The organism is Psychrobacter sp. TB20-MNA-CIBAN-0197 (genome assembly GCF_040309765.1).
Taxonomy (GTDB): domain Bacteria; phylum Pseudomonadota; class Gammaproteobacteria; order Pseudomonadales; family Moraxellaceae; genus Psychrobacter; species Psychrobacter submarinus.
This window is the reverse complement of record NZ_JBEOPC010000028.1, coordinates 1-46,376: the sequence shown is the minus strand read 5'-3', so window position 1 is coordinate 46,376 and position 46,376 is coordinate 1. Positions and strand designations below refer to the sequence as shown.

The 46,376-nt window shown below is 45.1% G+C and carries 34 protein-coding genes; 11 read left to right on the top strand and 23 right to left on the bottom strand.

Annotation, left to right across the window (positions count from 1 at the left end; all coding sequences use genetic code 11):
* The 5 genes from dnaX to AAEY83_RS09805 form a co-directional block, all read right to left on the bottom strand.
* Positions 1-1,438: DNA polymerase III subunit gamma/tau (gene dnaX, locus AAEY83_RS09825; RefSeq protein ID WP_351058985.1), on the bottom strand; the 1,438-nt coding region annotated here is incomplete at its 3' end.
* A 253-nt stretch (positions 1,439-1,691) separates the two neighbouring features.
* Positions 1,692-2,963 carry a hypothetical protein gene (locus tag AAEY83_RS09820; protein ID WP_025644280.1) on the bottom strand — a complete coding sequence of 424 codons (1,272 nt, stop codon included), beginning with the start codon at positions 2,961-2,963 and terminating at the stop codon, positions 1,692-1,694.
* Positions 2,964-3,219: 256 nt separating this feature from the next.
* A complete protein-coding gene (lysS, locus tag AAEY83_RS09815) occupies positions 3,220-4,758 on the bottom strand; it encodes a lysine--tRNA ligase (protein ID WP_025644278.1) in 1,539 nt (512 codons plus the stop codon).
* 154 nt (positions 4,759-4,912) lie between these two features.
* Positions 4,913-6,001, bottom strand: coding sequence for a peptide chain release factor 1 (gene prfA / locus AAEY83_RS09810; protein ID WP_025644276.1), 1,089 nt, complete (start codon positions 5,999-6,001; stop codon positions 4,913-4,915).
* A 186-nt stretch (positions 6,002-6,187) separates the two neighbouring features.
* Entirely contained in the window at positions 6,188-7,333 is a 1,146-nt protein-coding gene (locus AAEY83_RS09805; RefSeq protein ID WP_025644274.1) for a beta-ketoacyl-ACP synthase III, read from the bottom strand.
* A gap of 285 nt (positions 7,334-7,618) precedes the next feature.
* Between AAEY83_RS09805 and pnuC the strand changes: the two genes are divergently transcribed.
* Positions 7,619-8,353: a nicotinamide riboside transporter PnuC gene (gene pnuC, locus AAEY83_RS09800; RefSeq protein ID WP_025644272.1), complete on the top strand. Its 735-nt coding sequence runs from the start codon at positions 7,619-7,621 to the stop codon at positions 8,351-8,353.
* Positions 8,298-8,927, top strand: a complete 630-nt coding sequence (locus AAEY83_RS09795) for an AAA family ATPase (RefSeq protein ID WP_025644270.1) — start codon at positions 8,298-8,300, stop codon at positions 8,925-8,927. The genes pnuC and AAEY83_RS09795 overlap by 56 nt, the downstream gene beginning before the upstream one ends.
* Before the next feature lie 44 nt (positions 8,928-8,971).
* Here AAEY83_RS09795 and AAEY83_RS09790 read toward each other — a convergent pair whose 3' ends face one another.
* Positions 8,972-9,655, bottom strand: a complete 684-nt coding sequence (locus AAEY83_RS09790) for a DUF421 domain-containing protein (protein ID WP_025644268.1) — start codon at positions 9,653-9,655, stop codon at positions 8,972-8,974.
* On the opposite strand from AAEY83_RS09790, the gene AAEY83_RS09785 reads away from it, so the two are divergent.
* The 4 genes from AAEY83_RS09785 to AAEY83_RS09770 all read left to right on the top strand — a co-directional run bounded on the left by AAEY83_RS09785 (position 9,626) and on the right by AAEY83_RS09770 (position 12,643).
* The gene (locus AAEY83_RS09785) at positions 9,626-10,507 is read left to right on the top strand and encodes an inner membrane CreD family protein (RefSeq protein ID WP_084212600.1); all 882 of its coding nucleotides are present in this window, start codon (positions 9,626-9,628) and stop codon (positions 10,505-10,507) included. The two genes, AAEY83_RS09790 and AAEY83_RS09785, sit on opposite strands and share 30 nt — an antisense overlap.
* Positions 10,508-10,528: 21 nt before the next feature.
* Positions 10,529-11,053 (top strand): TIGR00645 family protein, encoded by a 525-nt coding sequence (locus AAEY83_RS09780; protein WP_025644264.1) that lies wholly within the window; start codon positions 10,529-10,531, stop codon positions 11,051-11,053.
* A gap of 100 nt (positions 11,054-11,153) precedes the next feature.
* On the top strand, positions 11,154-12,104 hold the full coding sequence (locus AAEY83_RS09775) for a DMT family transporter (protein WP_025644263.1): 951 nt from the start codon (positions 11,154-11,156) through the stop codon (positions 12,102-12,104).
* A gap of 167 nt (positions 12,105-12,271) precedes the next feature.
* On the top strand, positions 12,272-12,643 hold the full coding sequence (locus AAEY83_RS09770; protein WP_025644261.1) for an MliC family protein: 372 nt from the start codon (positions 12,272-12,274) through the stop codon (positions 12,641-12,643).
* A gap of 103 nt (positions 12,644-12,746) precedes the next feature.
* Here AAEY83_RS09770 and AAEY83_RS09765 read toward each other — a convergent pair whose 3' ends face one another.
* The 11 genes from AAEY83_RS09765 to AAEY83_RS09715 all read right to left on the bottom strand — a co-directional run bounded on the left by AAEY83_RS09765 (position 12,747) and on the right by AAEY83_RS09715 (position 33,570).
* Positions 12,747-13,352: a class I SAM-dependent methyltransferase gene (locus AAEY83_RS09765; protein ID WP_025644259.1), complete on the bottom strand. Its 606-nt coding sequence runs from the start codon at positions 13,350-13,352 to the stop codon at positions 12,747-12,749.
* Positions 13,353-13,647: 295 nt separating this feature from the next.
* Positions 13,648-17,937: an ATP-dependent RNA helicase HrpA gene (hrpA, locus tag AAEY83_RS09760; RefSeq protein WP_025644257.1), complete on the bottom strand. Its 4,290-nt coding sequence runs from the start codon at positions 17,935-17,937 to the stop codon at positions 13,648-13,650.
* A 162-nt stretch (positions 17,938-18,099) separates the two neighbouring features.
* A complete protein-coding gene (locus AAEY83_RS09755; RefSeq protein WP_025644255.1) occupies positions 18,100-18,417 on the bottom strand; it encodes a hypothetical protein in 318 nt (105 codons plus the stop codon).
* A gap of 140 nt (positions 18,418-18,557) precedes the next feature.
* Complete coding sequence (locus AAEY83_RS09750) at positions 18,558-19,526, bottom strand: alpha/beta fold hydrolase (RefSeq protein WP_025644253.1); 969 nt, start codon at positions 19,524-19,526, stop codon at positions 18,558-18,560.
* A 503-nt stretch (positions 19,527-20,029) separates the two neighbouring features.
* Complete coding sequence (gene guaD, locus AAEY83_RS09745; protein ID WP_025644251.1) at positions 20,030-21,448, bottom strand: guanine deaminase; 1,419 nt, start codon at positions 21,446-21,448, stop codon at positions 20,030-20,032.
* Positions 21,449-21,630: 182 nt separating this feature from the next.
* Positions 21,631-22,650: an XdhC family protein gene (locus AAEY83_RS09740; protein WP_025644249.1), complete on the bottom strand. Its 1,020-nt coding sequence runs from the start codon at positions 22,648-22,650 to the stop codon at positions 21,631-21,633.
* Positions 22,643-25,237 (bottom strand): xanthine dehydrogenase molybdopterin binding subunit, encoded by a 2,595-nt coding sequence (gene xdhB / locus AAEY83_RS09735; protein ID WP_025644247.1) that lies wholly within the window; start codon positions 25,235-25,237, stop codon positions 22,643-22,645. The genes AAEY83_RS09740 and xdhB overlap by 8 nt, the downstream gene beginning before the upstream one ends.
* Positions 25,237-26,859, bottom strand: a complete 1,623-nt coding sequence (xdhA, locus tag AAEY83_RS09730; RefSeq protein WP_025644244.1) for a xanthine dehydrogenase small subunit — start codon at positions 26,857-26,859, stop codon at positions 25,237-25,239. The genes xdhB and xdhA overlap by 1 nt, the downstream gene beginning before the upstream one ends.
* A gap of 626 nt (positions 26,860-27,485) precedes the next feature.
* The gene (locus AAEY83_RS09725; protein WP_025644242.1) at positions 27,486-28,178 is read right to left on the bottom strand and encodes a 1-pyrroline-5-carboxylate dehydrogenase; all 693 of its coding nucleotides are present in this window, start codon (positions 28,176-28,178) and stop codon (positions 27,486-27,488) included.
* Between the two features lie 11 nt (positions 28,179-28,189).
* Positions 28,190-31,444, bottom strand: coding sequence for a bifunctional proline dehydrogenase/L-glutamate gamma-semialdehyde dehydrogenase PutA (gene putA / locus AAEY83_RS09720; protein ID WP_025644241.1), 3,255 nt, complete (start codon positions 31,442-31,444; stop codon positions 28,190-28,192).
* Positions 31,445-32,274: 830 nt separating this feature from the next.
* On the bottom strand, positions 32,275-33,570 hold the full coding sequence (locus AAEY83_RS09715; RefSeq protein WP_025644240.1) for an NCS2 family permease: 1,296 nt from the start codon (positions 33,568-33,570) through the stop codon (positions 32,275-32,277).
* Between the two features lie 743 nt (positions 33,571-34,313).
* Between AAEY83_RS09715 and tolQ the strand changes: the two genes are divergently transcribed.
* The 4 genes from tolQ to AAEY83_RS09695 all read left to right on the top strand — a co-directional run bounded on the left by tolQ (position 34,314) and on the right by AAEY83_RS09695 (position 38,068).
* A complete protein-coding gene (gene tolQ, locus AAEY83_RS09710; protein ID WP_025644237.1) occupies positions 34,314-35,036 on the top strand; it encodes a protein TolQ in 723 nt (240 codons plus the stop codon).
* Positions 35,033-35,488: a protein TolR gene (tolR, locus tag AAEY83_RS09705; protein WP_025644235.1), complete on the top strand. Its 456-nt coding sequence runs from the start codon at positions 35,033-35,035 to the stop codon at positions 35,486-35,488. Before tolQ ends, tolR begins: the two co-directional genes overlap by 4 nt.
* A 121-nt stretch (positions 35,489-35,609) precedes the next feature.
* Entirely contained in the window at positions 35,610-36,617 is a 1,008-nt protein-coding gene (locus AAEY83_RS09700) for a TonB C-terminal domain-containing protein (RefSeq protein ID WP_025644233.1), read from the top strand.
* Between the two features lie 113 nt (positions 36,618-36,730).
* Positions 36,731-38,068, top strand: a complete 1,338-nt coding sequence (locus AAEY83_RS09695; RefSeq protein ID WP_025644231.1) for a beta-propeller domain-containing protein — start codon at positions 36,731-36,733, stop codon at positions 38,066-38,068.
* A 175-nt stretch (positions 38,069-38,243) separates the two neighbouring features.
* Here AAEY83_RS09695 and AAEY83_RS09690 read toward each other — a convergent pair whose 3' ends face one another.
* The 3 genes from AAEY83_RS09690 to AAEY83_RS09680 all read right to left on the bottom strand — a co-directional run bounded on the left by AAEY83_RS09690 (position 38,244) and on the right by AAEY83_RS09680 (position 42,433).
* Entirely contained in the window at positions 38,244-38,906 is a 663-nt protein-coding gene (locus AAEY83_RS09690; RefSeq protein WP_037058670.1) for a c-type cytochrome, read from the bottom strand.
* 131 nt (positions 38,907-39,037) lie between these two features.
* Positions 39,038-40,639, bottom strand: coding sequence for a flavin monoamine oxidase family protein (locus tag AAEY83_RS09685; RefSeq protein WP_025644227.1), 1,602 nt, complete (start codon positions 40,637-40,639; stop codon positions 39,038-39,040).
* A gap of 351 nt (positions 40,640-40,990) precedes the next feature.
* The gene (locus AAEY83_RS09680; RefSeq protein WP_025644225.1) at positions 40,991-42,433 is read right to left on the bottom strand and encodes a cytochrome c; all 1,443 of its coding nucleotides are present in this window, start codon (positions 42,431-42,433) and stop codon (positions 40,991-40,993) included.
* A gap of 344 nt (positions 42,434-42,777) precedes the next feature.
* On the opposite strand from AAEY83_RS09680, the gene AAEY83_RS09675 reads away from it, so the two are divergent.
* Positions 42,778-42,927: a hypothetical protein gene (locus AAEY83_RS09675; RefSeq protein WP_156923939.1), complete on the top strand. Its 150-nt coding sequence runs from the start codon at positions 42,778-42,780 to the stop codon at positions 42,925-42,927.
* A 167-nt stretch (positions 42,928-43,094) separates the two neighbouring features.
* Here AAEY83_RS09675 and AAEY83_RS09670 read toward each other — a convergent pair whose 3' ends face one another.
* From AAEY83_RS09670 to AAEY83_RS09660, 3 genes are all read right to left on the bottom strand, one after another.
* Positions 43,095-43,697, bottom strand: coding sequence for a flavodoxin family protein (locus AAEY83_RS09670; RefSeq protein WP_025644223.1), 603 nt, complete (start codon positions 43,695-43,697; stop codon positions 43,095-43,097).
* 171 nt (positions 43,698-43,868) lie between these two features.
* Positions 43,869-44,954 (bottom strand): purine nucleoside phosphorylase YfiH/LACC1 family protein, encoded by a 1,086-nt coding sequence (locus AAEY83_RS09665; RefSeq protein ID WP_037058701.1) that lies wholly within the window; start codon positions 44,952-44,954, stop codon positions 43,869-43,871.
* Positions 44,955-45,048: 94 nt separating this feature from the next.
* Positions 45,049-46,152: an RluA family pseudouridine synthase gene (locus AAEY83_RS09660; RefSeq protein WP_227501924.1), complete on the bottom strand. Its 1,104-nt coding sequence runs from the start codon at positions 46,150-46,152 to the stop codon at positions 45,049-45,051.
* Positions 46,153-46,376 lie beyond the last annotated feature (224 nt).

The following is a 46,376-nucleotide window of genomic DNA, read 5'->3' as shown; positions in this document are numbered from 1 at the left end:
GTTCAGGTTCAGGTTCAGGTTCAGGTTCAGGTTCAGGTTCAGGTTCAGGTTCAGGTTCAGGTTCAGGTTCAGGTTCACTAGAGGTTGCGATTAGTGGCTGAGCAACGTCAACAGGGTCGTCATCTATATATTGTTTTTGCTCTGACGTTGGCTCATAGTCAGACTGACTCTCAGTGTTAGTGTTTTTGAGGTCTTGCTCATCATCGCTTGGATGAAGAGCGCTCTTATGCTCGATCTCATAGGACGTTAAGTTCTGATTTGAGGTGACAATATGATCTACTGAGGGCATTGAAGCCGTCGCAGTCTCATCATCATTATTACTAGGTATCACTACTTCATCAGTCGGCAGCGGACGAAACGCCAGCAGGCGCAAAATACACATTTCAAGCGCTTGCATAGGAGTGCTCGCAAGCTTAATACCTTCACGAGCTTGCACCACAATCTCATAATACAGCTGTAATACATCAGGGCTAATACGCTGCGCTAACTCGTTGATCGTTTGCGCTTGTGTCTCATTAACGTTTAGAGCCACCTCAGGCAACAGCTGAGTCAACGCCAATTGATGTAGCAGCTCAGCCAATCCATCGAACATACTAGTAGCGTCAACCATTTGCGCGCGCATCTGCTCAATGTGTGCAGCTACTGCCGACTTGTCATGATGATAGATATCTGTTATTAAGCGCACTAAGTCTGCAGCATCAATCAAGCCAAGCATAGCGTTGACCGTCTCATCATCAAGCGCGCCTTGCCCAAAAGCAATCGCTTGATCGGTCAACGACATAGCATCACGCACTGAGCCCTTTGCCGCGCTTGCCAACTGCCAAAGCGCTGGCTGGGTGAACGCCACTTGCTCTTGAGTGAGTACCTTAGCCAAATGCTCACTAAGCAAAGTCTGCGGCAAGGGTCGAAGCACAAACTGTAAGCAGCGTGAGATGATAGTGACTGGCAGCTTTTGCGGGTCAGTGGTCGCAAGTAAAAACTTGACGTGCTCAGGTGGCTCTTCTAAGGTCTTTAATAGTGCGTTGAAGCTGTGCGTCGATAGCATATGCACTTCATCAATAAGATAAACCTTGTAGCGTCCCTGGCTTGGTGCATAAGGCACATTATCTAATAGCTCACGGGTATCCTCGACCTTGGTACGAGAGGCGGCATCTATCTCGATTAGATCAATAAAGCGGCCCTGATCGATGGCCACACAGTTGTCGCATACTCCGCAAGGTGTGCTAGTAATGCCGGTATCACAGTTTAAGCACTTTGATAAAATGCGCGCGATTGTAGTTTTACCGACACCGCGAGTACCAGTAAACAAATAAGCATGATGCAGACGGTTATAGTCAATCGCATTAATCAATGCCTGCGAGACGTGGGTTTGCCCTACAAGCTCATGGAAGTTTTTAGGGCGGTATTTTCGGGCTAAAACTTGATACTGTTGCGTCATAATAGTTGCCAATATAGCAGTGCTAAATAAGGGGTACAGAGGTTTATTACAAAAGGATGAGCTCGGTATCGATACTATTTTTCTAGTAATGCATCTTTCTAGTATCCTCTACGCCTAATGCCTGTTTTAGTCCTTCCTATTTGAAAGAATATCTGTTTTTTAGCAAAAAACTATAGAGCGTTCGAAAGTACCGATGAGTCGTTGTTTATAGTGCTTACCTAGAGCAAGTCAATGATTGAGTCAGTGACAGCTATCAAGACTGTGATTTGAGCTCAGCTAATTGCTCATATAAGCGCTGCATTTCTGCATTGATAACAGAGCCACTTTGATAGAAAATATCAATCATAACTTCAGTGTTTACGCTATCCCTAGAGTCTCTGTGCTCGACTCCAATTAAGAATAAATCTTCCATTATGGGCTCTTGTAGATGAGCGTTGAGCTCTGCTAATAAATCTTGGTAGTTGCTACGAACCTTATTGGCGCTAAGCGGGCTACTTTCGTATTGCGCGTAAAACACCAGCATATAGTGACAGCTAGAGCGGTTGTAAGAAGGCTGATGATCGATATAACCATTCCAACGCGATTGCGCATCCTTATACTTATAGTCTAATATCCGCTCGACTAAACTGGCACAAGTATAGAGAGACTCATCGACTAGTAATTCAACTTGTGCTTTGGGCAGAGGTGCTCTTGCTTCATAGTAGCGCTGCACAAGGCTATTAAAAAGCTTACACCACATGTCCGACTTTTTAATGATATCGGCTGATACTTTCTCAATAGACGCGGGTGTCGAAGCGTGCATTATCTCTAGTAAGCGTGGCTCTACCTGCTCTAATAGGTTGTTATCTACTAGCTGCTGTTGTACTTGTAGCGCTTTTTTATAAAAGTCTGATGATTGTAAAAACCCTCCCAACAATGTCGACTCATCGTCAAAAGATTGCATCGCTGTCAGATGACTTCGATGAAACTGTAAAAACGCCGTAACATCAGCAGGAGTTTGTAGTTGTCTTAATATTTTACTAAAGTTTTGCAGACTAAATATCTGTAGAATACTTTTTTCATCATCCAGATCTAATACACAATCTTCTGCAAAGAACTGACTACCGTACTCGTACTGCACATCATGTAACGAGCTATTGGCTTGGGCGCGGCTTTGATTATTTGAATGCTTAATCGCCAAGGACGTTAAACCGATAAAGTATACGGCTTTGTCTGCATTAGCAGGACTTTGCCTATCAATCAGACTATGGTTGCTTGAGTAGACCTGCGCATGGCGCTTCATCAACTGATTAACGACATCCTTTCTCCAAACTCTTACCTGCGAGGCGTCTATATCGTACTGACTGACCTCAGCGATGACTTCATTCACCAATACATAAAGCACCGCTTCGGAGAATTCAAAAACAAAGTCATAGCCTTGAAAATAGTCCCTACTAGTCGTGTTTTTAGCACTGATTTGATATAAAGATAAAAAGCTTTGAAGAATCAGAGTTTGCCAAGGTGAAGCGCTATGCGAATTTTCCATAATATTCCTATAAATAATATTCCTATAAATGATATCCCTATAAATAACATCCTTAAAATCGCTACTTGTGACTGCTGCTTGTAACTAAGGAGCATAAGGTAGTATCGAATACATTCCTAAATGACTAATCACAAGCACTTCTTAGAAACTAAATTTTAGAAACTAACGATTATTATATCGTTAATTAAACCTTATAGTAGATTAATGTCTAATAAGCAACGCGTTACGCACCTAACTTCACGGGCTTTATCTCAGACTAGTCTTCGATTTTGCGGCGCATATGCGGGAACAGTATTACATCCCGAATGCTAGCTGAGTCGGTAAATAGCATCACTAAACGATCGATACCAATACCCTCGCCTGCCGTTGGCGGTAAACCATAGGATAAAGCTTCTATATACTCTTCATCAAAATGCATCGCCTCATCATCGCCCGCGTCTTTTTCAGCGACTTGACCACGGAAACGTTCCGCCTGATCAGCAGGATCGTTCAGCTCGCTAAAACCGTTCGCCAATTCTCGGCCACCGATAAACAGCTCAAAGCGGTCAGTAATCTCAGGGTTGTCATCATTACGGCGTGCCAGCGGTGAGGTCTCTGCTGGATATTCAGTAATGAAAGTCGGCTGACGCAATTGATGCTCAGCAGTTTCTTCAAAGACGATAGTTTTGAGTTTACCAACACCAAAGACGTCATTTACCGGTTGTTTTAACGTATTTTCGACATAGTCAGCCAGATAGTCACGATCATCGATACGAGCCATATCAAAGCCTTCGGCATATTGAGCAATCGCATCAGACATCGATAAGCGCGCAAACGGTGCTTTGAGACTAATGGCTTCGTCTTGATAAGTCAGCTCAGTAGTACCCAAAATATCAATCGCTAACTTATGGAATAAACGCTCGGTCAAATCCATTAGATCATGATAATCAGCATAAGCTTGATAAAATTCAATCATGGTGAATTCAGGATTATGACGAGTCGATACGCCTTCATTACGAAAACTGCGGTTAATCTCAAAGACTTTTTCAAAACCGCCAACGACTAGGCGCTTGAGATATAACTCTGGAGCGATACGTAGATATAATGGCATATCTAAAGCATTATGATGAGTCTCAAACGGACGGGCTACTGCGCCGCCTGGTATCGGATGCATCATTGGCGTCTCAACTTCCATAAAACGCTCATTCAGCATAAACTGGCGGATACCACTAATCACTTGGCTGCGAATCATAAAAGTATCGCGCGTCGACTCATTGGTCATCAAGTCTAAATGACGATTACGGTACCGCGCTTCAATATCAGCGAGACCGTGAAATTTATTCGGCATTGGTCGTAGCGCTTTGGTAAGTAGAGTAAACTCTTCGATATGTACATAAAGATCGCCTTTACCTGAGCGGCCGATATAGCCTGACACCCCAACGATATCACCTAGATCTAGTGATTTTATGCGGGCGCGCGTCTCCTCATCTAGCTCTTTACGAGCGACATAAAGCTGAATGCGGCCTGTCATATCTTGAATAACAATAAACGAGCCACGGTTGAGCATGACGCGTCCTGCAACATTCACTTGCGTCTTCTCTCCATTCGCCGCTTTTTCTTCTATTTCTTGCTTATCAATGCCTTCAAAGGCCGTTTGCAAATCTTGTGCATAGTCAGTGCGCTTAAACTGATTGGGATAAGGGGTCTTACCAGAAGCGCTAATATCATCAAGCTTAGCTTGCAGTTGCGCGATAAGTTCGTTAGCTTCCTCAGCAGTAGGCGCTTGTTCTTGTTGGTTTTGATTATTTTTTGACATAACATTCTCAAATTTGATGGGTTTTGTTCTTGTTGGACACTTCTAACACTATGACACTAGATTAAAACGGTTAAGTTAAAAAGCACTGCTTGAAAAACACTAGGATAAAACCTAGCCTGCGCTTATCACTTAGCTTATAGACAATAGGATGGTACTACTCACCGCCAATACTCGCCATCAGATCAGCCTGATGCTCGCGTAGTAGCGCATCTAAAAGCTCATCTAAATCACCTTCCATGATGGAGTCTAGCTTATAAAGGGTCAAGTTAATACGGTGATCGGTCATGCGCCCTTGCGGGAAGTTATAAGTACGAATGCGCTCACTACGATCGCCACTACCAACAAGGTCGCGGCGCATCTCATCTGCCGTATCGACCTGTGCTTGTACTTTGGCTTGCTGAATACGTGAGATCAGCATTTGCATCGCTTTAGCGCGGTTTTTATGTTGGCTTCGCTCTTGCTGACACTCGGCGACTACCCCAGTAGGAATATGAGTTAAGCGTACTGCTGAATCAGTAGTGTTAACGTGCTGACCACCGGCGCCGCTAGCTCGGAACGTATCCATCTTAATATCCGCTGGATTAAGATCGACACTGTCATCAATCTCAACCTCTGGCATCACTGCTACCGTACACGCTGAGGTATGCACTCGGCCTTGGCTTTCGGTCTCAGGTACTCGCTGTACACGGTGCGCGCCTGATTCAAACTTTAGACGACCATAGACACTATTGCCTGATATGCGGCTAATGATTTCTTTATAACCGCCATGCTCACCTTCATTAGCAGACAGCACTTCGACAGTCCAGCCTTGATTTTGTGCGTATTTTTGGTACATGCGAAACAGATCGCCTGAGAATATAGCCGCTTCATCACCGCCAGTACCAGCGCGAATCTCTAGGAACGCGGGCACTTTGTCATTAGGGTCTTTTGGTAGCATCATGACGTTGAGATCTTCTTCCATCTTGGCGATGGCGGCGCGAGCACTATCAATCTCATCTTGCATCATCTCTTTCATTTCAGGGTCTGATGCATCCTCAAGCATCATTTGCGCATCAGCTTGATCCGTTTCAGCACGGCCATAATTGAGCCACAAAGTCGTAATTTCCATCAAGTCGCTATGCTCAACCGACAGCTCACGGAATTTATTATTATCGCTGATGACATCAGGGTCAGATAATAAAGCGGTGACCTCTTCATAACGGTCTACCATTTGGTCTAAACGCAGGCGTAAGGATTCTTTCATAAAAGATCTTTTTATTAGCTAAGTAAAATAAGAGAGCAATTATAGCAAATTTTTACCCTTATATTAAAAACACTCAGTAATCTTCTTGTTTAAAGCTAAAACCAAAAAAAATAGCTAAGAGTGCTCTTAGCTATTTTTAAGAATATAAGTACTAAACTGAGTAGGCTTACTAAGCTTAATTACGTTTTACACTTTACGCACCAGTACCGAACCGATTGAGTAACCAGCGCCAAACGAGCAGATGACGCCCAAATCGCCCGATTGTAGCTGATCTTTATAGCGGTGGAAAACAATCATCGGGCTTGCTGAGCTGGTATTAGCAAATTCATCGATAACACTTGGCACGATGGCTTTGTCCGCATCACGCCCAACGACAGTACGCAAGATTAAATCAAGCATATTGGCATTGGCTTGGTGGAGCCACATCATCTTCACATCATCCGCTGATAGCTCGTTTTCTGTTAGATGTTCGGTGATAATCTCCGACACTTTCGGACAAACTTCACGGAAGACTTTACGACCGTTTTGCAAAAACAGCTTATCTGTAACCGGTGCTTTAAGATCTGGATACATCTCAGTCTCAGCCGCCAAGTACTCGGAGCGATCCATAAAGCCGTATTCGTTTTTGATGTTGGTTGAGAACTGGGTAAATAGCTTAGAATTTAGAATCTCATAGCCTTTAGGGGTGTCTAACTCCTCAACAATACTAGCGGTTGCCACATCACCAAAGATAAAGTGGCTGTCACGGTTACGCCAGTTCAGATGCGCTGAGGTAATCTCGACGTTGACGACGGCGACGCGCTTAGCCAGTCCTGAGATAATTGAGCCGTGCGCTTGTGACAGACCAAAAGTAGCAGCGCTACAAGCGACGTTCATGTCATAAGCGAAACCGCCTACCATGCCGATAGCGTTTTGAATCTCGATGGCGACGGCAGGATAAGTGCGCTGAAAGTTCGAACAGGCTAGAATAATACCGTCTAGATCATTCGCCTCAAGTCCAGCGTCCGCTAGGGCATCATTCAATGCCGCCACGCCCATCTCTGCCATAACCGATAGCTCTTCGCCAAGCTTACGATAAGGGATAACGGGCGCCATGATCTCAGGGTTAAGGATGCCATCTTTTTCCATCACATAACGGGATTTGATGCCTGAGACTTTTTCGATGAATGCAGCCGATGAAGGCTCAAGGGCCGTGATAGTGTCATTAGCAATCTCGTCAGCATGTTGCTCGTTGTAGTTCTCTACATACTGGTTAAAGGACTCAACTAGCTCTTCATTACTAATGCTATAGGGAGGGATATACAGGCCAGTGCCGGTGATACAAGTCGTCATGATAAGCTTCCTTGTCTACTACTAGGTGTCTTTGATAAGCGTAAAATGGGTAAAATAAGAAGTGGCTGTTGCATAACTCTTATTTCAGTGAATAACTGTAAACTAAAACGGTTATTGTTATTATGCCTGAATATTATAATTTTGCTAATAGTTTGTTACAAATAACTATTAACTGCGATGTAACCTTAGGTTTTGCCCGACTCTTGTCTTCAGCTGAGCTATAATAGAGCAACTGAACCTCCCCCTTGATACTGACTCAACTCGACTATACTACTGGAAACCCTGATGGTAGAACTTTTTAATTGGCTTTTTGGTCAATATGCGGACTACTCCACCTTATTTATCAGTCTAGAGCTCATCGCCGTCAGCTGCGGGGTTGCAAGTGTGCTGCTGGCGAGTCGACTCAATGTCTTAGTCTTCCCTATCGGTCTGATCAGTACGGCGATCTTTGTTTATTTGCTATGGCAGTGGCAGTTGTTTGGCGATATGTTTATCAATGCCTATTATACTGTCATGAGCTTGTATGGCTGGTTTAACTGGACAAAAAATAAAGCACAACTTCAGAACCGTGCCAAAAAAAACATTCAGTCTGGCTCCGAGATACAATCTGAGGTACAAGTTGAGCGTATTAATAAACAGGATCTGCCGATATTAGCGCTTTTAGCAGTAGCAACTATCGCCTTTGTGGCGCTAGTGTATTATTTTCGGCCTGTTATTAATAATAACTTCAGCTTCGATGGCGTCGTATTAGGCCTTCATCTATTCACTTGGGTAGATTATACCGATATGCTCACCACAGCGCTGTTTTTGATGGCAATGTGGCTGATGGCACGACGCAAAATTGAGCACTGGCTATTGTGGATCGTCGCCGATGCCATCTCCGTACCGCTATACTTTTATAAAGGCTTTACTTTTACCGCGTTTCAATACGTGATTTTCACACTCATTGCAATTTGGGCTTATTATGAATGGCAACAACGCTATCGCAGTCAATCCACAGTTAAGACAGCATACGCCTGATTCAGTCTTTACTGTTGCTATCTTAGGTGCAGAGAGTACCGGTAAGACAACCTTGTGTCAGGATTTGGCTGAGCATTTCAGTCGTCAAGGGACTAGTGCGTGGGTGCCTGAATATATGCGTGACTACTTGCAAGACAAATGGAACCAACAGCAGGCCACTTGCACTTGGCAGGACTTACTTCCTATAGCCCAAGGTCAAATCGAGCTTGAAAATAAACTCGCTCAGCAAGTCGCGCAAACCGTGCATACCAACCATACCAACAAAGGCTATTTATTTTGTGATACTAGTCTCTTTGAGATAATGGTTTATTCAAACTGGTACTATGGTGACTGTCCTCTTGCCCTGACTCAGGCGGCACTGGCGCATCATTATGACCTGATACTACTGACTGAGGTCGATACGCCGTGGGTCGCCGATGATTTGCGTGATGCGCCGCATGAGCGTGATGAGATTAGCCGCTACTTTGCAGATCAGCTTAGTATTCATCACAAGTCATTTAGACGTATTGGTGGTGGTAGACAGACTCGTGTTATACAGGTAGCAGAGTGGTTAAACAATTTTTATTGTGTGTAAAATTTTGCTTAGGCTATTTTAATAAAAACAATGACTGGTATGGCTTATCTGACAATCTGGCTATTGAGCGCTTTTGCCCAGTTTTTGCAGTTATTCTGACAGCGCGAGCATATTTGATTAGGGGTTGTGATATGCTCGATATAACCGCAGTACATGCAAGCATAATGCACGCCTGACTCTACCTGCTCCACTGGCTGATACTGCTTAGGAAAAAGCGGCATACCGTAGCCTGTTTGCTCAGGTGGGTATAATAAGACGCTAAAATTGCCATCGGTTTCTAGCAGGCCGGTACGCACTTGCCCTAGATGCTCCACGCCCTGCTGACGCATCTCAGCAAAAAACTCATCGTGCGACATCTTGCCTTTTTTGATTTTGTCGAGCACCAGCATCCCATCTTCTACGATATACAGCGATCTTCCTTCTAGCAAATTTTCAAACGGCTGAAACTTCATCATCGCCCACGTACACAAGCGATACAGCAAGATGACGGTACTCATAATCAGCACCGCTTGGATGATCGGTAAATCCTCAGTAAACATCGGGTCGCCAGCGATAGAGCCTAATGACAAAATGATAGTCAGCTCAAATATAGATAACTGACGGACGCCGCGCTTACCCGTAAAGCGCAAGAACATAATAATCAGTACAAACATCACAGTCACACGTACCAATATCTCTAGGACAAATGCCCACGTGGTATCATAAATAAAAATACTCGCCCAATCCATAAATGGTTCCTTGTTGATATTACTATTGATTTACCGCTTGCCGGTATTAGTAACCTAAACACAGTCCCTACCGGCTCAAACTTTGAGCTGAGTATGCAAAGCAACTGGCATGCACCAAACTTTATAGGTAAAGCTTTGCCGAATACTAAAGACTTTAGTGCTGAGGGATTTACTGCTAACTGGCAAAACCAGTACCTGACTGTGGCTAATAATCAATATTTATCGCAGTGCTTGAGCACGGCAAACAATAGCTGCACCGTTGATAGCAGAGCGCGCTTAAACAATGGCAATCATGCTGATTATGAGGCGGCAGCAGTCGTCGTACAAGAAGCTGCCGGTAGCATAGGTAGCACCAATCACGGCAACCTAAATAGCGTGCGTCTTAATAGCTTTGGGGTCAGTTTCGCAGAACCTAACGATGTCTATTTGCAAGCAGAACGTACCATGAAATACGCTCTACTATTAATTTTGATCTCATTTGGCACTTTCTTTTTATTTGAAGTGATTAAATCGAGTCGCATCCATCCGATTCAGTATTTGTTAGTAGGCTGCGCGCTATTGACCTTTTACGTTTTGTTATTACCATTAGCTGAGCAAATCGCTTTTTGGCAAGCTTATGCTATTGCAGGTAGTAGCTGCGTTGGGCTGATCGGTTGGTACACTTATTATGTGCTCGGCGGCGTCAGGCGAGCGGTTATCTTTACCGCTATCTTAGCCGGTCTCTACGCCGCCTTTTATGGCATTCTCACCACTGAAGATCTAAATTTACTGTTAGGTGCGGTCTTCTGCTTTATACTACTTGCCTGCGTGATGGTAATGACCCGTAAAATTGACTGGTATAAGATCGCTTGACTTAACACTAAAGAGGCCTCAATGATAAAAAAAATTGAATTTTATTTAGAAAAGACCATCTTCAATAGTCGTTGGATATTGACACCGTTTTATTTAGGCTTAGTAATAGGTATCTTTTTGCTATTTATTAAGTTCGTACAAAAGCTAGTAGGAATGATGACTTATGTAGTAGACGCCCCAGTATCTGATGTTATTGTAGATATCTTGGTACTAGTTGATATTTCTTTGGTAGCTAGTTTATTGCTCATTATTATCTTTAGCGGCTATGAGATTTTTGTCTCCAAAATCGATACGGGCACAAGCGACGATCGTCCAAGCTGGATGGGAAAAGTGGACTTTTCAGGCCTAAAGCTAAAAGTAATAGGCGCGATAGTTGCTATCTCAGCCATTGATCTTCTCAAGTCATTTATGGATATATCTAGCAAGATGAGTGATCTCGATGCTGATAAGCTCATGTGGAAAGTGATTATTCACATGGCTTTTGTACTCTCAGGTTTATTGTTTGCATTCATGGATAAAATCGTAGGCGACACCAAAAAGCATTAATCAATGCCATTATTTATAGGGCGTGTTGAACATTCACAAATAGGCAGTGCCATGGTTGAATGTTCAACACGCCCTAATACTCTAATTCTAAAGGGTTCTCTTGACAGCTACTTTCTATACTATTATTGCCCTTGTAGCTTTCGCTACCAATTCTCTACTATGCCGAATGGCATTGATGGAAGATGCTATCGATCCTTGGAACTTTACGATTTTACGACTACTGAGCGGCGCTATTTGTTTAGGTATTATCATAATCTTTCATACTCATCGTCTAAAACATCAGACACAAACCGCGACTTCTTTTAACAGCGACTTTAACACTGACAATAATAACGCTGCTGTTGCTGCTATTTTAGCAGATAAAGGCAGCTGGCTTAGTAGTATCAGTTTAGTGGTCTACGCGCTTTGTTTTTCGCTTGCTTATGTGGATCTAGATACCGGAACTGGGGCGCTCATATTATTTGCTGCTGTGCAACTGACGATGATAGGTTGGGGTATTTACCAAAAGGAGCAATTAACTGTACTGCAGTGGCTCGCGCTAGCTTGCGCGCTGATTGGCTTTGTCTATTTGATGCTCCCTTCAGCAGCCATACCTTCTTTTACAGGCGCTCTGACTATGGCACTTAGCGGTATAGCTTGGGGCATCTATAGTATACGCGGCAAAGCTTGTCTCTCGCCGCTACGAGCTACGGGGTTTAATTTTATCAGAAGCCTAGTCGCTATCCCTTTTTTGTTGATAGTCGCTATCAGCCATTGGGCTGGGATAAGTATGCAAGGCGTGGTGCTAGCAGTAATATCAGGCGCGATTACTTCTGGCCTCGGCTACTGTATGTGGTATGTGGCTATGCCCTTTTTAAAAAACACTCAAGCGGCAGTGGTGCAGCTTTGTGTACCGATAATTGCAGCACTAGCAGGTGTTTTGTTTTTGTCAGAAACTCTGAGCTTACGCTTTATTATCGCAAGTATCGTTATTCTAGGAGCAGTATTAGTATTCGTGCTGAATAAAAAGCCTAATAACTATAACGACTCTGCTGTCATTGTAGAGTCATAATCGGAGCCTAATTATCCAAGCCTGGCTCGTTTAACATTTAAACTTATACACTTTGAAATACGATGGTTACGAGACAGGTATCAAATGATAACGAGAATAGTTTTATTAAAGTGTAGGATACTCGTTGGCATTTAAACACTTCATTCTTAAATTTCTTGAGGACAATTATGAAAAAATTATTAGTATTAACGCCAGCGGTTTTAGCTCTAGCTGCTTGTGCCAACAATCCATTCGTGGGAAGCGATCAGACAGGTGCTACAAACCAAGTCGTCAATTCTTATACGTGTGAAGGCAATGGCAAAGTTACCGCTGCCTATGCTGCAGATGGTAGCGCTGCTAACTTAAACATTACTATGCCAAAATTCGGTATTAGCAATCAAAAAGTTATCATGACGCAAGCGGTATCTGGTTCTGGCACGCGCTATGTTAATAATGACAATCCTAAGATGAACCTACAGTGGCAGACAAAAGCAGACTACGGTGTCATCAGCGCGAAGCTCGCTAATGGTAAAGAATACAGCGTAAACTGCACGATGTAATCGCAAAGACTCTGTTCAAAAATAAACAAGGTGATAGATACTAAATCTATCACCTTTTTTTGGCAGAAATATTTGCTAAATAATCAGTTGACTATGACATCCCTTAAGACTGTTTTTTTCTACCGATAAACTGCACTACCGCGCTTAGCCCCTGATGACGTGTCCCTTCTAATATCATGCGCTGCTTTTCTACTCCTGTTATTTCGTCTAACTCCGCAAGCTCTGCTCGTAGAGCTACTAATGAGCCAAAACGATCTGGTTGGTCAGCAGGCGGTCCACCAACCGCATCCAGCTTGGTTTGCTCATAAGTATAAGCTTCGAGTAAATATACTCCGTTCGGCTTTAAAGATGTGGCTATCTGCGCATGAACTCGCTGACGGACCGCTTCAGGAACGTGCGCCCAAATGGAGATGATAGCATCCCAACTATTGACTCCAAACTCATAATCAGCCAGATCAGCGACTTGAGTGCGGATAGTAACGCCTTTATCAGTGGCTAATTGCTGCGCTTTGTGTAACCCAACTTCAGATAAGTCCATAGCGGTCACTTCATAACCTTGCTCGGCTAAGAAAACAGCGTTCCTGCCCTCGCCTTCTGCTAGGCATAAGACACGCCCGCCTGCAGGTATCCGCTTGTATTCTTCCTTTAAAAAATCGTTAGGCTCAGTGCCATAAACAAAGCCCGGTTCGCTGTAGCGTTCATCCCACATATTATTATCCTTGTTTAGCAAACTTATAAGTAAGAACTTTAATCAGAGCAACATGTCAAGTTTTGGAGTGAGCAGTACAATTTTTTTACGTGTCCAAAAAAATCTATTTAAATCTCGCTTAAACAAAAGCTTCCTTGCGACGCTATGAACTAGGAAATAATAAAGGTTTGGGGGACCTTTATCCTAGCGCAAGAGAAAATCTATGATTTTCTGGCGACATGCAATTTTTTAACGCGTCCAAAAAATTCCCTTTAAGGAATTTTTACTTGCGACGCTAAAATTAGCATGTAATTTTTTAACGCGTCTCATCCCAAACCTTTTTAAGACGCTTTGGTGAGACCGCCATACGCGTTTTCATCGGTTGGGCGAAGAGCTGAATACGGTATTCTTCCACCATCCAGCGGTACTTACTGATAGCAGCGTCGCTCGCACGATTAGCCAGTCGCTCCATATGCACATCGAGCGCATAAACGCCTTCGAGATCCGACTCAAGGTTATGCTCAAGCCGCTCAATTCGCACCTCTAGTGCTTCTAGATAACGCGGATACTGCTGCCAATGACTGTAGTCCATACGATAAACAAAATCCGCTAAGTACAAGTCCGATAGCTGATCCTCGATATCATCGATGGACTCGCCAAACACTTCTTGATCGAGCATCAATAGGCTCTGACGAATACGCTGCCAGCGCGTATAGACTTCTTTTAAGATTTTGATGACGCTTTGTCCTGTCAGTAGGAAGTTACTGACTACAACTTTTTCAGTCTGTTGGTACTCCTCGCTGGTAAAAGGCAGCTCCTCACTCAAGTCAACCGCGATACTATCAGCGCTCTCAGGTAAGTCAGAGCTATGATCGAATAAGACATAGTGCTCCTCTAAAGTGGCATCGAGCGCGGCATCGATAACGATAGTCTTCAGCTTTTCCATATCACCTAAAGGTGCAAAAGCCATTTTGAATATCTTATCGATTTGGCTAGTCAGCTGTTTTTTCTTTGCGCCAAGCTTAGCTTTGATTAAGGTTAATACTCCCGTGCGATGCGCCTCCAAGGCGGCATTGACATCAGTATATTGATGAATCGATACCGCGGTACCTGCTTCGTCGGCGACCAAAGCAGAGAACTGCTTCATCACCACGCCTGCGCTATGGCGGTTTTTGCTAAAGGTAAAGTGCTCAGGGAAACTCGTATGCGCGCCTTGCTGTTCGGTCACCGCTTGACTGGTCTCACTGGCATGACGGATTTGCAACGTTTGCAGATCACGCCCCTTTTCGATAATACGGTTTTTGTCATCGACGACTGATATCTGCGGCTGCAAGTAACGATCGATAGATGAGGGATCAAATTTGTCAGGCGTCACCGAGGTAATACCGCGGCGATTCAGCGCATGGCAAAGCTGCTTAAGCAGACCTTGCTCGCCCTCAGGCTCGAGCTCATCAAACAAACTATCCGCGGTATCTGGAATCGGTACGATTTGACGGCGAATGTCTTTTGGCAAGGATTTGAGCAGTTGCAGTACTAGCTCATAGCGCCAACCCGGTACGCCCCATAACAGCTCGATAGCATCAAGCTGCGGTAGTGCAGCAAGTGGCACCCGAATGGTCACCCCATCATCGTCGCTGGCAGGATCAAACACGTAACGCAGTGGCAAGCGCAAATCGCCTAACTGCCAAATCTCAGGAAAGTCGCCGGTAGTCGGTGCTTGACTGTTAAGCACATCGTCATCGGTAAAGAATAGATACTTAGGATCGCTTTTTTCCATCTCCGCGCGCCAATCTTCAAAGGCTTTGCGGCTAGCGACGTTCTCAGGAACTTTTTTATCATAAAACTGATACAGCGCCTCTTCATCAACGAGTAAATCGCGGCGCCGCAATTTGTCCTCAATGCGTTCAACATGAGCAATTTTATCCATGTTATGCTGCAAAAACGGCGCTTGCCGACCCAAATTACCCGTTACTAAGCCGTCACGGATAAAGATCTCGCGCGACTCAGAGAGGTTGACTTGCTCATAGTTAGTCAGCTGCTTAGAGATGATAATCAGGCCAAACAGACTGATCTGTGCGTAGGCTTTGACGCGTCCGGTCTTCTTTGACCAATGCGGCTCGAAGTAATGATATTTGAGCAAATTACCCGCTTCAGCGATAATCCATTCAGGTTCTATCTTGGCAACGGTACGCATAAACACCTGCGAGGTCTCGACGACCTCAAAAGCCATCACCCAAGGCGGTACTTGTTTAAATACAGTACTAGCGGGAAATATTTTGGCTTTTTGTTGACGCGCGGCTAGATACTCGCCACGGCTTTCTGTTTTGTGCGCGATGGTCGAGAGCAGGCCTGTCAGTAGCGCCCGATGTAGATTGGCGTACTTAACCGCTTTGATGTCTTCATCTTCAACCAGCGTGGGATCGCCGCTTAGCTTTTTTGGATTGCTTATTTTTTTACTTGTAGTTTTAGCATCATTATTGTTTTTAGCGTTTTTTTGCTTAGTTTTACTATTACCCTTTACTTCTTTTACATCGGTTAGATTTAAATCAGTGACCATTTGCACCAATTGGCGATGGGTTTGATTCCACTCACGCACGCGCGGGAAGCTAAGATAGTTCTTTTTGGTGAAGTTTTTACGCTGATTGCCAGAGAGTTTGTTACCGTGCTCGTCAGCCTCAAATAGCGCCTTCCAAAGACTCAAGTAAAACAAAAAGTCCGAGTCATCTTGACGAAATTCAGCGTGCTTTTGATCGGCCTGTTGGCGTTTATTCGCAGGACGCTCGCGTGGATCTTGCACTGCTAGAGCCGCAACGATAATCAGCATCTCGCGAATACAATCGTAGTCGCTACCGGCAACCAGCATACGTGCCAGCCTTGGATCGATAGGCATACGCGCCATCTTTTGCCCGATACGAGTCAGACGCAGATGATCCAAAGTTTGTTTGCGTTTGGGTAGGTTAGCTTTGTCATTTTTGGCGGTAATTGCGCCAAGCTCGTCAAGCAATTTATGACCATCAGTCACCAAACGGCTATCGGGCGGCTCGATAAATTCAAAATTCTGGACGCTACCTAAACGCAGGTTTGCCATCTGCAATATAACGGATGCAAGATTGGTTCGCAGTATCTCAGGCTCGGTAAACTCAGGGCGACCGCTAAAGTCCTCCTCAGAATACAGACGAATACAAACGCCCGGTGCGACACGACCACAGCGACCTTTACGCTGATTGGCAGCCGCTTGTGAGATCGCTTCAATCGGCAAACGCTGTACGCGCGAGCGATAAGAGTAGCGTGATATGCGCGCAAAGCCCAAGTCAATCACGTAGCGAATACCGGGTACCGTTAGAGCGGTCTCGGCAACGTTAGTGGCGATGACGATACGGCGTCCGCGGCCAGAGGGCTGAAAGATGCGCTGCTGCTCTTCATAAGTTTGACGTGCAAACAGCGGTAGCACTTCGGTATGCTTAGGTCCATGACGAACCAGTACATCTTGCAGTTCTCGAATCTCAGCTTCGGTTGCGGCAAAGATTAAGATATCTGCTTGATCGGCATGGCCTTTGCTTTGTGCATCGGTGAAGCACTCATCCACTGCGGCAACGACTGCTCGCGGTAGATTCTCTTCGAAGTCATCATAGCTGTCGTCATCTGAGCTGGTTACTGGCTCATCAGTTAGCGGACGATAACGCACTTCAACGGGGAAGCTGCGACCCTCGACGTTAAAAATCGGCGCAGGGATTTTTCGTTTGAGCTTGTTATCATAATAACTAAAGTACTCGCTAAAACGCTGGGTATCGAGTGTCGCTGAGGTAATAATAACTTTGAGATCAGGGCGCTTAGGCAGCAGCTTTTTGAGATAACCCATAATAAAGTCAATATTAAGACTACGCTCATGCGCCTCATCGATAATAATCGTATCGTACTTACTCAAAAACCTGTCATGACCAAGCTCAGCGAGCAAGATACCATCGGTCATCAATTTGACAACCGACTGCGCTGACCCCTGTTCGTTAAAGCGAATCTTAAAGCTAACGGTATTACCCAACTTCTCGCCAAGCTCTTCGGCAATACGGTTAGAGACGCTACGTGCAGCAAGACGACGCGGCTGCGTATGCCCAATCTGCCCTGTTATACCGCGGCCCGCTAGCATCGCAAGCTTTGGTAATTGTGTGGTTTTACCAGACCCTGTCTCCCCTGCGACGATGATGACTTGGTTGTCAATGATGGCTTGCACGATGTCATCAGCGCGCTGACTGACAGGCAAATCTAGGTTTAAGGTGGCTGGCAAATCATCAGGAATACTATCGATACGCGACTGCACAACCTGCTGTGAGCGCGTTTTGATTTTATCGTACTGCGCGCGCTTTTTAGCCAGCTCTTTTTGCGCTTTGTCTTGCTTATCATCAGTATTTGAATTTTTGTTTTTTGATACCGCCGCGCGTGCCAGCTCACGCTCTAACCGGCTTAAGTAGTGGCTGTCTTTCGCCAACACAGGTAGTTCTGTAAGGCTATCTTTATCTGCTATCTGAGCTAGATTACGAATCGTATCATTTAGATCTTTTGCTGAGTTATTCTCTGCTAAGTTTGGCGCATCTTTTAAAGTATTAGACATATTTGCTTAGGCTATTTATTGTTTATAAGTGCTAAGAGTATGGGGGTATTTTCGGCGGGATTCAAGGTGGTTAAGGTGTTTGCTTGGTAGCTTAAATTAGCTTTTAACCTTTTAAAAAGCTGTTTTAAAAACACTATAAAGATATAGGAGCTGTTGAAATAATCAATCGCTACTGCTATAAATCGTCCGCTGATCTCTAGCTGCCTTTGCAAAGAAGTCTTGCAGCTTTTGTAATGGGACTCTAGGAAAAGGCAGTTGCAAAGAGAGTATCACTCGCTCAAACGCTACCATCTCTTCAGCTAAAGCCTTGGCGATATTAGGCTCGATCTGTGGGTTGTCATAGAGCGTATCGATCAGCCAAGTTAATTGCGGAAAGTCGGCATTGTTATGAACCTGATACAGCGTAGGTACGAGCTTATCAGAGATTTGGCAGCGTGTTTTTCGAAACAAGCCGTTCTTGTAGTACATATTTAAAGCCATACCAGCCCCTTGCTTTGGTTGCAACACTTATACTGACACTAGATTACCACACCCTCTTCATTATTATCAGTATGTGTCAATTTAGAGCTATCATTAATAGTAAACCTTATTAAATTATTAATTGCTAATAGGCTGATGCGCTAATCAGTCTGCGCTAAAAAATCTTTAACCACAGCGACTGTCGCTTGTGGATCTTCTTCATGCGGTACATGTCCTAAATCCTCAAATACCTTGAGCTGACTATTAGCAATATCTTGATGAAAGAGATAAGCATTTTCGACGGGAATGAGATAGTCTTGTGCGCCCCATAGTAACAGCGTAGGCTGTATTAATGATTTGATTTGAGCTTGATCTTCAAAGTTATCAAACTCACGCAAGCGGTCCGATAGCGCGCTGCGATTACCCTCTCGCAGGGATAAATCGTAATAACGATCTACTAGTTCGTTATCGACTTTACTATCATCAGCATAGACACTGAGAATGCTCTTTTTGACCACACTGCGCGGTAAAATATTGCTCAAAATAGGTTTTAGGATAGGATAAGCGGCGAGCCTAAAGCCAATAGGAATGCTTTTGGGAGTGGTCCGATAACCAACGGCATCGACTAAAATAAGGGTATCAACGCGCTCAGGATAAAGCGCTGCCGTACGCCAAGCGATTTTGCCGCCTAAAGAATTACCCGCTAAGATTACCTTATCTACATTTAACTGGTCTAAAACTTGTATCACAAAATCAGCATAATTGGCGCTAGTGTATTGGGTGGCGTCATTGGCATAAGGACCGGTCAACCCAAATCCTGGCAAGTCCATGCTCACCACACAGTACTCATCACTAAGCTCATCCATCCAGCCTTGCCAAGTATGTAAGCTCGCCGAAGTACCGTGTAGTAAGACGATAGTCTCTGCGGTATCTGCATTAGCGCATTTAGCCGATCGCAGTACATGAACTTGCATGCCATCGATTTTGATAAACTCGCTGTTAGGCAGTTGCCATTTTTTAAGCGCTTTAACGCTTTTGTCAGATGCCCAATAAACGGCTATCAATACAGCCAGTGAAATGCCTGAGGCTAGAATAGCAAATAGTAGAATTTTGACTAAGCGTTTTTGCATTTAATAGATACTCATTAAATTTAGTAGATTAGGCGTCATTTGAGACCGTCATTTGAGACCGTCATTTGAGACCGTCATTTGAGACAAAGTACCGCTTTGAAAAAAGCTAATTTCAAGCTTATAAATACAAAAAAGCCAGAGCATATTTACTAAGTAGATTAGGGCGTGTTGAACATTCGACCATGGCACTGACAGCGACTATTTTTTAGGCGTTTCGATGTTAAAAATAATAAGTTTAGTCATTCTAAGCGCTTATTTTTAACGATGAAGCGGCAAAAAAGAGTCCTGTCCCTGTTGTTGTCGTGAGGGCTGATGCTAAAATTGCCCCATACTGCGTTACAAGTCTCGTTAAGGCATCTGCATTATCGTCGCTTTGTGCCTTGTCTGGAACAATTTTAGCGATCAGCAGTGCCTATTTGCGAATGTTCAACACGCCCTAGTAAACATACTCTGACTATATCAAATTATAGCGCTATGCCAAACCCTATCTCTAAAGTCGCCTTTTAAGCGCTAAGCTTTTTATATCGACTCACCCCAGCAATGATAGTCTCATCAATCACTCGGTCATCGCCTAGCATCATCAAGACAAATAACTGCTCCTCAAGAGTTTTCGTCTGACTCATGCGGCGCTCTAATAACGCTGTGCCTGCTAAGTCAATCACCACGAAATCGGCTTCTTTATTCGGCATAAAGTTACCAATTTTATCGTCTAGTACTAGTGACTGCGCGTTACCTAAAGTAATCTGATACAAGCCTTGATGCGCGGATAGCGGATTGCTCTGGAGTTGCTGGACTTTATAGGCTTCATTTAACGTCGTCAGCATTGATAGACTGGTGCCCGCGCCGACGTCGGTGGCGATACTGACTCCGGTGTAGCTCAACGTCTTTGGTAAATCAAATAGCCCACTACCTAAAAACAAATTGGACGTTGGGCAGTGAGCGATCTGAGTGCCAGTATCGCGCAGCACTTCGTACTCCGATGTCTCAAGATAGATACCGTGTGCCAGCGTCGTATAGCGGCCTAATAGTGACATATCCGCATAGACATCGAGGTAGCCCTTGTGATTGGGATACAGCTCACGGACAAAAGCGACTTCATCACGGTTTTCGGCTAGGTGGGTTTGTAAGTACACGTCATCATAGCTGGCGTAAAGCTCGCCTGCCATTTGCAGCTGTCTAGGCGTTGAGGTAATCGCAAACCTTGGAGTAATAGCGACATGCTGACGACCACGATTATGCCACTTATCGATGATATCTTGGCTATTGCGGATACCCTGCTCTGTAGATACACACAGATGCTCAGGCGCATTGGTGTCCATCAGTACGTTACCCGTAATCATCCGTGTCTTAAGTTTTTCGCTCTCTAAAAAGAACGCCTCAACAGACTCAGGGTGGCTTGTGGCAAATACTAGCGCGGTCGTCGTACCATTAGCAAAAAGCTGATTTAAAAAGAACTGTGCCGTATCATGTGCAACTTTTGGATCACCGAAATTTGCTTCGGTGACAAACGTATAGTTATTGAGCCAATCAAGCAACTGTTCACCGTAAGACGCAATCATGTCTATCTGCGGATAATGTACGTGAGTATCAATAAAACCTGGCATGATTAGCTTATCTTGATAATCATGGATTTTTACGGGTTCCTGACCTTCTTGATCATTAGCGTAACTCAATAAAATAGCGTGTTTATGACCGTAATCAACCACGAGACCCGTGGCGTCATCGACGACTAATGCACCCTTGGCGATATATTCAGGATAGACGGTTACGCCAGCCACTACCGGTAATAGCGTTATGTTTTTTTGGACAACTGTAGTCTCGAGACCATCCGAGCTCTCAGAATTAGTGCGTGCTATTCTTTTGTCATAATCATCTTGGGTCAGGTAATGTAATAATTGCGCTTGATAAATATGGATAGTCATAAAAAAGTCTCACCACTCTATTCATAGCACTGATGTCCATAGGCTATGATCAGTATAAAAAGGATTAAAGTCGTTTAAAAAGTTACTTTTTATGGCTATGTTGTACTCTTAATTGGCACTTACAGATAGCTCAGTAGTGATAGATTGTAAAGTTAAACAGCCGGGAGTGGTATATGGATTGCTCACGCTTGATGATACTGCTGCATAATTTGTGCAGCGATAGATACCGCCACTGCCATCGGCTCTTTACCCCCTATAGGCAAGCCTATGGGCATAGTGATTCTCTTAACCAATGACTCACTATAGCCGCGCTGTAGCAAGCGATCACAAAAGCGCTTAGCCTTAGTCGCAGAACTGATACAGCCAATATAAGGAGATGATCCTTTGATAGAGTTATTTATGAGCTCAGTATTATTTTTATCAAGCATTGAGCTGTCTTCAAAGGTTATCTCGTCGTCCGCTTTGAGTACGTCTAATGCTGCACGCACTAACTCAAAATCAAGATTATGATCATGGGTCATAACCAGCATAAAGCGTTTACCGCCTTGCTCTATAAAAGGGCGAACAAAATCCACAGGCTCGTCATCGATATGTACGCGAATGTGCTTTGGCAAGCGATAAGTAGGCTCATCTACACTCTGTGTACTCTTAATCGTAGACTCAACCGATAGATACTGATCGAACCTCTCAGCTCGGCTATCCACCCAATCTACCTGACAAGGCAGCTCTGCTAATATCGTCATCAAAGCCGCTGCCACATGACCGCCGCCAAATACTAGTATCGACAAAGGCGGCGTGATATTAAAGCACTCAAACATAACGGTCACACTACCACCGCAGCATTGGGCCAGCTTAGCGCCTAATGGATAGTGTTTAGTGTAGACCGCATCACGGCGCGCAGCTTTTGCCTTCTCAGAGCGCGCTTTTTGTGATGTTTTGGCGGTTGTGCCCACATCGGTTTCAAGCTCGCCAGTGAGCAGCTGTCTTGCGGTGCTGATAACATCATGCTCAAGACCGCCGCCGCCTAACGTATCGCTAAAATCATCTCCGGTCACAACCATCTTCGCCTGCAGCGCCCTTGGCGCTGAACCGTTCACCGCAACGACAGTCGCCAATACATGCGCAGCCCCCTGCTGCTGATAGCGCGCTAGAGCCTCGTACCAACGTTCAGGCGGCATGGCCGATACAGATAAATTACTCACTGTGGGCCGGACCCCTAGCGACTGAGACATTAGGATCTTTTATTGCCTCAGGCTGCTCGTCATCGTGCTCGCCTGCCGATTTAGGGGGACTGGTGTCCTCAGCGTGTGGCACTGGCTGCGCTTTATCTTTATTATCCATCTTCACTTTGCCATCGGCGCTGAACTGCTCTTTGACTTCTGGGTGACTATCGGTATTTATGTCATCAGTAGGATTTTTTCTTACAGGTATCTCCCACTCCTCCCCTTGCAATCGCATTACTGCTTTTAGCACCGCTTCACTAGTGGCAGGCATAGTCAGATCAGGGTTTACTTTATAATCCGCTAAGCTTGCCACCGCATTGTTGATCGCGCACCAAACACTAGCGGCTAGCATAAAGGGCGGCTCGCCTACCGCTTTTGAGTTATAAATAGTCTGCTCTTCGTTTTTGCGATCGAATAGCTTGACGCTCCACTGTTTTGGCAGATCATGCGACGTTGGAATTTTATAATTAGCAGGACTGTTCGAAGCTAGCGTGCCTTTGTCATCCCATGTCAGCTCTTCTGTGGTAAGCCAGCCCATGCCTTGTACGAAACCGCCTTCAATCTGTCCAATATCAATAGCGGGATTAATTGACTGCCCGACATCGTGCAAGATATCGCAGCGCAGCACCTTATATTCGCCCGTCATAGTGTCAATCTCTACTTCTGCACAAGACGCGCCCAAGGCAAAGTAGAAGAAAGGCCGACCCCAAGCTTTGGAGCGATCGTAAAATATCTTTGGCGTTTTATAGTAGCCAGTAGCAGAGAGGCTAATGCGGTGCTGATAGGCAAGGAGTACCAGCTCTGCAAACGTTAAGGTCTCTTTATCGCCAATCTGCACATGATTATTTTCAAACTTGATACTATCAGACGATACTGCAAAGTGCTCAGCGGCAAACTCAACTAAGCGCCCTTTCACGGTAAGGCAAGCGTTTTGTGCGGCTTTACCATTGATATCCGTACCTGAAGAGGCAGCGGTTGGCGAAGTATTCGGTACTTTATCAGTGCGCGTTGCAGTGACCTTGACCGTATCTAAGTCCACTTCGAATTCATTGGCGACGATCTGGGCAATCTTAATGTATAAGCCTTGCCCCATCTCTGTACCGCCATGGTTGATTTGAATGGTGCCATCGGTATAGATGTGCACTAGCGCGCCTGCTTGGTTAAGATGCTGCACGGTAAAAGAGATGCCGAATTTGACAGGCGTTAAAGCTATGCCTAAACGCTTGTCGCTACCTTCAGCCTGAGCCTTTTCGTTAGCCGCCATTATCTGCTGACGACGCTTATCGTAATCACAGTCTTTCGCTAGATTGTCCATCAAAGTGGCCAAATCAAAATGCTCAATTGGCTGACCATAATGGGTGGTTTGACCATCTTGATAAAGATTATTTAGGCGCACCTCTAGCGGATCTTTACCTAACGTATAAGCAATTTGATCCATCATATATTCAGCAGTCATTAGACCTTGTGGCCCCCCAAATCCGCGATAAGCGGTGTTTGAGACCGTATGCGTTTTGCAGCGGTGGCCGGCAACTTTTGCCGCAGGATAATAGTAAGCATTGTCACAGTGGAACATCGCGCGATCGACAATAGCGTCAGATAGATCTGGCGAATAACCACACAGCCCTGACAGCTGCATATCGACGCCTAGGATCTGTCCAGACTCATCAACACCGACCTCGTAGCGATTAGAGAACTCATGACGCTTACCGGTGACCACCATGTCGTCTTGACGATCCAAGCGCATACTCACAGGCACATTATGACGTTTGGCAACGATAGCGCTCAGACATGACCAAGCCGCCGCTTGCGTCTCTTTACCGCCAAAGCCGCCACCCATTCTGCGCACGACCGTACTGACTGCATGAAAAGGCAGATCGGTGACTTCAGCGACTAGCTGCTGCACCTCACTTGGATGCTGAGAGGATGTATAAACCTCAAGGCCGCCATCATCACAAGGTGTGACATAAGACACTTGCCCCTCTAGATAGAAGTGCTCTTGCCCTAACATATGGATATGACCTTGCAAGCGCTTAGGAGCATTCTCTAAAGCTGACTGCGTATCGCCTCGCGTCATAAAGTGGCTTGGACGTACAAACTGCTCTTGCTCAAGCGCTTGCTCAACCGTCACTATCGCAGGCAACGGCTCATATTCGACTTTCGCTTCCAAAACGGCCTTTTTTGCTGCGCGGTGACTCGTTGCCACTACTGCAAATAGCGTCTGACCGACGTATTCAGTGATGCTATCTACCATCAAAGGATCACCATCAAACACAGGTCCGATATCCGTTGCCGCAGGCAAGTCTTTAAACACTAAAACATCAACCACCCCGTCAGCCGCTCTCACCGCATCTAAGTCCATACTGATAATACGCGCATGAGCGTGCGTGCTTTTGCCCACTGCCAGATGCAGCGTACCTTGCGGCTTTAAGATATCATCGACGTAGGTCGCCGTTCCCATTACGTGACTAATGGCACTATCATGCTTAGCGGAGCTGCCGATTTTGTTTTTGGGTGGACGTACTCGGCGAATTTTATAGCTATCAAAAAGGCTTGAATGATGACTCATTATGCTGCTCCCTGCGTTGGTAACTCAGTCATTAACTGCTTGGCGCACTTGACTAGTAAGCGCTGTACCACATGCATACGATATTCGCGGCTAGCTCTAACATCCGTCATGGGTGACACATCCAAAGGCATGGCATCTGCTGCCATCTTAAAACTTGCGATGTTAACTTTCTGACCGATAAGCGCGTCTTGGCAATGCTGCGCTAACAGAGGAATAGCAGCCATACCGCCTAAACCGATTTTGGCATTAGCAATCGATGAGTTATCTGCTGATAAATCAATTCTCGCTGCCAATAGACAAGCTGAGATATCGTCCTCATAACGTTTACTAATTTTGTGAATAAATAGGTGCTGATGCGCTTGCATTAAAGGAATATGCACCCCGACTACATAACTGCCTGGACGCAATTTGGTTTTTTTATAATCTAGGAAAAACTCAGCCAAAGAGATGGTTTCATCAGAGACTGCAAATGATTTTTTACTATCGTTATCAGCATCCGTCTCTTCATTGATGACATCACAGTGGCGTAGATGCACTCGCGCCTCTAATGCTAACAACACAGGCGGCAGATCACCAATCGGTGAGGCATTGGCAATATTGCCGCCAAGCGTACCCATATTACGGATCTGCGGTGAGGCCGTTCGCGCAAATAAATCAGCAAAAGCAGGAAAGTGCTGCTCTAGAATCGGCAGCATTTGCTTATAAGTCATGCCCGCGCCGAACGTTAACTCTTGATTATCGGCAGACTCTGAGAGCGACCACTGCTGTAGCTCATCGAGCGCTGAGAGCTGAATAATAACCTCATGATCCATCAAGCGCTGAGTAACGGTCAGTCCCAAATCAGTACCTCCCGCCCATATCGTGGCAGTAGGATACACAGCGAGTAATTGATTCAGCTCGCTGACAGTACGTGGTATAAATAGCTGCTTTGAGCCATCAATCAAGGCAGGCTCTATAGTACGTAGTTGAGCGTTCGACTCGGCCTTATCAGTATCGGTTTTCTGAGCAGCATGACTTGCCATAGCATCTGTTGCTAGAGTGAGCGCTTTGGACGGCGTATTTGCGCTATCGAGCTGTTGACCGATTTGCTGCATTTTTAAACCAGCATCGATAATAGGCCGATAGCCGGTACAGCGGCATAGATTGCCAGATATAGAAGCGACGATCTCATCGTAGCTAAAATTAGCGGCGTTTGCATTATCCTGTGTCTGCAGGCGATTGTTTTCGTATAGGTTCGCCAATGACATCACAAAGCCTGGCGTACAAAACCCGCACTGCGAGCCGTGACATTCAACCATCGCTTGCTGCGCAGGATGCAATAGTGCCCGATCAGGATGGTTTTCAGGGTTATCTGCTAGGTAGGCGGCTGTCAATAAATGATGACCATCCATTAGTGACAGTAGTGTGATACAAGAGTTGAAAGTAAAAAAAGGCTCACTCTCAGTACCCGCTTGCGACGGCAAGCGCTGAGCCATGATGGTACAAGCCCCGCAATCACCACTACCGCAGCCTTCTTTGGTATCGGTTTGACGCTCGTGCAAGCGCAAATACTCAAGCACGGTAGTATTAGGGTTAAGATCACGCACTTGATGCGGCTTGCCATTTAGATAAAAATGAATCATAGCTGTACTCGGCTGTCTGGATAAAAAGGAGATAAATAAAATTTATCTTTAATCGGATAATAATACGTTAACAATCAATATATCAAAGGTCAGGCGCACGCAGCGACACTGCCATAAGGTAGTATTCAATTATTGTAATAATAAAATTTATACGACGACGATCATCATACCTACATCAATACTGATAGCTATACAGGTATTGAATAAGCTGACTGCCTATGAGACTGCTGACTGGTTCAGACTTAATCTTTATTGAGGATGGAGCTTCAGTATCTATCAATGCACTTTAAGCGCTTATATAGCTACGAAGATTGAAAAAACGTCCGTTTACTTTGGCTTGTAGCCAATCACTATTCCGTATTTTGATTAACCAATCAAAGCTACTTGTTAAAGCTGACTATTTGGTTAACATTGTAATGTTAGCATTATCTTTAATTATTATACAACTCAAAAACAGCATTTATATTAAAAAACTTAAAACGCTTGGCATATAAAACGCCTAAACTCTAAGACGCTTAGCATTTATTATTGGTCAAGGCATAAAAAGGCCAGCGCTCATTTATCAAAACAACTGATAAACAAACGCTGGCCGAAACCTCTAAACTTACAGACCTTTCTTTAAACGATTAGTCATTACCAAGCTCAAGTAAGCTGGCATTACCACCGATAGCGGTCGTATTAATAGTGATAACACGCTCAGTGACGAAGCGGTGCAGATAATCGAGGCTTAACATCTCAGAGAAGCCCTCCATATCAGTCACTGCTATCACTTGTGTCAAAATACCATCTGTGTTGGCAAGCTCCTGACTGATACTTTGCACCTCTGCTTGGCTACCTGCGACTGCTACTTGTGCAAGGCGATCAATATACAACAAGGTGATCGTTTGTGAGTCATTAGCAACGCTCAGCACATCATCGCTGATGCCGACATTGTAGAGTAACTTAGCTGCTTCTTCGCACATATCGACTTGGCTTGGGCAGTGCATAATTACCTCATTACCGGTCAGTAGTGCTGCAATGAGCTGACCTAATACCGCCATCGCTCTTGCAGATTCGCCGCCGATAACCATAGTTTTGCCGCGAGCGGTGACATATAGATCGTTAGACTCGCCCGTAGCGCCGATCATCCGCTGCACTTCATCAAGCTTCGGCGCGCTGCTAAGTAAATGATAAAATAGCTTGCGCGCTTTATTGGCATCACCTGTTAACAGCGCAAGCTTAGGTATCGCAGCTTCTAAGTACACCGAGCGCTCAACTGCGCCTAATAATCGCCAAGCTTCACAAACCTCAGCATGATTTTTTTTGAATTCATTTGCCATCTTGCTACTCCTTATGCGAGCTGTGTCTGTGTGGTTGATTGAGTGTTTGTGCTATGAGTAGTATTGCCTGCAGCGCCTTGCTCAGTGCTAAGCTTCATTAAACGTGCAACATAATGTGGTCCGCCAGCTTTAGGTCCTGTACCAGAGAGACCTGTACCACCAAAAGGCTGAACGTTGACTACTGCACCGATTTGGTTACGGTTGACGTAAGTGTTGCCAACGACTACTCGGCGCTCGATATGCTCGGCGATGTTTTCTATACGGCTATGGATACCCAAAGTCAGACCAAAGCCTGTACCATTGATTGCATCTATTAGCTTATCAAGGTCACGCGCTTTATAGCGTAGTACATGCAAGATCGGGCCAAAGTGCTCACCACCGATAACATCGATACTGTTTACTTCAATCGCGGTAGGCAGTACAAAGGTTGCCTCATCTTCACTAACGACTGAGCTTGCGCTCATAGGGGTCTGCCCCAAGATAGTCGCGGTCGCCTCAGACTGCATACGTTCGATATGGGCTTCTAGTCCTTTTTTGGCATCACTATCGATGACAGGGCCGACATCGGTTGAGACATAAGTCGGATTGCCCACGACCAACTCTGCCATATGCCCCTGTAGCAGCTCGATAATGCCATCGGCGACATCTTCTTGCACGCATAAGATACGACAAGCTGAGCAGCGCTGACCGGCTGAGCCAAACGCAGATAATACTGCGTCAGTCACCACTTGCTCAGGCAATGCGGTTGAATCGACAATCATTGCGTTTTGCCCACCAGTTTCGGCAATCAATATCGGCAGCTCACCACTGGTCTGCGCGTGATTGTTTAGGCTTTGGTTAATGCGCTGAGCAGTTTGCGTTGAGCCAGTAAAGATGACGCCTGCAATCTGATCTGATGCCGTCAAAGCACCGCCAACCTCTCCTGCGCCAACGACGAACTGTAATGCCTCGAACGGCACACCTGCTTGATACATGAGCTGAGCGCCGAAATGCGCGATCAAGCTGGTCTGTTCAGCTGGCTTTGCCACCACCGTATTACCCGCAGCGAGCGCGGCAACTATCTGACCGGTATAAATCGCTAAAGGGAAGTTCCATGGGCTAATGCAAACAAAAGTACCGCGAGCTTTATAGACTTGACGAAGCGATTTGCCTGATAAGTCAGTTATCTCATGGACCTCAGCTGCTAAACGCTCGGCTTCATCCGCATAGAAGCGACAAAAATCCACCGCCTCTTTGATCTCATCGATACTATCTTGCATAGTTTTACCCGCTTCGAGCTGACAAAGCGCCATCAGCTCCGCGTAGTTTTCTTCATACAAGTCTGCCGTCTTTCGTAGTATCTCAGCGCGTCTTGCGGCAGGAACCGCTTGCCAAGCGGCTTGACCGGCAACGGCTGCCTCAATGGCTTGATTGGCAATCTCAGCATTGGCATACTGAACCTCGCCAGCTTTTACATTATGATTCCAAGGCGCAAGGACATTTTGACTCTCGAGCTGATGAGTAGCGCCCTCTTTTGTATATTCGCTAATCGCTTGACCATCAATGATTGAGGTCGCTGTCCAAGTCTTTTTGCGCTGTTCAGCAATCGCCGCATCAAAAGGCTGCCACTGGGAGTCGACAAATATATTAGGGCCATAGCTCGCTTCACGCTCGCCATATATCTCTAGCGGTAAGGGAATCTCTGGGTTGTGTAAGTGCTCATTCGCTACGAGCTTATCATACGGATGCACAGTGAGCTTATCGATCGGATAAGACTTATCTAATAGCTGGTGTACAAATGAGCTATTGGCACCATTTTCTAGTAAACGTCTCACTAAGTACGGCAGCAAGTCTTGATGCGCGCCGACTGGGGCATAAATACGTACTGGTATCTGATAGGTTTGTAAAATATGATCATAGAGTGCGTCGCCCATACCATGTAGACGCTGGAACTCGAAGTCTCTGTGGCTACTCATAGTCATGACAGACGCCAGAGTATGCGCATTATGAGTGGCAAACTGCGGCCAAATCAAACCACGCAGATGATCTGAGAGTAAAAAACGTGCGCAGGCTAAATATGCAGTATCTGTACCTTCTTTACGTGTCCATACCGGATAGCCTGATAGGCCTTTTTGTTGCGCAAGCTTGATCTCAGTATCCCAATAAGCGCCTTTAACCAGACGTAGCGGAATACGGTCGCCAACCTCAGTCGCTAAGCGCGCAAGCCAAGCAAATATTGCGATGGCACGTTTTGAGTAGCCCTGTACCACAAGACCCAGACCGTCCCAGCCAGCAGTGATAGGATCGCGGTATAGGGATTCAAAGAGCTTTAAAGAGATCTCTAAGCGATCGGCTTCTTCGGCATCAATACTCAAATCAACACTGACTTCGCGTGCCGCCTCAATGAGTAGCAGGCAGCGCTGACGCAAGCGTCCAAACACCTGTGATTCTTGAGTTGCCTCATAACGCGGGTGTAGTGCGGATAGCTTGATAGAAACCGAAGGCTTAGGCATGCCCTCCTTTACTTTGATATTCGCCGTAGATTTAATCGCATGCAGATAATCATTGAAGTACTTTTCAGCATCTTTATTGGTAATGGCCGCTTCACCGAGCATATCGAATGAATAGGTATAGCCTTTATTACGATAAGGCTGACTATTACGATTCGCCTCCTCAATCGTCTCGCCAAGCACGAACTGATAACCCATAATGCGCATCGCTTTTTGCATGGCCGCGCGAATCATAGGTTCGCCCATCTTTTTGGTCATGCGATCCAAAAACCCTGACGCGGTCGTACTGCTATCTATACTAACCACCCGCCCGGTCATCATCAGCCCCCAAGTCGAGGCGTTGACCATCATGCCATTATTATCTTTGAGATGTTTTTTCCAATCGGCCACGCTCATCTTGTCGCGAATCAGCGCGTCAGCCGTATAGTTATCTGGTACACGAATTAAGGCTTCAGCCAAGCTCATCAGCAAGATACCTTCTTGCGTATCTAAGCTGTACTCTAATAAAAGCGAGTCCACCATCTTGACTGACTTACTATCACGGCGCACATACTCAACGAGCTTGCGCGTCTGCTCACTTGCTGCATCGCGCTCAGCCTCGGTCGGCTTTGCCAAAGGTAGTAGCTCTGATAGCCAGCGCTCTTCATCGACACTGTATAATGGCGAGATACGCGCATACAGCTCATCGCTTGATTGCTTAATATAATCAGGTGAAAGCAGCTCTGTTGGCTGAAATAGTATAGGCTCTTGCGGGGTAAACTGATCTATTGGGTGCATACCAACTCCATAATTATCGTCTAAAAACTATGATAAATAGAGCGTCAGGATTTTTATAATCTCATATCTTTATACTGGTATTTTTAGTTATTTAAAACGTTATAAAATATAACTATCCGCTTATATAGAGAAGATAAATAACTCTCCAAAAGCGATCTGTAAAATAGCTATAGATAAAGACAAAAAAACCAAATTATAAAAGATCAGACAGCGCTATCACAAAACGAGCAAATCCAGCAAAAGCTGGATGCGGTTAAGTAGATCGTTGCGTGTTAAACGGACTACGTTAACAATACAAAGGCAAATTAACGTTAAGCGGCATTAGTGCCTTCTTCTTGTCGGTAGTGAAGGAGTGCGATCATAGTCTGAGCGGATGGGTCTAATAGCAGCAAAAACATGATCAGGGTGTCGCCAATTCACTGTAAGAAAAACCTCTACGGCGTTGCTTGAGGTGATGCGCTTAACGTCGCCATATTATCACGAAAAAAATTTTCAAACTATGCCTAACCAACATTTATTTTCAACCATTATTACCTTTAAAAACAGTTAGATACCATATTCATCTTGCTATTGACGCTTAAGGTACCCTTTTCTATTTACTCTTTGACTACTCTGTGTCTATACCCATTTTCATAATCAGACAGTTTATGGCTAATAAACGACAACTGTACCTTATAAATCAGTGCGTTTCATCCGGTAAACCTCTCAAAAAAAAGCCTTCAAAGCTGCATAAAAAAACCCTTCTTATCAAGATCTGATAAAAAGGGTTAGATAATGATAACGCTTTGATAGAGTTATAAGTTTATAAAATTATAATGACTCGCTAGACTCTAAACAAAGATAATCTTCGCAAGCAGTACTATCGTTAAGATCCAGACCGCTATACTAATATCAGCAAACTTACCGGTTAACGCCTTAGCAGCCGTGTAAGTGATAAATCCAAGCGCGATACCATCGGCGATAGAATACGTTAAAGGCGTAAATAGTAGTACGACAACGACGGGTCCAGCCTCAGTTAAATCTACCCATTCTACGTCTTTTAGCGTAGCTAGCATCAGTACTGCGACATAAAAGATAGCGCCGGCAGTAGCATAAGCGGGAATCATACCAGCAAGTGGTGCAAAGAAGGTACTCAGTAAAAATAGCACCCCGACCGTCACCGCAACTAAGCCCGTACGACCACCCGCTGCAATACCAGAGACACTCTCAACGTAGCTGGTTGTCGATGAAGTACCTAGCGCCGCACCAGCAACTGTCGCTGTAGAATCCGCTAACAGTGCCTTGCCCATATTAGGAATCTTACCATTTTTATCGACCAAGCCGGCTTGACTGGTAGTCGCAATCAAAGTCCCTGCAGTATCGAATAAATCAACGAATAAAAAAGCAAAGATAACACTGATCATGCCAACGTTTAGAGCGCCTGCAATATCAATTTGCATAAAAGTCGGTGCCATAGAAGGCGGCGCTGAGACAATACTGGTGAATTGAGTATTGCCAGTTAATAGGCTAATAAGCGCGACGAGTAAAATACCAATAGTTACCGCGCCTGGTACTTTTTTATAAGCCAAAGCGATAATAACAATAAAACCAAAAGCTGCCATAGCAGGAGAGAAGGTCGTCATATCCCCTAGGCCAACCAAAGTGGCATCGTTATTGACGATGACGCCAGCACTTTGTAGCGCGATAAAAGCTAAAAACGCGCCAATACCAGCGACCACTCCTTGCTTTAGTGAGTTGGGTATGGAGTTGATAATGATTTCGCGTATCTTAAACAGACTCAAAAGTACAAAGATACACCCAGATAAGAATACCGCGCCAAGTGCGATCTGCCAAGTATAGCCCATACCAAGCACTACGCCGTAAGTAAAAAAGGCGTTAAGACCCATGCCCGGAGCTAGCGCGACTGGCAGCTTGGCATAAATACCCATAATAAAACAACCAATCGCCGCAGCTAAGCACGTCGCGACAAAGACCGCACCTTTATCCATACCCGCATCTGCTAAGACGTTCGGGTTGACAAAGATAATATAAGCCATGGTCAAAAAGGTAGTTAAACCGGCGAGTAGTTCTGTTTTTATGGTGGTGTTGTCACCTGTGATTCCATAATATCTTTTAATTGCGTTCATAGTGTCGCTTCCCAGTTGCATTAATTAAGTATCGCATCCAAACTAAAACCTTAGTGTTTAACAGGTCAATCAAGGCGTTATCTCTACCAAAAACTGTTTTGGTACTGTTAACCCAGAGAAGGTATTTTTAAACATGCTTTATCATCATGCTGCTAATGCATGATGGGGTGTAGAATGGTTTTTAAGCGATACGAGAAGAAGCTTATCTAGTTTAGTCATTCTAGCCGAATGAGTTGATAGCGTAACGTCTTTAGAAGTCTCGCCTCCGTCTTTAAGATAAAGTTGACGTCATTATGATCTCATTCTCAGTGACAAAACCTTTGGTGATACCTCCGGTTTTGCGTTTTACAGTGCTTTAGCTATGACAAGGTTGTCGCTATCGGCAGTGGTACTTTGTAGAATAAACACGTTTAAAAATTAGTGATAACTTGCCTCACGGCCTAGTATATAAAAAAACATACTCTGTGACAATTTAGTAAGTTAAAACTACAATTCAACCTGCAAGCGAAACTCTATTATATTTACGACTTCTTGTCACTCGTTATTTGGAAAAATCAATCATTAGCAATTATTAAACACATTAATAATGACCTTTTTATCATTTAAACGTACACTAACGAGTGAAGATGACTTAGAAGCCTTTTCATGCTGATTGTTTTTGGCTTTATTGCCTGAACTTGCTTTATATCGTCAATACTATTGTTTTATATTGCTAGCTATCGTCCATTATGCGAGTCCATTAGATGCCTGAATCTTTAAATATTATCGACCTTATCACCCAAGCGAGCCTGCTGGTACAGATCGTGATGGCTTTGTTGTTATTGGCTTCACTGCTCAGTTGGGTGGTTATCTTTCGGCTCAGCGCACGTTTAGGCAGTGCCAAACGCTTCGATGAGCAGTTTGAGACTTGGTTTTGGTCAGGCGAAGATCTAGCAAAGCTCTACCAAGGCGTTCAAGGCTCGCCTGATCGACAAGGCCTTGAGCAGATTTTTTATGTGGGGTTCTCTGAATATCTAAGAATGCACAAAAAGCGCCAACCTAAAGACGATATTATCGACGGCGTTGAGCGTAAGCTGCGCGTTGGTCTTGGCCGTCAGCAGCAGCTCTTAGAGTCAGGTCTGACTACGCTGGCAAGTATCGGCTCGGTCGCGCCCTATGTCGGTTTATTTGGTACCGTTTGGGGTATTATGAATGCTTTTTTAGGTTTATCACAAACCGAGCAAGCTACCCTCGCCTCTGTCGCACCCGGTATCGCTGAGGCATTGATTGCCACTGCTATGGGGCTATTTGCCGCGATTCCAGCAGTGTTAGCTTTCAATCACTTCACGGCTAAGTCAGCACGGCTTTACGAGTCGCGTGCCTTATTTTGTGATGAGATGACCGGCATGCTACAGCGCGAAACCAGTACCGAAAGTCAAATCGCGACTCCTCGTACTGCGCACATTAATCAGAGCAATCCGCTATGAAGCCAAGTCCTTATAAGCGCCAAAATGCCACGCTCAACAGCGAGATGAACGTCGTGCCTTATATCGATGTGATGCTCGTACTGTTAGTGATTTTTATGGTGACAGCGCCGATGCTGACCACAGGTGTAGAAGTAGACTTACCCAAAGAGCAAGCAGCAAACATGAGCCAAAACCAGCTGCCAATTATCGTCTCTTTAACTGATAATGGTGAGATTTTTATCAGTTATGAGGATAATGTAGATGTGCCTGTCAGTGAGCCTGAGCTGATTAACACTTTATTCAATCTACAAACTCAAAGTAATAATGAAACAGGCCAGCCCATACAGATTATGATCAATGCCGATCAAAACAATCAATACGGCGCTATCGTGGCACTCATGGCAAGCTTGCAGCAAGCGGGTATTGAAAAAGTCGGACTACTCACCGGCCCGCCTTTACCTATGCCGCAGTAAGAAGCCGCAATAAGTAAATGCTACCGTTATCCTTTATAATAATGGTCTATACGGCTACTTTTTAGCCTGATCTGAATTGTTCTAGATATCTACCTTCAAGCTCACATGACTACTCATACTTATGAATAATGCACCTCTCGTCTATATACCTACTCCGCCTGACAGTGATGGGCTAACCTTGCCTACGCTGCTCAGCTTGCTGGCGCACGGTATAGTGATCGGCCTGCTGATCTACACCTATCAGCAGCCAAGTCTAGAGACAAGCGGCGCGATTGAGACCACTATGGTATCGCCTGAGCAGTTAGCTGAGATGCAGGCTCAGATATTGAGTAACCGCGCAGCAGCCCAAGCGGCCAGTCAAGCGAACAGCATCTTACCCGCTGAAACCTCTGAAAGTACAGCTAGTACGGCTAGCACCCCGCCTACAGCCCCCTCAGAGTCTGCGACGTCAAGCTCACAAAGGGTACCTGTTTTTATGCGCTCTGATGACGCTGCCGATGAGCCTATACTGATGAGCGAAAATCAGCAGCAACGATTGGCTGAGCAATCGGCCGCTTACGAGCGCAACCTAGCAGAGTGGAACGCTCAGGCAGAGGCATTAGCGAGCGAGAGACTTGAGCAAGTCGAACAACGTCAGCAAGAAGATGACGCAAAAGAGCGTGAACGACTCAAAGAGTATCGTGATAAACAAAAAAATACGACAAACCCTAGAATCAATCGCCCGAGCAAAACGGATCGTAATATAGAGATAGAAACAGGACTTCCCAGCAGCGCAGGTAAAACCTTTGACTTATCAGACGGTCAATCCACGGCTGATAGCAGACCAGCTGATAGCAAGCCTGCCAGTACCCGTAGTAGCGCTTCGGCTTCTGCGGGCGATTTTAAGAACAGCATAGCTGCTAAAATTCAGAGAAACTTAAAAGCACCGCTTGAAACCCAAGGTATTACTGCTAAAGTAGCTTTAAGATTAGATAATCAAGGTAACGTATTATCCGCCAAAGCTACCGGCGCTAATAGTGCGGTTAATGATGCGGCAGAACAAGCCGCTTTTGCCGCAAGCCCTCTACCTATTGATTTGACCAACCCTGCCAGATTTGCGGCTTTAACTATCAACGTTATGGTTCAATAGATTAAGGTAAAAAGGATTTAAAGCCTAGTGTCAAAGAAGGCAACACTGGAGCTTTCTGATATTTATCTCATACCGCCGATTATTTTAAAATTTTTAACTTAGGGTATTCACCTATGAAACTATTATCTTTAAAGCTACCAACCTCAAAGCTCACTACCTTCTCCGCGTTAAACCTAGCTTCGGCTTCGCTATTGGTTACGCCATTGCTGTTCGCTCCTTTATATTCTGCTACTGCTGCACCTATGGAGATCGACGTCACGGTGGTTGCGCCAAGACAACAAAACCAAGTCGCCTTTGTCCCCTTTGCTGGTGACAATGTCTTATCTTCTATTATCTTAAATGATTTGAGCCGAACCGAATTAAAGGTCACCAGCCAAGGCTTACCGCAGCAGCCACGTAATAGTGGTGAGCTTGCAGGCACTCTGCCAGTATGGCAAAGCTTAGGTATCCCTTATTTAGTCGTCGGTAGTACTCGCAGCAATCGCGGTCAAGTGATCACAGATTATGAGGTTATCGATGTTAAGTCTGGTCGTATCATCCAAGGCAAACAAAGCTTGACGGCTAACAATGACGCGCAGAGTATGCGCTATGCCGGTCACGTGATAGCTGACAAAATCTACGAGCTTATCACTGGTACGCCAGGTGACTTTTCGGGCCGTATTGCTTATATCGAAGAGACTGGCGTTGGCAGTGACAAAATCTCACGTTTAAAAGTCATGGACGCTGATGGTGAGAATGCGAGAGTCATGACAGAGGTAAAAGGCTCTATCTTCTCGCCAGCTTGGTCCCCTGATGGCAACCGTATCGCTTACTCCATCCAGCGCGAGAAGTCCTATCCCATCATCTATGTTCAAAACGTAAGTGGCGGCGGCGCTACTGCGGTAGCTAACTATCAAGGTAGCAATCTAAGCCCCTCCTTCTCTCCTGATGGGAGCAAAATCCTCTTCTCTAGCAGCTTTGAGGGTAGCGCGGATATCTATCAGATAAGCGCTAATGGCGGCAACCTTCAAAAGCTTGTCAGTTGGCCGAGCAGCGAAGTACAGCCAAGCTACGCTCCTGATGGTCAATCGTTTGTTTTTGTCTCCGACAAAGCAGGTTTTAACAGACCGCAAATCTATCGTTATGAGTTTGGCTCAGGGCGCGTCACTAAAGTCTCTAACAGCAGCTACGCGACAAGCCCACAGTTCAGTAGTGACGGCTCACAAATTGCCTTTTTGAACGGCAGCTCTGCAGCTATTATGAATAGTGGCGGTGCGGTCACCGCAAATTTAGGCAACACCGGTATCGATGAAGCACCTAGCTTTTCACCCAATGGCAAGCGCGTGGTCTATGCTTCAAGACAAGGCGGCAAAGGCATGTTGACGATTAAGTCTCTCGCTGGTGGTAGCGCTATAAACGTACCTAGTAGTGGCACCGTGCGCTCACCTGTTTGGTCAGCCAGTCCGAAATAGCGGATGGATCAAATAGCAAATGAGCGTTCGCTCTACAGGTTCATAACCCTAAAAACAACAAAGCGCCTAATGGTTTATTAGGCGCTTTGTTGTTTGAGCTCAAACAGATAAAAAGCTTGTCGTCATAAATATACTAAACTTTATACTTAGACGGCATAAGTTAAATAATTAGCCCCTACTCATCACTTGGATCACTCGCTGGTGGCTTTTCATGTCTTAGCTGCGCGACGTCTTCAGCAGTCACTATCTCATTAAAACCATTTAAATCATTAACGATGTATTGTGTCACTGCGGCCATCTGTTCATCATTCATCATGCCATGAAAAGATGGCATACCACGAAAGCCATTGATCAAGATATCAATAATATAATATTTTGACTGCATTTTGCTGTTATCAGCTAGTGGCGGATAATAGCCTGCGCCATAAGCCCCTTCGCCTTTGTGCATATGACAAGCTGCACAAGAGTCGTGGTATAGTTTTTTGCCATCAGTGGTGATAAAAGCATTTTCTCCCTCAAACTTCGCCTCCCACTTTGCAATGCTAGGGTCGTTCTCCATGTTAGGAAGCGAGCTGACATCGACGATATTGACGTTAGGTTCAGTTAGCTCCTCACGGCTCATATACACTGCGCCCCAAGCACCCGTGTTACGGCTTGCTTGATAGTCATTAGTCGTGATAGAGTCTTGCTCTTGTTCACTAGCTATAGTCTCCACATCGTCTGACTGCTGGCTACAGCCTAGAAGTGCTGTACTGCTTATTACACTCAGCAACATCACAGTCAGCAGCTTAGGTGTCATGTTTTTCATGATGGTTGTTTTCACGATTGCATTGTCCATGATTGCCTCTGAATTTTTATAGTTATCCACATTGACCTAGTATCTAGCCTTATATTGTATTTATGCTAATAATGCGTCTACGCTAGTAATACGTTTATGTTAATAATGCATTTACGCCAACATTAATGTATTTACGCTAACATTTTTGCTTTTTTATGAAGACGCTTGGCAGCATCCATACCAGATAATATAGCGCCTTCTTGCCATGCTGGAATATGTGAGCAATGCTCGCCCGTTAGTACAATACGGTTATCAATACTGCACAGAGTGTCGTAATGCTGGCGACGAGTCGATTCATTCCAGATACCATAGCAACCCAAAGTCCAAGGGATACGGTGCCAAACGACTGACGTCCCTGCTTTAAACTCTTCAGGATACTGAGGATGAATGTATTTGCCGTAGGCTAGCGCGACATTGATACGCTCTTTTGGCGTTAGGGTGTTGAACTTATAAGAAGTTGGACCATAGCCATACGCTCCAAGTAGTACGCCAGGGCCATCTTTGAACATATCTTCTGAAGGATAAGCAATCTGTGCAATAGGCATATCGGTATAAGTTAGACCGCCATAGATCCACTCATCTTCTTCCCAAAAGCGGCGATTAAACTCCAAACCAACTTTATAAGACGTCTCATAAGGTACCGCTGCCATCGCCTGTTTCATAGGCTGTGAGACATTGATATCGAGCTGAGTCAATACCGTAAGCGGTATATTACAGATACACCAGTCTGCGCGTACCGATTTGATAGCGCCATCAGGGCTATTACTATCGACATAATCTACAGTCACCCCAGTGTCGTCTTGGTTAATCTTAGTGACTTTGGCATTGAATTCGATCATATCGCGGCATTCGCGAGTAAAAGCATCGCCGATTTTGCCCATACCGCCTACAGGCTGAAACATCGTTGGCTGATGGCCGTAAGTCATGTGGTTACTATAAATATCTGCCCACATACCTGAGTCTAATATCTCAGTGATAGGTAAAGGCTTTGAGGGCTGGGCATTAGGCATCAAACCGCCACCTGGAAAGACGCTATAGCCGCGATGCTTAGTGGTCGCATGACTAGGACGGTAGCGATAGTCTTTATCAAGCACGCCCCAACCCTTTAGACCCTCAAGCAGTTTCTCTTTATCTTCTGTATTCACTGAGCGATCAAGGCCGCCGACATTCACTGATTTTGATAGTAGTTCTGCCAAATTACCTTGAATATCGTTTTTTACATCGCCCAGACGCTGCGGTGCACCATTAAAATGAGTCGTACGATGTAGATAAGCACGATCATTGGTCTGAATAAAGGGCTGCATCTCTACGCCAAACTCTTTGCAATAATGAAAGACGGCATAATGGTGACTAGGCAGACGCCAAGGTCCGCCATTAAAATAGTTGCCCTCTGCAAAATCACAAGTCACCTCTTCACCGCCAAGTTCTGTATATTTATCACCGCTATGCAGCGTCCAACTCCGGCCACCGCCGCGATTTTGATATTCGAGTACTTTGACATCATAACCGGCTTTACGTAACTCGTAAGCTGCGGTCAGGCCGCCAAGACCGGCTCCAAGGATGACGATACTCGCGCCCGGAGGCGCGCCTTTGAGATCAACCGTTTCTTTAAAACTAGACTCTGAGGCAAACCCTAACGTAGTCATGGCCTGATACATAGCCGTGGCTCCAGCAGTCTTGCCGATCATTGAGAGCAGTTGGCGACGGGTTGGTGATTGAAGCATATCTTTCATGATGTTGTCCTTTTGGTATGACGGTCATACTGTCTCATAGCTGATTGATACTCCTACTTTATAAGCTCAATAATCTCAAGGTTATAAGGGTGTATGAGAGATCAAGTGAGTGTATCTAAATCAGTTATTACTTTGTCATTTACCCTATTATTGTTTTTAAATACGAGAATAGAGGTACGAATCTCTTAATATTTGCAGTATTACTCATAATGTTAAGCGAGTTAATATTGAGCGAGTATTGAGAGCCTAATAGCAGTCTTGCGATAATTCAGACGCTCAGTGTCGATAAGCTCAGTGGCAGCTTGTCCTCGTCAGCTCAATAAAACCATTTACTGAGCATCGAAGTCCATCTTAGCGACTACGTCTTGAGCGTATAATGGCTCGAATAATAAAGAAAATAATCACGATAGCAACGATGATGCCCAGAGCAGCCAACCATCCAGCGTATTTGATTAAAAAAGGCTGCTCAGGCTCAGCAGTGATCACTCGATCAATATCAGCTGCAGTCAAGTCACTACTAGGCAAGCTGCCAAATTTAACTCGGACGTAGTTGGCAATATTAGCAATTTGCTCACTACTGAGCTCTTCTTCAAATCCTGGCATCTTAGGCGTAGTGTCGGATGCGCCCTCTGCGCCGTGCACGATAACATTAATCAAAGCATCAGGATTATCACTGCGAATACTGCTAAGACCGACGATAGGCGCGTAGCGAGCATCTGGCTGGGCATAACCATTGACGCCATGACAGCTTGCACATTCTGCTAAATATAACGCTTCAGGAGAGTTACTACCGCCCGTAACTTCTGCTTTGGCTTGAGTCAAATAGTCATCTTGAGCGAGCAAATCATGAGTAATAGACTCATTGATTGGGCTTGGTAAACGCGAGGCATCAACTGGGCGCACTTTATCTTCCGTTTGTACAGCAGGTACTGCTTTTAGATAAGAAGCAATAGCCCCTAGATCTTCATCTTTTAGGTAGCGAGTACTATGGGCGACTACTTCGGCCATCGGCCCGCCAGCATAAGCGCGCTGATCCAGCTGACCGGTGCGCAGATAAGTGACAATATCTTGCTCACTCCAGCTACCGATACCGCTTGACTCATCCGGCGTAATATTAGGCGCATACCAATTGCCAAGCTCGGCACCAGATAAGTAGTTATCTTTATCAAAGCCCATGGTACTGTTACGCGGCGTATGACAGGTACCGCAGTGACCAAGGTTATTAACCAAATACTCACCGCGCTCTTGGGTTGCGCTCAGACCTTCACGATTTTCAGTAGAAGGCACATTGAGTACATTCCAGCCGAGCATTAAGAAGCGAAAGTTAAAGGGAAAAGGCAAACTGGTTTTATAATCAGGGGCTTCATCATAAGCTGGTACGGTTTGTAGATAAGCGAATAAGGCGCTGATGTCTTCATCCGTCATGCCGCTATAAGAAGGATATGGCATAGCAGGATAAATCATATGATTAGGCGCGCGGCCTTTTTTCAGCGCATTTTTTAGATCTTTTTCAGTATATTTACCGATACCATACTGTTTTGAGGGCGTAATATTAGTGGAATAAATATCACCCATCGGCGTTTCAATCGCGTTACCGCCGACGTAGTCATCGCCGTGGCAGGCCATACAATCAGCAGCGCGGGCAATATACGCACCGCGGTTGACTAGATCGCTGTTGGCAGGGCTAACATTAGGTAGGCTTGCAGCATCAGGAATACTTGTAGCTTCAGCTAATGCGGCGGTAGAAGTGAGACCGATAGCAAACATCGATAGCATCAGATAAAGTGGCTTCATAATATCCTCGTATAGCTAGCAGCTTGATTTTTAATTCGTTGTTTTGCGTTGATGAAGCAGCACAGGGTTGTCAATATGATGCTTTGAATACAATGCTCTTAAAAGCTATCGCATTTGCATACTGAGCCGTGTCAACGTTATTTAATACCTTATGATTCAACTTTATATTATTTCTGCAGTATTGCTAGTTTATTAACGTATTCGTTTAAATACTTTACAAAAGTTAGACTAGTTTATATAGTCCATCTCTGTACAAACGTTTTGTTTTAATAGCAAATACCCCATATCTACTGCTATCAGGTATACTTTATCTATTGTTGTTAAATTTTAAGAGACTCATTATTTTGAAAGCGATCTTCAAAGCCACCGCTATCCGCGCGCTTACCCTAAGTGCGGTCGTTGTATCTGCAGCGCTGCAAAGCGGTTGCCAGTCTATGCAGTTCGGTGCTAGCCCCATTCCTGTCATCTCTTACAATGCCTACGCTCAGCCATAACTTTAGCTTAGCGCTTTAACCTAAATTTTAGACAATTGCTCAAAACCACTTCTTAGACATTGGCATAAATGGCATAAACGTCACAAGCGTCACAAACAAGAAGGCGGATATCAATGAGATATCCGCCTTCTTGTTTGTCTAGCCGCGTGGTGGGCTGTTATTTATTATCAATCATTTGCCGGTTGGTGCTTGATAATAGTTTTGGCTAAGTGGTTGCCAAACCATATCGCAGTATCTATATCACCCTTGCCAGGCGTTTCCTCCGGTGGCCCATCAGCAGATTGCGTCATTAAGCCCAAATAGCTCGATAGACGGTTTAGATCATTCTCACCGTGTCCTGTCGGCATAAGCGGCAAGCCAATCCAATTCATCCCATGCTGCATACAATATAGATTGATTTGTTGTAGTACCGCAAGCTTATCGCCGCTCAGTCCACCAGAGTTGGCAAAGCCTGCTGCCCACTTGCCTTCCCACTCACGATGGAACCAACGCTTTGAGGTCTCTTCCATAAATATCTTGAGTCCAGCAGTCAAGCTGCCCATATACACCGCACTACCAAACACAATGAGATCGGCTTGATCCAAAAAGTCCCAATCGACATCATGGACATCGATAGCTTTTACTTGTGTCTCTGCTAACTGCTGACGAGCACCTGTAACAATGGCTTCAGCAACGCGCTTGGTGTGTCCATAATTACTGTGATAAACAACCGCTATGGATAAGTTAGATGTTCTATCGAGATTTGCCGTCGCGGCTATAGATGTAGTCATACGAGCTCTAATAATAAATTGGTTTATGGATTCCGTAGCACTTATAGTAGATTCAATATAAAAATGTTGTAGCGCTACGGGAATGAATTTTGCGCAGCATCGAAAGGACGCAGCACGCAAGGAAAATTTATACCCGTAGTGCCTTTCAATTTATGACAGTTTTATTTTCGCTTAACCATAGCTGCTGCGGACAATGAGTAAAGCCATACGCCCAGTCGCTGGCTGTTGTAGATGGGTCTGACGACGATAAGAGTAGTAGTTTATATCGTCATAGCTACAATCAATAGCGGTGTTATTCGCCACATTTACCCCTAAATGCTCGAGCTGTGCAGCAGCGAGCTTCGGTAAGTTGAGCATGACTTTATTCGCAGATATATTCTCTGTGCTTAGAGTAGCGTGGTTTGATAATTTATCAATTCTCTTATGGCTCTTATAGCTCTTATGTAATTCGCTATTGTGTAAATCATCACGACCGACCTTATGCTTTGAGTTACTGTCTTTACTTATCTCGCCTTCCATTAAAGCTGAGCAACTAAATAAAGCGTCAAAATCATTTAGAGTTGCCGAGTCTAGTAACTGATTATCAGTGCAGCCTGCTACTAATTTTTCTAATACTGGGCGACCGACTTCATAATTGGCTTGGCTAATACAAGCCCCTATCCAAGCGATGATAGGGGCATCGCTATCGAAACGCTCAGTAGTTGCTTTGATAACACCGCAAGACAGCCCTTGCCAGCCCGCATGAATCGCTGCAATCTGCTCAGTCGCCGGCTGGTACAAAACAATAGGCACGCAGTCTGCGGTCATAATCGCTAAAGCCGTACCAGTTTGCCGGCTAATCATCGCATCAGCATCTACTGGGCGCATACTCAGCTTGGCGTTACGATGCGCCTCATCAGTGCTATGCTCAACGTCATAGACATGCTTACCATGCACTTGATTGAGCCAATGTACGCGCTCAACCATTAGAGGTTGCGCGCTTGCCTGTTGTGCGTTTAACTGATCGTTAATTGCGCTCAATAAACGCATACGGTTCATCAACACCGTCAGGCTAGCATCATTGACATGTAAGCCAAGATTAAACTCGCCGTAGCTTGCCTGCCCTTTTTGCAGTTGTTGCTTGCTTGCAGCAACTGCTTCGCCATCATCACTATCAATCGTCTTTGTCAGCGCTGTTGTCTGAAAAATAGAGACACCATCGAGCTGAGCGATTAATCGCACTGGTGGCTTGCCTAAAGCAGCTGTCCTATTCGTCATATTCTGCGCTTCACCTAAGTCTAAGTTAATATAAGTCCAAACTGACATTACTCTAAATTGACACAGCACATTGGCTCAAAAATCAGCTCAGCGATTATTCCAAATCATAATCGTCGCTTAGCACCGCTATGAGCCGCTGCATATCTTCTGGTATCGGCACGGTGACTTCGATGTCTTCATCAGTTATCGGATGCACAAACCCTAAGGCATAAGCATGCAAAGCTTGACGCGGGAAGTTGCCGATAGTTTGGCGCTGCTCTTCGCTTAAGCCTGCACGAAGCTGACGACGGCCGCCATAGACGCGATCACCGACGATAGGATGACCTATATGACTTAAATGCACTCGGATTTGGTGCGTGCGTCCGGTCTCAAGGCCGACATCCAATAAGCAGTAGTTTTCATTGAGCGGGGTAATCTTCAATAGATGGGTGACCGCTTCGCGTCCAGCGGTCATCACCGTCATTTTGGTACGCTGATTGCGGTGACGCCCGATAGGTGCATCGATCCTTTGATGCCGCCTTAAACTGGCTTGATCTCCGGCAACCACACATTGGTAATGGCGATAGACACTTTTATCTTTGAGCTGCTCCATTAGCGCCATTTGTGCCGGTTTTGTTTTACCGATCAATAGCAGCCCTGAGGTATCCTTGTCGATACGGTGCACAAGTCCTGCGCGCGGCAAATGGTGCTGCTGCGGGTAGTGATATAATAATGCGTTCACTAACGTGCCGGTTTGATTACCAGCGCCTGGATGCACCACCATACCAACCGGCTTATTGATGACGAGTACCGCCTCATCCTCATAGACGACTTCGATGGCGATATTCTCTGGCTGATCTTCACTATGCTGCTGCAGCGTCGTGGACAAATGCAATACATCAGCAGTCTTAACGCGGTATTTGGGCCTTTCTACTTTGCCATTGCACAGTAAGCTACCGTCAGCGATCCAGCCTTGAAGCTGCCCGCGCGAGAAATCAGTGAAGACTTGTGAAGCAAGCTTATCGATACGTAGGCCTGACTCTTTTTCAGTCACGGTATGCGTCACATCGATGACCTCTAATACGCGTTGACCTGGCAGTTGAGAGCTTTGATCCTCATCGCCTGATTCATCATCGTCTTCTATTTCTTCATCCATAAGACCATCATCAGCAAGAGAGTCCTCATCGAATTCTGCTAACGCTGCTTCGTTTTCAATCATCTCATTATCGGCATTTAGTGTTGTACTTGTGGCATTATCATTCATAGCATATTCAGTCGTCGTAAAGTCACCATAGTGCACTTTATAGAAATGTAGACAGTTATTTGATAATTTAGCGCGCTGGCTATCAAAATAAAGTATCCGTTAATTAGGGCGTGTTGAACATTCACAAATGCGCACTGCTGATCGCTAAAATAGTTCTAGTCTAAGTGAAAATTGCAGGT

Bases quoted from the DNA above. Each gene is read 5' to 3' on its own strand.
- xdhA (WP_025644244.1), bottom strand. From the start codon at position 26,859: ATGATTCATTTTTATCTAAATGGCAAGCCGCATCAAGTGCGTGATCTT.
- AAEY83_RS09795 (WP_025644270.1), top strand. From the start codon at position 8,298: ATGAATGGCAACAACGCTATCGCAGTCAATCCACAGTTAAGACAGCAT.
- xdhB (WP_025644247.1), bottom strand. From the start codon at position 25,237: ATGAGTCATCATTCAAGCCTTTTTGATAGCTATAAAATTCGCCGAGTA.
- AAEY83_RS09685 (WP_025644227.1), bottom strand. From the start codon at position 40,639: ATGAAAGATATGCTTCAATCACCAACCCGTCGCCAACTGCTCTCAATG.
- AAEY83_RS09725 (WP_025644242.1), bottom strand. From the start codon at position 28,178: ATGGCAAATGAATTCAAAAAAAATCATGCTGAGGTTTGTGAAGCTTGG.
- hrpA (WP_025644257.1), bottom strand. From the start codon at position 17,937: ATGTCTAATACTTTAAAAGATGCGCCAAACTTAGCAGAGAATAACTCA.
- AAEY83_RS09665 (WP_037058701.1), bottom strand. From the start codon at position 44,954: ATGACGAATAGGACAGCTGCTTTAGGCAAGCCACCAGTGCGATTAATC.
- AAEY83_RS09750 (WP_025644253.1), bottom strand. From the start codon at position 19,526: ATGCAAAAACGCTTAGTCAAAATTCTACTATTTGCTATTCTAGCCTCA.
- AAEY83_RS09755 (WP_025644255.1), bottom strand. From the start codon at position 18,417: ATGGCTTTAAATATGTACTACAAGAACGGCTTGTTTCGAAAAACACGC.
- AAEY83_RS09680 (WP_025644225.1), bottom strand. From the start codon at position 42,433: ATGAAGCCACTTTATCTGATGCTATCGATGTTTGCTATCGGTCTCACT.
- AAEY83_RS09670 (WP_025644223.1), bottom strand. From the start codon at position 43,697: ATGACTACATCTATAGCCGCGACGGCAAATCTCGATAGAACATCTAAC.
- pnuC (WP_025644272.1), top strand. From the start codon at position 7,619: ATGGTAGAACTTTTTAATTGGCTTTTTGGTCAATATGCGGACTACTCC.
- AAEY83_RS09820 (WP_025644280.1), bottom strand. From the start codon at position 2,963: ATGGAAAATTCGCATAGCGCTTCACCTTGGCAAACTCTGATTCTTCAA.
- guaD (WP_025644251.1), bottom strand. From the start codon at position 21,448: ATGACTATCCATATTTATCAAGCGCAATTATTACATTACCTGACCCAA.
- prfA (WP_025644276.1), bottom strand. From the start codon at position 6,001: ATGAAAGAATCCTTACGCCTGCGTTTAGACCAAATGGTAGACCGTTAT.
- AAEY83_RS09805 (WP_025644274.1), bottom strand. From the start codon at position 7,333: ATGACGACTTGTATCACCGGCACTGGCCTGTATATCCCTCCCTATAGC.
- AAEY83_RS09660 (WP_227501924.1), bottom strand. From the start codon at position 46,152: ATGATTGAAAACGAAGCAGCGTTAGCAGAATTCGATGAGGACTCTCTT.
- AAEY83_RS09765 (WP_025644259.1), bottom strand. From the start codon at position 13,352: ATGTGGGATGAACGCTACAGCGAACCGGGCTTTGTTTATGGCACTGAG.
- tolQ (WP_025644237.1), top strand. From the start codon at position 34,314: ATGCCTGAATCTTTAAATATTATCGACCTTATCACCCAAGCGAGCCTG.
- AAEY83_RS09695 (WP_025644231.1), top strand. From the start codon at position 36,731: ATGAAACTATTATCTTTAAAGCTACCAACCTCAAAGCTCACTACCTTC.
- AAEY83_RS09780 (WP_025644264.1), top strand. From the start codon at position 10,529: ATGATAAAAAAAATTGAATTTTATTTAGAAAAGACCATCTTCAATAGT.
- AAEY83_RS09700 (WP_025644233.1), top strand. From the start codon at position 35,610: ATGAATAATGCACCTCTCGTCTATATACCTACTCCGCCTGACAGTGAT.
- AAEY83_RS09790 (WP_025644268.1), bottom strand. From the start codon at position 9,655: ATGGATTGGGCGAGTATTTTTATTTATGATACCACGTGGGCATTTGTC.
- tolR (WP_025644235.1), top strand. From the start codon at position 35,033: ATGAAGCCAAGTCCTTATAAGCGCCAAAATGCCACGCTCAACAGCGAG.
- putA (WP_025644241.1), bottom strand. From the start codon at position 31,444: ATGCACCCAATAGATCAGTTTACCCCGCAAGAGCCTATACTATTTCAG.
- AAEY83_RS09770 (WP_025644261.1), top strand. From the start codon at position 12,272: ATGAAAAAATTATTAGTATTAACGCCAGCGGTTTTAGCTCTAGCTGCT.
- lysS (WP_025644278.1), bottom strand. From the start codon at position 4,758: ATGTCAAAAAATAATCAAAACCAACAAGAACAAGCGCCTACTGCTGAG.
- AAEY83_RS09715 (WP_025644240.1), bottom strand. From the start codon at position 33,570: ATGAACGCAATTAAAAGATATTATGGAATCACAGGTGACAACACCACC.
- AAEY83_RS09690 (WP_037058670.1), bottom strand. From the start codon at position 38,906: ATGGACAATGCAATCGTGAAAACAACCATCATGAAAAACATGACACCT.